Raw genomic sequence first — 56156 nt, 5'->3', positions numbered from 1 at the left:
GGCATAGGCGCGGCCCGACTTGTCGAGCTTCTGGACGTGGACGGGAGCCGCGGCCTGCGTGTTCGTGTTGCCGGTGGCGGCGCCCAGTTCTGCGAGCGAGGAAAGCTCAGCCATCTTATGCGACCTTCTTGTTCTTGGAATTCAGCTTGGCCACGTCGAGGACTTCTGGCTGCTGGGCGACATGCGGATGTTCCGCGCCTGCATAAACGCGCAGGTTCTTCATCTGGCGACGGCCGAGCGGACCACGCGGAACCATGCGCTCAACGGCCTTCTCGACGACACGCTCGGGGAAACGGCCCTCGAGCAGCTGGCGCGCGGTGCGCTCCTTGATGCCGCCGGGGTGGCCGGTGTGCCAGTAATAGACCTTGTCGGTGAACTTCTTGCCGGTGAACACCACCTTGTCGGCATTGATGACGATGACATTGTCGCCGTCGTCGACATGCGGGGTGAAGGTCGGCTTGTGCTTGCCGCGAAGATGATTGGCGATGACAGTGGCAAGACGGCCGACGACGAGACCCTCGGCGTCGATCAGGATCCACTTCTTCACCACATCCGCAGGCTTCTGCGAAAAGGTTGTCATGTTTTCTGCTCTCGGTTTTGACCTTCACGGGGAAGGCGTTTCTTGTTGCTTGGATTGGCGAAAGACGTTTGTCCCCAGCCAATAAACAAAACGGCGGCCTTCGCGGGCCGCTGCTTCGTGAGGGCTTATAGGCGAGGGCAGTGGTTGCGTCAAGGCAGTGGGAAAGTCCTAAGGCGCAGAAAATGCTGTAGAAACAATACGTTGGTCGAAAGGTATTATTTTACCACATCTGTGGCGCGCTGCGGCGGGATCGAATAGGTCCCCGTGGCATGCGCGATCGTGTGTCCATCCGGGCCGGCGACGATGTCGATGTCGAACACCATCAGGCTCTTTCCCAGCTTCAGGATGCGGCAATGACCATCGATCGGCCCGGCCTCGGCCTTGCGGACGAAGTTGATGTCGAGGTTGACGGTAACAGAAAGCGCGTCCGGCCCGGCGTGGGAAAGCACACAGACATATCCGCCAATGTCGGCCAGCGTGAACAGCGACGGACCGGATACAGTTCCGCCAGCACGCAGGTGCCGCTCGCCAGCGTTGAGCCGCACAATGCAGCCGCCTGGGAACACGTCGATCGCCTCGTAATATTTGAACTGTTCGTTGAGTTGAGGATAGACGGTCTCCATCAGCACATTGACTTGCGCTGCGCTCAGCACGGGCTTGAGATTGTTCTGGGCGGGCATGTCGGCCTCTCGTTTTGTGCCAGGCTTGTATGAACGCAGCGCGGCATTTCTGGCAACACCTTCATCCCGGCGCAAGCGGTCCTGGCGCAAGCAATGGGTGTTGGACGAAAGCTGATCCGATATTAGATACTGTGCCAGCACGAACGGAATCGCGAGACCTCATCCATGGCCGAAATCCTTGCTATCAAGCCTGCTGCCGCCGACGAGGGCCCGGTCACGGCGAGGCTGGATAAGGGCGTGCTGCGCCTGACGCTCGCCAATCCGCCCGCCAACGCCTTGTCGCTGGCTGTGATGGCGGCGCTGACGGCGGAACTCGACCGCGCCAAGGCCGACAAAGCCGTTCGCGTCATCGTGCTGTCGGCGGCCGGCAAGGTGTTCTGCGCCGGCCACGACCTCAAGGAAATGACCGCGCGGCGCGCCGACGCCGATCGCGGCAAGGCCTTCTTCGAAGAGACGTTTGCCGCTTGCGCGACGCTGATGCAGACCATCGTGCGCCATCCCCTGCCTGTCATCGCCGAGGTCGACGGCCTGGCGACAGCCGCCGGCCTGCAACTGGTCGCCAGTTGCGACCTTGCGATCGCCTCGCACGAGGCGACCTTCTGCACGCCGGGCGTCAACATCGGCCTGTTCTGTTCGACGCCGATGGTGGCGCTATCGCGCAACGTCTCGCGCAAGCAGGCGATGGAGATGCTCTTGACCGGCGAGACGATCGACGCCGCAACGGCGAAGCAATTCGGCCTCGTCAACCGCGTCGTGCCGCGCGAGTACCTGAATCAGATTGTCACCAAATACGCCCAAACCATTGCTTCCAAATCCTCCTTGGTGGTGAAGACCGGCAAGGAAGCTTTTTACGCGCAGGCCGAGATGGGCTTGGCGGATGCCTATGCCTATACCGGCCGCGTCATGGTCGAGAACATGCTCGCGCGGGACGCGGAAGAGGGCATTGGTGCTTTCATCGGCAAACGCAAGCCGGAGTGGACGGACGAATAGGACGAGGATTATGGAACCGCGCATCTCCATCATCACCATCGCCACCGACAATTTGGATCTCGCCGTGCGTTTCTACGAGGCTATGGGTCTGAGGCGCCACGCGGGCATCACCGACGGTGTCGCCTTTTTCCAGATGGGCGGCGCCATCCTCGGTCTGTTCCCGCGCGCCAGCGCCGAGGAGGATTCGGGCATCACCTTCGCCCAGGCGCCCTCGGCCGTCTATCTCGCCTACAACACCCGCTCGGACGCCGAAGTCGACGAGGTGCTCGCCATGGCCGAGAAGGCCGGCGGGCGTATCGTCAAGCCGGCCGGCCGTGCCTTCTGGGGAGGCTGGTATGGGTACTTCGCCGATGCAGACGGGCATGTTTGGGAAGTGGCGCACAATCCGGCCTTCCCGATCGCGGAAGACGGCACGATTTCGCTGCCTGATTGATGGCTTATCGCAAGCAGCTGACACGGCTCAAGGCACCGTATCTCAAGCGCATTCTGCTCGACCCGGAGCGCGTGACGGACTGGGAGAAATACCCTTGGAACCTGCCGCTGTTTCGCGGCCACGGGTTCGAGCTCGAATTCGCCACGCCCATCACCATCATCGTCGGCGAGAACGGCACCGGTAAATCCACGCTGCTCGAGGCGATCGGCGCGCTGGCCGGCTATGACGAGGCCGGCGGCGGCAAGGGCTACCGACCGGTCGACCATGCCAGTGCCATCGACAAGAGTGGCGCCGCACTGGCGAACACATTCCGTGGCCACTGGTTGCCAAAAGTCACCGCCGGCTGGTTCTTTCGTGCTGAATCCTTTTACTCCGTGGCTCGCTATCTCGATCAGGCGGCGCTGGAGGACCCGTTCAAGCCGCCGCCGCCGGATTTCCTGTCCTGGTCGCATGGCGAAGGCTTCATCCGCTTCTTCGAGGAGCGCTGCCGCAGGCAAGGCATCTATATTCTCGACGAGCCCGAAAGCGCGCTTTCACCGACGCGCCAGATCGAATTGCTGAAGATGCTTCGGCGCATGGACCGGTCGGGCACAGCGCAAGTGATCATGGCGACCCATTCGCCGCTGCTGATGGCCTGTCCCGGCGCGCAACTGTTCCGCATCAGCCGCTTCGGGCTGGAGCCCTCTGACTTTCGTGATACCGACCACTTCCGCATGCTGCGCGATTTCAGCAATGACCTGGGTGGTTTTCTCGCTGAGGCGTTGTATGAGGACGAGGCATGAACCACGATAGCTACGACAACACCTATATCGGCGGCATCCTCAATGCGGTGAAGACCGTCGCCATGGTAGGCGCGTCGGCCAATGATGTCAGGCCGAGCTATTTCGTGCTGAAATATCTGCTGGCCAAGGGGTTTTCGGTGTTCCCGATCAATCCCGGCCAGGCCGGCAAGGAAATCCTCGGCCGCATGACCTATGCCAGGCTGGCCGACATCCCGGAGCCGATCGACATGGTCGATGTCTTCCGCAATGCAGCCGCGGTTCCCGGTATCGTCGACGAGGTGCTGGCGCTCGATCCCTTGCCGAAAGTCATCTGGATGCAGCTTGGCGTGCGCCATGACGAGGCAGCCGCCCGCGCCGAAGCCGCCGGCATCAAGGTGGTGATGAACCGCTGCCCCAAGATCGAATATGGCAAGCTCTCCGGTGAGATCGGCTGGACCGGCGTCAATTCCGGCGTCCTGTCGTCGAAAAAGCCGCTTATGCGCCAGGGCTTCCAGAGTTTTGGCGTCCGCCAGAAGTGACGTGATACGGGATCGCTTTTCCGCAAAAGATTCCAGTCAACTGCCGGTGCGCAAAATTTTTTCGGGAAGCCATTAAGTTTCCCATGCGTTCATCGCGGATCGCACGCCGAAAGGTATTTTCTTCTTTGCATTCCAGGCCGCGCTTCGCCAAGAATGCCCCGCCAATTAAAAGTTTCAAAGGGAGGTTTCAGTGACCCGTTCGCCCGGTTTCAACACGCTCGCGGTCCACGCCGGCGCCAAGCCCGATCCGGCCACCGGCGCGCGCGCCACGCCGATCTACCAGACGACCTCCTTCGTCTTCGATGACGCCGACCACGCCGCTTCGCTGTTCGGGCTGAAGGCGTTCGGCAACATCTACACCCGCATCATGAATCCCACCCAGGCAGTACTCGAAGAGCGCGTCGCGGCTCTCGAGGGCGGCACGGCTGCGCTTGCGGTTGCATCCGGCCATGCCGCGCAGGTCATCGTGTTCCACAATCTGATGCAGCCCGGCGACAATTTCGTCGCCGCCAACAAGCTTTACGGTGGTTCGATCAACCAGTTCGGCCATGCCTTCAAGAATTATGGTTGGGAGGTACGCTGGGCCGACACCAATGATCTCTCGACCTTCGAGAACCAGATCGACGACAGGACCAAGGCGATCTTCATCGAGAGCCTGGCCAATCCGGGCGGCACCTTCGTCGATATCGAGAAGATCGGCGACATCGCCCGCAAACATGGCCTGCCGCTGATCGTCGACAACACGTTGGCCTCGCCCTACCTCATCCGCCCGATCGAGCACGGCGCCGATATCGTCGTCCATTCGCTGACCAAGTTCATGGGCGGCCACGGCAACTCGATCGGCGGCGTCATCGTCGACGGCGGCACCTTCGACTGGTCGAAGTCGGGCAAGTACCCGATGCTGTCGGAACCGCGCCCCGAATATGGCGGCCTCGTGCTGCACGAAACTTTTGGCAATTTCGCTTTCGCCATCGCCGCCCGCGTGCTCGGCCTGCGCGATCTCGGCCCGGCGATCTCGCCGTTCAATGCCTTCCTTATCCTCACCGGCCTCGAAACCTTGCCGCTGCGCATGCAGCGGCACTGCGACAACGCGATCACGGTCGCCGGCTGGCTGTCCAACCACCCCAAGGTCGCCTGGGTGAATTATCCCGGCCTGCCCAGCGACAAGAACAATGCGTTGCAGAAGAAATACTCGCCTGAAGGCGCCGGCGCCGTCTTTACCTTCGGCCTCAAGGGCGGCTACGAGGCCGGCATCAAGTTCGTCGAAGCACTCGAGCTCTTCTCGCATCTGGCCAATGTCGGCGACACCAAGTCGCTGGTCATCCACCCGGCATCGACCACGCACCGCCAGCTTTCCGACGAGCAGAAGGTCAAGGCCGGCGCTGGCCCGGACACTGTGCGGCTGTCCATCGGCATCGAGGATGTCACCGACATTGTCGCCGACCTCGAACAGGCACTCGCCAAGGTCTGACCTGATATGTCCGCGCTTCTTTCCGTCGACACCAAGAGCGTCGAGCCCGAATCCGGCGCGCCCGCGCCGGATCGCCTGATCTCGGGCGATCCGAAATTCCGCACCTGGAACATCGAGGAGCGCGACGGCGGCCTCTACGCCGGCATCTGGGAATCGACCCCTGGCAAATGGCGCATCGTCTATGACGAATGGGAATTCTGCCACATTCTGTCAGGCGTCTCGGTGATCGCGGAAGAGGGTGGGGAAGCGCGCACCGTCAAGGCCGGGGACAGCTTCGTGCTGAGGCCGGGCTTCAGGGGAAGCTGGGAAGTGCTTGAAACGACTCGCAAGGAGTATGTGATCAAGCTTTGATCACCTCGCTGCCGGATACTCTCCGGCTTCTGGGCCACGGCGTCAGCCATGCAGCCGAACAGGATCGTCACGGCGAGCGCGATCGCGCCTCTCGAAAACAATCTCATCGCGAGCCCAGCCCACCATGGTCAGAAACGCACGGAGAGCGCCTCCAGCCCATGGAAGTGGTAACTGTCGCGGAAGCGGGGCTGTTCGGCAAGATGCACTCGCGGGTGCCGATCAAACAAAGTCTTCAGTGAAACCTGCAGTTCGAGGCGGGCGAGCGGCGCGCCGATGCAGAAATGGATACCGGCGCCGAAAGACACATTCTTCTGGTCGGTGCGCTCCTGCCGGAAGGCCTGCGGTTCGGCAAAGGCGTGCGGGTCATGATTGGCCATGCCGAGCAAAAGCCCGATCGTCTGGCCCGGCCGCACGACGATGCCGGGCGCGATTTCGATCTCCTCATAGGCATAGCGCATGAACATGTGCAGCGGCGCGTCGAAGCGCAGGCATTCCTCGACCGTCGCTGCTGTCGCTTCCGGTGAGGTGAAGAAGCGGCGCGGGTCGCCGCCTTGCGCCAGGATGGAATGGACGGCGTTGCCGGTCTGGTGCACGGTCGCTTCATGGCCGGCGTTGAGCAACAGGATGGCCGAGGAGACCAGTTCGTCCTCGGACAGTTTCTGGCCGTCTTCCTGGGCCGAGATCAGCAGCGACAGCAGGTCATCGCCCGGCTTCTTGCGCCGCTCGGTCACGTAGCCACGCAGGAAGTCGGAGAATTCGCCCGCGGCACGGTTGGCCGCGTCCTCGGTCTCGCGGGTGCGGCCATGGATATACATGGCGACCATCCGATGCGACCAGTCGAGCAGTTGCGGGCCTATCTCCACCGGCACGCCGAGCATTTCGGCGATGATGGTGATCGGCAGCGGGGAGGCGAAGGCCGGCAGGAGGTCAACGGCCTTGCCAGGTTCGAAACGATCCATCAATTCGTTGGCGAGTGCCTCGACACGCGGCCGCAACCGTTCGACCTGACGCGAGACGAAGGCACGGTTGACCAATGTCCTCAGCCGCGTGTGCACCGGCGGCTCCAGTTCCAGCATCGAGTTGGCTTCGATGCCGTCAAATGCCTTGAGATAGGTCCTGTCTTGGCCGACACCACGGCTGTCTGGGATGCCGGCCGGGTTCTGGCGGCCGAAACGGCGGTCGCGCAGCAGTCTGTTGACATCGCCAAAGCCACCAAAACACCAGAAGCCGAACTCTTCCCAGAAAAATGCATTCGACGCGTCGTGCAGGAAGCCGTAGGCCTCGTAAGGGTTCAGGAAGAAAGCCGGTTCGCGCGGGTCGAGCCTGAGCCGGCGAGTGGCTGGATCAAAGGCCAGATACGGGAGCGTCGATTTGGTCATGCCAGAACCCATAGCGCGGCTTGCCAGCCCGGTTCCAGACCGTATGTTGCGTCCGACAGCCCGATGCATTGAGCCAGCCATAGGGTTGCGGAAAGTCTGAACGGATGAATGTGATCGTTGTCGGCGCGGGTATCGCCGGTCTCTCCACGGCGTGGTCTCTGGTCAAGGCGGGCCACGCCGTGTCGATCGTCGAGCAGGGGCCGATTCCCAATCCGCTGGCGGCATCGGGCGACCATCACCGTATCATTCGCCGCGCCTACCGCGCTGGCACCGGCTATGGGCGGCTGATCACCGAAGCCTATGAGGCCTGGGACGAGATGTGGGCCGATCTCGGCGAGAACCACCTCGATGCGCGCGGGTTCGTCTGCGTTTCGCGCGAGCCCGGCGATGAGGCCGAGGAATACCGCGAGGGCCTGGAAGAGGGGAATTTCCCTTTCGAACTGCTGGAACCGGACGCTGCCGTCGAGCGCTGGCCGTTCCTTGAGGCCGGCTCGTTCCGCTACGCCTATTTCTCCAGGGAAGGCGGCGCGCTGCATTGCCGCGGAATAGCGGCGGGGCTCGCCAAATGGCTGCGCGCCAACGGAGCCAACGTCTACGAGCACAGCAAGGTGACGGAGATCGATGCCCAGGCCGGCCATATCGTGCTGGAAAGCGGCGAGACGATGCAGGCAGACCGCATAGTCGTTGCCGCCGGCGCCTGGGTGCTGAAGCTATTCCCTGAACTCGGCGGTGAATTGAAGACCTTTCGCACCGCGCTCGCCTATGTCGAACCGCCCGCCGAGCTCAAGGCGGCCTGGGAGGCGGCGCCCGTCATTCTCGATGTCGGCGGCAAGACCGACGGTTACATGATCCCGCCCACCCGTGGCGCCGGCATGAAATTCGGCTCAGGCCTGCACAAGGTGCCGACCAGCGACGCCGACTGGAACCGCGAGCCGGTGCCGGGCGAGGGCGAGGCGATCCGCAACCTGTTTTCGCCGCCGATCGCCCGCATCGAGGAGTATAAGGTGACCGAAGTGGTCACCTGCGCCTACACCTTCACGTCAGACGAGAAATTCCTGGCGCATGAGACAGGCAAGTGCCTGGTCGTCTCGGCGTGCTCGGGTCACGGCTACAAATTTGGTGCCGCGGTCGGGCGCCGTGTTGCCAAAGCCATTGGCGATAGCGATGTCGCGGGCCTCAAGGCTTGGCTGCGGGCCGAGGTGGCCTAGGCTCAGTCCTGGCAGTGCCTCGGTATATGCACGCGGCGCCACTCCGATGACCCTTCACGCACCAGCACGCGCCGCGGGACGGTCTGGTAGGCGGCGGGAATATCGATGACGCGCCTTTGCTCGGGCCGCACCAGCACCTCCTCGGCGATGCTGTCATATTGCGCCGGAATGACGACGCGCCGCGTTCGCTCGGGCTGGATCACCACCGTCTCGGCGACGCGTTCGTAGCGCGCCTTGTGCCAGACCTTGCACAGCACCCGGCGGCCATGGATGACGCGCCATTCCCAGGAATAACCGCCGCCATCGATCCTGACGGTGTGGTAGACGGTCCGGGTGATTGCCGGGACCACTTCATATTGAACCTGTGCCGGAACGGTCATCACCACACGCTCACGGGTGCCATAGATCGGCGGATCATAGTCGACGGTCTGCTGGCCGGGAGGGCTGACCATGACGTCTTCGTAGACGGTGTCGTAAACGGCCGGTGTGCGGACGGCTCGTAGCATTCGACGGCGCGGCCGCCTGCCGCCGTTTGCGAAATCGAGCCGAGCAGGGTCAGCCCGGCAATGGCGAAGCATGCGGTCTTTCCTGACATGACACTCCCCGTTTGAACTCTATTGCATGGCGCCCAAAAGTGAACCTCGGTTTTGGGGCAACGACATGCATAAAAACAAAGCCACAAGTTCAACGTTGAATTGTAGGGGAGGCCGTTGCGGAGAAAAGCGGTTCGGCGCATTTCGTTAAGTGACGAGGTTAAGAAACTGCTACCTGGCGAGGGCCGGCTCGGTATTTCGGGTCGGCGTGGCATCAGCTGCTGCTAATCCTTGCCCGGAAGCTTGATTCGACTTACCCAGATGGCTAGGACGGGTTGGCCTTGCACAAGGATGAGCCGGCATCCTATTTACATCTTGACGATCCAGAACCGATTCTGCCCGAGCTGCCAGCCTGTCCGGCGCCGGAATCCCACCGCGAGACAAGAGATAACTGATGAAGAATCCCGTCGAAACCTACATGAACCTCGTTCCGATGGTGGTCGAACAGACCAATCGCGGCGAGCGGGCCTACGACATTTTCTCGCGCCTTCTCAAGGAGCGCATCATTTTCATCACCGGTCCGGTCGAGGACGGCATGGCGACGCTGGTCTGCGCGCAGCTCCTGTTCCTCGAAGCTGAGAACCCGAAAAAGGAAATCAACCTCTACATCAATTCGCCAGGTGGCGTCGTCACCTCGGGCATGGCGATCTACGACACCATGCAGTTCATCAAGCCGGCCGTGTCGACGCTGTGCATCGGCCAGGCGGCCTCGATGGGCTCGCTGCTGCTGACCGCCGGTCACAAGGACATGCGTTTCGCGACGCCGAACGCCCGCATCATGGTTCACCAGCCGTCCGGCGGCTTCCAGGGCCAGGCGTCCGATATCGAGCGTCACGCCCAGGACATCATCAAGCTGAAGCGTCGCCTCAACGAGGTCTATGTCAAGCACACCGGCAAGAGCTATGACGAGATCGAGAAGACGCTCGACCGCGACCATTTCATGACCGCCGACGAGGCCAAGGATTTCGGCCTGATCGACAAGGTCATTTCGTCGCGCGAGGCGGCCGAGGGGGCGTTGGCATAAAGGCTAGTTGGCAGTTGGATGGCACCATCACGCGCTTTTGGCGTGTCTTGCGTCATTTCGGCCACAATTGGCTGTTCCCTCGGAGGTCGGGATTGCCTACGTTAAGGCTATGTTGATTTTCGACGGCTTAGCTTTGCGTGGGGAAGCTGCGAATCATTGCCACGTTTTCTGATTTGTGTTTCGTACGCAATACGTTGCGGGAGCCGGAAGACTGGCGGCGGCGGATTCCCGCGATAAATAGAGTATGCGCCCTTTCAGCCAGACCATCGGCGGGCGGCCATGAAAGGACATGAAAATGAGCAAGGTCGGCAACAACAGCGGTGATTCCAAGAACACGCTCTATTGCTCGTTTTGCGGCAAAAGCCAGCACGAGGTGCGCAAGCTGATCGCCGGCCCAACGGTGTTCATCTGCGACGAGTGCGTCGAGCTGTGCATGGACATCATCCGCGAGGAGAACAAGACCTCGATGGTGAAGTCGCGCGAGGGCGTGCCGACCCCGCAGGAGATCCTCAAGGTTCTCGACGACTACGTCATCGGCCAGCCCTACGCCAAGCGCGTGCTGTCGGTGGCGGTCCACAACCACTACAAGCGCCTGGCGCATGCCGGCAAGAACAACGACGTCGAGCTGGCCAAGTCCAACATCCTGCTGATCGGCCCGACCGGCTGCGGCAAGACGCTGCTCGCGCAGACGCTGGCCCGCATCATCGACGTGCCCTTCACCATGGCGGACGCCACGACGCTGACCGAGGCCGGTTACGTCGGCGAGGACGTCGAGAACATTATCCTGAAGCTGTTGCAGTCGGCCGACTACAATGTCGAGCGCGCCCAGCGCGGCATCGTCTACATCGACGAAATCGACAAGATTTCGCGCAAGTCCGACAATCCCTCGATCACCCGCGATGTGTCGGGCGAGGGCGTGCAGCAGGCGCTGCTCAAGATCATGGAAGGCACGGTCGCCTCCGTGCCGCCGCAGGGCGGCCGCAAGCACCCGCAGCAGGAATTCCTGCAGGTCGACACCGCCAACATCCTGTTCATCTGCGGCGGCGCCTTCGCAGGGCTGGACAAGATCATCTCGGACCGCGGCAGGAAAACCTCGATCGGTTTTGGCGCCATCGTCGCGTCGCCGGAGGATCGCCGCACTGGTGACGTTTTCCGCCTGGTCGAGCCCGAGGATCTGTTGAAATTCGGCCTCATTCCGGAATTCGTCGGTCGTCTGCCGGTCCTGGCGACGCTCGAAGATCTCGACGAGCCGGCATTGATCCAGATCCTGACCGAGCCGAAGAACGCGCTGGTCAAGCAATATCAGCGCCTGTTCGAGATGGAAAATGTCGACCTGACCTTCCACGAGAACGCGCTTTCGGCGATCGCCAAGCGCGCCATCGAGCGCAAGACCGGCGCGCGCGGCCTGCGTTCGATTATGGAAGCGATCCTGCTCGACACGATGTTCGAACTGCCCGCGCTCGAAGGCGTGCGCGAGGTGGTGATTTCGGAAGAGGTGGTGACCGGCAGCGCCCGGCCGCTCTACATCTATTCCGAACAGAAGGAAAAGAAGGGCAATGTCAGCGCCTGATATGGCACTTGGCCCTATATTTTTGTGGAACGGCGCCCATGCGGCGCCGTTTTGCTGTGAGGAACCGGCACACCTTCGCGATGGAATGGATTGCGGACCATGTTAACTCTTGATCTTTGGCCCGCCTGCCTCCACCTAACACGAGAAGGCCGAGGTGCCCGATTTCTGTGCTGTAAAACTCCCGTCATAAACGGTGGTAGGCGGAACGATCCCCGGTCGTTAATATGAGATTCGCGGTTGGCCTGATGGTGGCCGCGACATGAAAGGTTGGACAATGGCCAAAATATCCAAGGCTCCCAGCGACGGCGTCTTCGCAGTCCTCCCGCTGCGCGACATCGTGGTGTTCCCGCACATGATCGTTCCGCTCTTCGTCGGGCGTGAAAAGTCGATCAAGGCGCTGGAAGAGGTGATGGGTCAGGAAAAGCAGATCCTGCTTGCCACCCAGATGAATGCCGCCGATGACGATCCCGAGCCCGATGCGATCTTCGACATCGGCACGCTCGCCAATGTGCTGCAATTGCTGAAGCTGCCCGACGGCACCGTCAAGGTTCTGGTCGAGGGCGCCTCGCGTGCGAAAATCGTCTCTTTCACCGACCGTCCCGACTTCCACGAGGCCAAGGCCGCGGCGCTGGTCGAGCCGGAAGAGGAAGAGGTAGAGGTCGAGGCCCTCGCCCGCTCGGTTGTCACCGACTTCGAGAACTACGTCAAGCTGAACAAGAAGATCTCGCCCGAAGTGGTGGGTGCCGCCAGCCAGATCGACGACTATTCCAAGCTCGCCGACACGGTTGCCTCGCATCTCGCCATCAAGATCCCTGAAAAGCAGGAAATGCTGGCCACGCTTTCCGTCAAGGAGCGGCTGGAAAAGGCGATGGGCTTCATGGAGGCCGAAATCTCCGTCCTGCAGGTGGAGAAGCGCATCCGCTCGCGCGTCAAGCGCCAGATGGAGAAGACGCAGCGCGAATACTACCTCAACGAGCAGATGAAGGCGATTCAGAAGGAGCTCGGCGAAGGCGAGGACGGCCGCGACGAGGCCGCCGAGATCGAGGCGCGCATCAAGAAAACCAAGCTCTCCAAGGAGGCTCGCGAAAAGGCGGAAGCCGAATTGAAGAAGCTCAGGACGATGTCGCCGATGTCGGCTGAATCGACGGTCGTGCGCAACTATCTCGATTGGCTGCTGTCGATCCCGTGGGGCAAGAACTCCAAGGTCAAGCAGGACCTGGCCTACGCGCAGAACGTCCTCGACACCGATCACTTCGGCCTCGACAAGGTCAAGGACCGCATCGTCGAGTACCTTGCCGTGCAAAGCCGCCAGAAGAAGCTGAAGGGGCCGATCCTGTGCCTCGTCGGCCCTCCCGGTGTCGGCAAGACCTCGCTCGGCAAATCGATCGCCAAGGCAACCGGTCGCGAGTTCATCCGCATGGCGCTCGGCGGCGTGCGTGACGAAGCCGAGATCCGTGGTCACCGGCGCACCTATATCGGCTCGATGCCCGGCAAGGTCATCCAGTCGATGAAGAAGGCAAAGAAGTCCAACCCGCTCTTCCTGCTCGACGAGATCGACAAGATGGGCCAGGACTTCCGTGGCGATCCGTCGTCGGCCCTGCTCGAGGTGCTCGATCCCGAACAGAACTCGACGTTCATGGATCACTACCTCGAGGTCGAATACGACCTGTCGAGCGTGATGTTCGTGACGACGGCCAACACGCTGAACATCCCTGCGCCCCTGATGGACCGCATGGAGATCATCCGTATCGCCGGCTACACCGAGGACGAGAAGATCGAGATTGCCAAGCGGCACCTGATGCCGAAGGTGATCCGCGATCACGCACTGCAGCCGAAGGAGTTCTCCGTCGGTGAGGACGCGATCCGCGCCATCATCCAGACCTACACCCGTGAAGCGGGCGTCAGAAGCCTGGAGCGCGAGCTGATGAAGCTCGGGCGCAAGGCGGTGACCGAGATCCTGAAGACGAAGAAGAAGACGGTGAGCATCACGGCGGCGAACCTCGCCGACTATCTCGGTGTTCAGCGCTACCGCTTCGGCCAGGTCGAGGCTGACGATCAGGTCGGTGTCGTCACCGGTCTTGCCTGGACGGAGGTCGGCGGCGAGTTGCTGACGGTCGAAGGTGTCATGATGCCCGGCAAGGGCCGCATGACGGTGACCGGCAATCTGCGCGACGTGATGAAGGAATCGATTTCGGCGGCGGCCTCCTATGTCCGCTCGCGCGCCATCGATTTCGGCATCGAGCCGCCGCTGTTCGACAAGCGCGACATCCACGTGCACTTGCCGGAAGGCGCAACGCCGAAGGACGGTCCGTCCGCGGGTGCCGCCATGGCCACGGCCATTGTGTCGGTGCTGACGGGTATTCCGGTTCGGGCCGATGTGGCGATGACTGGCGAGATAACGCTTCGCGGCCGCATCTTGCCGATCGGCGGCCTCAAGGAGAAGCTGCTCGCCGCGTTGCGCGGCGGCATCAAGAAGGTGCTGATCCCGGAAGACAACGCCAAGGATCTGGCGGAGATTCCGGACAACGTGAAGAACGGCATGGAAATCATTCCGGTCTCACGCGTCGGTGAGGTCTTGCGCCACGCGCTGGTGCGGATGCCGGAGCCGATCGAATGGGTCGAGCCGGTCAATCCGCCGGCCACGACCGACAGTGCCGACGATGCCGGAAAGTCGCTTGCGCATTAGTTTTTTCTAAAGTTGCAGTGCACAAACAGAAAGCCGGGCCTCGCGCCCGGCTTTTTCATGTGAAAAACCCCGGAATTCCGGGCTTTTTCCGCTTTTTTCCTGCCTTTTCGACTTGGTTGCGGCAACGCTTCTTTCTAAAGTCCGTTTCCTGCCGGACGAGTCGTAAGTTCCGGTGTTCTCATGGAAGGGAATTTTTATGAACAAGAACGAACTGGTGTCCGCTGTCGCCGACGCCGCGAGCATTTCGAAGGGTGACGCGCAGTCGGCGGTCGATGCAGTGTTTTCTGTCATCTCCGGCGAACTGAAGAAGGGCGGCGATGTCCGGCTTGTCGGCTTTGGCAATTTCACCGTGTCAAAGCGCGCTGCATCCACCGGCCGCAACCCCCAGACCGGTGCCGAAGTGCAGATCCCGGCGCGCACCGTGCCGAAGTTCTCGGCCGGCAAGGGCCTCAAGGACGCCGTCAACTAAGCGCATTTAATTTTCAAAAACCTGAAAAGCCGGGCTTGCCCGGCTTTTCATTTTTGGACTCGTGTCGATCGGATCGGAAGCTCCTCAAACAGTCGGGGCGTCGGCGCGCATCAGGCCTTCCTTCTTGAGATGGGCCCAGAGCGCTGCAGGGAGTTTCGCGTCCAGCAGCGACCGGTTGCTCTCGACTTCTTCAGGCCTCTGGCCGCCGGGGATGACCGAAACCACCGACGGGTGCAACAGCGGGAACTGCAGGGCGGCCTCGATCAGCCTGATATCATGGCGTTTGCAGACGGCCTCGATGCGCGTCACGCGGTCGAGCACATCCTGCGGCGCTTCGGAATAGTTGTAGTAGGCGCCGGGCTTGGGTCCGGTCGCCAGGATGCCGGAATTGTAGGGGCCGCCGAGAACGATGCCGATGCCGCGTTTCTGGCAAAGCGGCAGGAACGATGCCAGCGCCTCCTGTTCCAGCAGCGTGTAGCGGCCGGCAAGCAGGAACAGGTCGAAATCGCCGCGCTCGGCCAGCGTCTGGGCCACCTGCCACTCGTTGATGCCGCCGCCGAACGCCTTGATGACGCCTTGGTCGCGCAAGGCAAGCAGACCATAATAGCCCGAGCGCATGAACTCATCGATGCGCTGGTCGGACGCCTCTTTGCTGCCATGGGTGAAGATGTCGACATCGTGCACGAACAGGATGTCGATGCGGTCGACGCCAAGCCGCTCCAGCGACGCCTCGAACGAGCGCATGACGCCGTCATAGCTGTAATCGTAGACCTCCTTGCGCGACGGCGTGTCGAAGAACTTGCCGATGCCCGTGCGCTCCTCCGGCGGGCAGGCGCGCATGATGCGGCCGACCTTGCTCGACAGCACATAGTCGTCGCGCTTCCTGGAGCGCAGGAACGGGTTGAGGCGCGTTTCCGACAGGCCGAGCCCATAGAGAGGTGCTGTGTCATAGTAGCGGCAGCCAGTCGCCCAGGCGGCCTCCAGCGTCGCATTGGCGTCCTCGTCGGAGACGGCGCGGTAAAGATTGCCGAGCGGAGCCGTGCCGAAGCCCAGCTCCGTAAAGGCGATGCCGCCATTGCCGATGCGGTCGAAATGCCGTGTCTTCATGTCTTGAAATTTTCCCGGATTGATTTGTCTAACATGACACTATCATGCTCGTGGCTCGGCAAAAGCACCGCTGAGCGTTGGACACGCATTTTCGCGGTTGCTAGCATGAACGAAATCAAGCTGTTCCGGGAAGAGCATGATCGGAAATTGCCAATCATCTTCGACTACTGGCACGCCGGTGGCGCGGCCATGAGCAACTCCGGCTCGCAGATGTTCAGGACCGCGCTCGACGAGCTTGGCGCGGTGCTGGCGCGCGTCGACCGCGATCGGATCGACGCCGCTTGCGGGATGCTGGCGGATGCCAGACAGATCGTCGTCTATGGCTGCGGCCGCGAGGCCTTGCAGGTGAAGGGCTTCGCCATGCGGCTCTATCATCTGGGCCTGCCGGTTTCGGTCGTCGGCGACATGACCACGCCGCCTGTAGGGCAGGGCGATGTCTTGCTTGTCAGTTCCGGGCCTGGCGAAACTTCGACTGTACTCACCCTGATGCGCATTGCGCGCGAGGCCGGCGCAACCGTCCTGCTCCTGACCGCCCAGGCGGGCGGCAGCGCTGTAGGGCTAGCCGATTTGACGCTGCTGATCCCGGCGCAGACCATGGCCGACGACCAGGGGCCGCAAAAGACGTCGGTGCTGCCGATGGGCTCTGTCTTCGAGGGCGCGTTGTTCCTGCTGTTCGAGATCATGGTGCTGAAATTAAGGGAATTGACCGCGGCGTTGCCGGAAGCCATGCGCGCCCGTCACACCAACATGGAATAGACCATGCGCTATGAACTGATGCTGCCGCACCAGATCCGCAAGGCGATCGCGCAGAATTGGCCGGTCGCGCTGCCGCTCGGCGTGCTGGAATACCATGGCGAGCACATGGCCGTCGGCATGGACACGCTGGCCGTCATCAAGACGCTGGAACTGTTCGAAAAAGAGAGCGACATCGTCATCCTGCCGCCCTTCTATTACGGGGCGGCGAGCTATGCTGTCGCACCGCCTGAAGGCAGCGGCTCCGTTCAGGTCGGCGGCAATCAACTGGCGCCGTTCGGCGAAGAGCTGTTCTACAGCCTGCTGCGCATCGGCTTTCGCAACATCCACGCCATCATTCATCACCAGACTGAGAATTTCTCCGCCGGCATGCCGACCGATCTCGCTTTCAAGACCGCCGGCAGACAGGCGATCTTCCGCTTCCTCGAGAAGCAGCGCGGCGAGGGCTGGTGGGGAGCCGAGACGATGGCCGACTACTACGCCGGACATGCCGCGGGCGAAAATTTCTTCAACTGGGTACAGGTGCATCCCCTGATGCCGGTCGCAATGAACGGCAAATACCCGTTCGACCATGCCGGCATCGGTGAGACATCGCTGATGCTGGCGCTATGCCCGGAAGCGGTGGATGCCGCGCACTTCGCGGACAACAAAAGCTGGTATACGGCGAGCGCGGCGGATGCTTCGGCAGAACTCGGACAGCAGGGCGTCGCCATGATCATGGATCATCTGCGCACGATCCTGAAGGCCTAGCCGGCCCTTTCCTTCTCCCACAGCGGAGGGAAGGAAGAGGCGCCCGGTTACTTCACCGCACCAGCCGTCATGCCCATGATCAGGTAACGTTCCAGCGCGATGCCGATGACCGCAAGCGGCGCGATCGCTGCGGTGGCCAGAGCAGCCATCGACCACCAGTTGATACCTTGCGACCCCGTTTGACTGGCGACCATGACCGGGATCGTCTTGGCGTCCGTCGATGTCAAAAGGGCGGCGAAGAAATACTCGTTCCAGCACAGCACCATTGCCAGGATGAAGGCTGCGACCATGCCCGGCAGCGCGATCGGCATGACGATGCGGAAAAAGGCGCCCCAGATCGACAGGCCGTCGACGAGGGCTGCTTCCTCCAGCTCGACGGGGATGGAATTGAACTGGTCACGCATGATCCAGATGACGATCGGCAGCACCATCAGCGTGTAGAGCAGGATCAACCCGATGCGCTTATCGAGCAGCCCGACTTCGCGGTAGAGCACCAGGAAGGGTAGGGCCAGCACCACCGGCGGCAGGATCAACTGCGACAGGAAGAAGAACGAGATATCCTCGTTCTTGAACCAGGCGAAATGGTAGCGATAGCGGGTCAGGCCATAGGCAGCGAGGCTGCCGATGATGATCGCCAGGCTTGACGCGCCGACCGAGGTGACGACCGAATTCATGAAACGCTTGAGGAATTCGTCGCGCACGGTCGAAGTCTGGAAGATCGAGTCCGGCGACAGGCCAAGCGATCGCCACCCTTTCCAATCCGGCTGGAAGTCGACAAACGGGATCAGATGGCCTTGAGTGACATCCACCGCCGTTTTGAACGAGGTGGTGATGGTCCAATAGATCGGAAAAAGGCAGATGAAGCCCCAGCAGGCGAGCGCGCCATAGATGAAGACGCGGCTGGCGACGAAGCTCGCCGGCGAGCGGATTTCGGAGGCGACGTAGTCTGTGGTCTGGACGCTCATCTTGCTCTAATTCACATTGCGCACGAAACGGCTGGCGAACTTCAACAGCCAGGTCACGAACACCACGATGATGACCAGATAGGCCATCGCCAGCATGGTCCCGTAGCCGACATTCGAGCGGTCGCGGTATTCGCGGTAGATGAAGCTCGACACCGAATCAGTGGCGCCGCCCGGACCGCCCGAGGTAACCGTGATTATGATGTCGGCAAGCTTCAGCTTGAAGATGATGCGCAGGATCACCGCCGTCACCGACACCGGCAGCATCAGCGGGAAAGTGACCTGCCAGAAGGTCTGCCAGGCCGTGGCGCCATCGACACGTGCCGCCTCCAGCACCTCGCGCGACATCGCCTGCAGTCCCGCCAGCAGCATGATCATCATGAACGGAACGAAGGTCCAGGCGTCCAGCAGCATGATCGAGATGCGGGCGGTGATCGGGTTCGAGAAGAAAGCCGGGTCTTCCCAGCCGAGATGGCGCGCCAGCGTGGCTGCTGGTCCAAAGCGGTATTCCATCAGCGACTTGCCGATCATCCAGGACACGGCGACCGGTGACAGCATCAGCGGCATCAGGAACACCACCCGGAAGAATTTTCGGGCGCGGATCTGCGCGTTGAGCAGCAGCGCCAGGCCGAACGCGATCACATATTCGACCAGCACCGCCAGCACATAGAGCACCATGTTGACCAGGGCGTTGCGGTAGTATGGGTCGGCGAGCATCTGCCAGAAATTGTCGAGCCCGTTGAACCTGCGGCCGCTGAACGAACTGAGATTCCAGTCGGTGAGCGCGATGTAGAAGCCGAACAGCGTCGGGAAGATCACCATCGCGATGGTGAACAAAAGAGCCGGCAGCAGGAAGAGCGCGCGCTGGCCGTCCTCGCCGCGTGTCAGAACCTGGCCGATGCCGATCGCCACACCCCACAGCACATAGGCGTAGACCACGGGCCGCCATGTCTCGAAGCCGATCGTATCGACCTCGGTCTTGTAGAGGATCTGCAGCACGATCGTTGCCAGCAGGCCGAGCGTGGCAAGCGCCATCAGCGCCCAGCCCAAACGCCTGCGCCCTGGCGGGATCAGATCATAGGAGGCGGCGTCTGCCGGCCACCCGGTCGCGGTCGAAGTCTGGTCAGCCACAAATCTCGCCCGTTTGGAAGGGAAGGCTGTGGTCCGGCGTTGCCGCCGGACCACGGTTCAAAGGCAGCTTACATGCCGAGCGAGGCCTTGTAGAGCTTGACCTGCTTGTCGCGGCCGATCTGGTCGGTCAGCTTCTCCCAGGCGGCCGCGATGGCATCGGCGCCTTCCTGCGCCTTCATCTTGCCGGCGAAAGTGTTGGCCAGGATATCCTCGGCGGCGCTGTAATACTGGAAGATGCCGGGGATGCGCGGCTCGATCGCCGCGTTGGGGTGGTTGTAGCTGTCGCCTTCCGACTTGAGATAGGAGGTGATGAAAGCCTCGTCGTAGCCGGCCGCCACCCATTCGGGAATGTCGAAATGGGAGTTGCGGTAGGGCTGGAAGCCCGACGGATACATCGCCGTCCAGATCGACAGGTCCTTGCCGCCGAGATGGGCGGCCGCCGACCATGCAGCCTTTTTCTTTTTCTCGTCCGCATCGACACGGGCCATGACATAGACGCCCCAGCCGAGATAGGCGCAGTTCGGCGCATAGTTCGGGCCGCTGGCGAGCTTCTCCCACTTGCCGGTCTTGGAGTTATAGACATCGTCGGAGCCCGGCAGGATCGAGAAGCCGGTGACATCGCCGATGACCGAGCTATCATTGGTCTTGACGTTCGAGCCGACATCGCCCCACCAGGGGATCATCGAGCCGGTGCCGGCCAGGAACTGCTGGAAGGCGGTGGTGTTCGGGTCGGCATTGATCTGGTCGGCGGGCTCCGACGGCAGGGCGTCGATGACATCCTGGATGGCCCGTACCCAAGCCGGATTGTTGACGCGTGGCTTCATCGTGTCGGCGTCGAACAGCCAGGCCTTGTCATCGGGATGCTTGGCGTAGGCGCTGGCACGGCTGCCCAGGAAATAGAAGCCGAAACCGCCCCAGGGCTTAGGCGCGTCGAGATAGCCGTAAACATCCTGGCCCTTGAACTTCTTGCCCTTCAGGAACTTGGTCACGGCCTGAACCTCTTGCCAGGTCTTCGGTACACCCCATTCGCTGGTCGCCCCGCCATCCTTCCACTGCTTGGCGAGATCGGCGTCTGCAAACACGTCGGTGCGGTAGTTGAAGTTGTGCGCGTCGCCGTCGATGGTGACCCGGTACTGCTTGCCATCCCAGGTGCCAACGGGCGGCTTGAGGTAGTTGACGAGATCGTCGAAGTCGATCTGCTTCTTGACCCAGTCGGGCATCTCCGAAGTCAGGCCCTTGCCGCAGACGTCGCCCTCGAACGGGGCGCCCATCTCGATGATGTCGAAATCGACGGTGCCGGTGGCGATCGACTGCTGCAGGCGGGCGTTGTAGTCGGCCTGCGCCAGGTCGATCCAGCTGATCTTGGCGCCGGTATAGGTCTCCCATGGCTTCAGGAAACCACGAAACAGCACATTGTGCAGGTTCTGGTTGTTGAGACCCATGAAGGTGAGCTCGACACCGGCGAACTCGCCTTCCTTGACATTGGCCTTGGTCGCCTCGAGGCAAAGCTCGCCAACCTTCTGGAAGTCGGCGTCGGTCGGCTGACCTTTGCCAACCCCGGGAATCTGCAGGATTTTCGAGCGCAGTTCGCTTGCGGCGGCAGCTGGGCGCGTCAGCGCGCCAAGTCCGGCGCCGGATGCGGCCGCGATCGCGGCCATCGAGGCCGCGCCCTTCAATATGTCGCGCCTTGTAGCGCCGGCACGGACCAGTTTGTCGTAAAGACCTACTCGCATGGACTATTCCTCCCAGAACATTAGTCGTGAATCGAAGTGCCGATCGCGCCGGGCGCTGGCTTTGTTCAGAAGCGAAACGTAGGACCCCAACCTGCGTCGCTTCGCGTTCCGTTTTTCGGGTAGAGTACCAGCGTTTCGGATCGGCGCTTGTCACTATTCTCGCAACCAAACGCCGTGTCAACGAGAACGGTTTTTGTCTATAAGAGACCGACTTGCCCTGACCGGTCGCGTTGGTTAGCTTCTGCGCCTACGGCCAGTGGAGCCGATGGGGGAACGATGGCTCAAGTCGCGATCAGCAATGTTGCCAAGGCGTTTGGAACCGTCAAGGTTCTGCACGAAGTCAGCGTCGACATTGCCGATGGTCAGTTCGTCGTGCTTGTCGGCCCGTCCGGTTGCGGCAAGTCCACGCTGCTCAGGATGGTGGCGGGGCTGGAGACTGTCTCCGGCGGCACGATCGCCATCGGCGACCGCGTCGTCAATCACCTGCCGCCCGCAAAGCGCGACATTGCCATGGTGTTCCAGAACTATGCGCTTTATCCGCACAAGACGGTCGAGCAGAACATGGCTTTTGCCCTCAAGCTGCGCAAGACCGATCCGGCCGTGGTTGCCGAGCGGGTCAAGCGCGCCGCAGACATCCTCGACCTCAGCCCCTATCTGAAGCGCTATCCGCGCCAGCTTTCCGGCGGCCAGCGTCAGCGCGTCGCCATGGGGCGCGCCATCGTGCGCAATCCGCAGGTATTCCTGTTCGACGAGCCGCTTTCGAACCTCGACGCCAAGCTGCGCGTGCAGATGCGCACCGAGATCAAGGAACTGCACCAGCGGCTGAAGACCACCACCATCTATGTCACCCACGACCAGATCGAAGCCATGACGATGGCTGACAAGATCGTCGTCATGCGCGACGGCCGCATCGAACAGGTCGGCGCGCCGCTGGAGCTTTTCGACCGGCCGGCGAACCTTTTCGTCGCCGGTTTCATCGGCTCGCCTTCGATGAACCTGCTCAAGGGCACCGGGCGCAAGGGCGGCGTCGACATTGCCGGAACGCTGTTCCCGGTTGCTCCGAACAACGCCGTCGAGGAGGGGCGCTCCGTCGTCTATGGCGTGCGCCCCGAACATCTTGAGATCCACCCCGATGGCGTGCCGGCCAAGATTTCGGTGGTCGAGCCGACCGGCTCGGAAACCCTGGTCTTCCTGCGTTTCGGCGACGGCGAGATGGTGGCGCTGTTTCGCGAGCGCCATGACTTCAAGCCGGGCGACACGCTGAAGCTTCGGCCAAGGCTCGACCATCTCCATCTGTTCGACGCCGAGACCGGGAAGCGTCTCTGATCTCAAACGCACTTCACGAGGACCATCATGCTCAAAGGGATCGATCCGTTGCTCAATGCCGATGTGCTCCAGGCATTGCGGGCGATGGGACATGGCGATGACCTGATCATCGCCGACACCAATTTTCCCTCCGATTCGGTAGCGCGCCGGACGGCGCTCGGTCGGGTGCTGCGCATCGATGCCTCGGCGGCGCAGGTGGTGAAGGCCGTGCTGTCGCTATACCCGCTGGACACGTTCGTCGATGATTCGGCCGCCCGCATGGAGATCGTCGGCAAACCGGACGAGATCCCAGCCGTGCAGAAGGAAGTGCAGAAGGAGATCGACGCCGCCGAGGGCAAGTCCTGGCCGATGGTGCCGGTCGAGCGTTACGCCTTCTATGAGCGCGCCAAGCAGGCTTATTGCGTCATCCAGACTGGCGAACGCCGCTTCTACGGCTGCTTTGCCTTCCGCAAGGGCGTCGTGCCGCCGGATGCGGAGTAGCGGCATGGCCTCGGGCAAGCCGGTTGTTATCCTCGGTGTCTTTGTTGCCGATACAGCTTACAGGGCGCAGCGCCAGCCGCGCATGGGCGAAACGATCCTCGGCAATTCCTTCAAGCTGGGGCCAGGCGGCAAGGGGTCGAACCAGGCAGTGGCCGCCGGCAAGCTCGGGGCGGACGTCACATTCCTGACCCGCCTCGGTGTCGATGCCTTCGCCGACATGGCCACGCGGACCTGGAAGGATGCCGGCGTGAAGAGCGCCGCGATCGACACGCCGGACAGCTATACCGGTGCCGCCTACATCTTCGTCGAGGAGGGAAGCGGCAACAACGCCATCATCGTCAGTCCCGGCGCTGCCATGCTGATCACGCCTGAGGATATCGAAGCCAATGTCGACCTGATCCGTGGTGCCGGTGTTTTCGTGACGCAGCTCGAACAGCCGATCGATGCCGCGATGCGGGCGCTGGAGATCGCGCGCGGGGCAGGGGTGACGACCATCCTCAATCCGGCACCGGCGGCAAAGCTTCCCGACCGCATCTACACGCTCTGCGACTATCTCACACCCAATGAGACCGAAGCCGAGGAATTGACCGGAATGGGAGTCACTTCGGTCGACGACGCGCGCGCCGCCGCGGACAAGCTGCTTGAAAAGGGCGTCGGCACGGTCATCGTCACGCTCGGCGACAAGGGCGCGCTGCTGCACGCGAAGGATCGGTCCGAGCATGTTCCAGCCATCAGTGCCGGCCCTGTCGTCGAGACCACCGGCGCGGGGGACGCCTTCAATGGCGGCTTGGCCGCAGCACTTTCGCGCGGCGTGGAGCCGCTGGAGGCGGTGCGCTTCGCCTGCGCCGTTGCCGGCATTTCCGTGACACGTCCGGGCACCGCACCGTCGATGCCGACATTGCAGGAGATCGAGGCGCTGCTGGCCAAGGGCTGAGGCAATTGCCCGGAACTCGCAGGGTACCCCGGAGGCCAGAACGTTCCGGCCTCCGAAGTCTCATGCTCGATGGACGCGTTGCGAAGCTACTGCCTGACGTAGCAGCGCTTTCCCTGATCCGGAGCGGGATCGCCGAATGCATCATTGTCGCATTGGACGCCATTGCGGAACACGTCCTGCGTGAATCGGCCGTGGGCGCCGTACCTGACCACCTTGCGGCCATAGAAATCGCAGAATTCGCCTTCCTCGGCGCAGACCGCCCACTTCTCGCGGCGAGGCTCATCGTAATCGTCGTTCGACTCGTCACGGTCGCGCTTCACGATGAAGCAGAACTTTTCCTTGCCCGGCGCAGGATCGCCGAAAACGCGGTTCGAACAGGGTATCGCGTTGCGCTCGATATAACGCGAGGTCGTGCGGCCCTTGGCGCCGTAGACGACCTCGGCGGGATAGGGCAGGCGGCAGATCTCGCCCTCGCGCGCGCATCGCTGCAGCCGGTCCGCCGACGCGGCGGCGGGAAAAAGGATAGAGGCGGTCGTCGTCGCGCCGCCCAGGCAAATCAGCGTGAATATCGTGCGCGTAGAAATATTCGGTGCAATTGACATTACGTCCTCCATGCCATTCCGGCAGCATACTGCAATCTGGCTGCCTGCGGATGAATCGAGCGCTTTGTGGGCGATTGCGCAAGCAGATTCGCAACGACCAACGCGTTCGCGGTCTGCAGGGCTGCTTCGTCCGTTGTTTGTCAGCCACCGGAACCGCGTCGTGGGTTCCACGGTACCGCTCATGCAAGGGGTGATTTTGGATCCTGGGAAAGCCAGGCCTAAGGACGCCTTCGGCACGTCAATTCTGAAGAGATCTTTGACAATTCATGTCGGCATTTCCCTGGAGCCAAGGATCGTGATCCTTGAGGGAAATGGCGCGAGTGACGGGGCTCGAACCCGCGACCTCCGGCGTGACAGGCCGGCACTCTAACCAACTGAGCTACACCCGCGCATTGACGAGCACGTGTCAGCCGTGTTCGTCGTTGGGGCGCTGGATAAGGGGTTCGCTACCGGGTGTCAAGCGCACCAAACCATCATAACGCCAAACAGGAGAAGGTTTTTTGACAGCCGGCATTTTGTTCGCAAATCGGGCCTGCGAACAGGGCATCCCACACTCATTTAGCCTTGCGAAGCAAGTCCCGACCGCTTAAAGGTCCGGCCCGGAGCGGGCGATTAGCTCAGTTGGTAGAGCGCTTCGTTTACACCGAAGATGTCGGCGGTTCGAGCCCGTCATCGCCCACCATATCTTTCCACCCGTTGATGTTTTCCGGTTTGCGGGCGCCACGAATCGCCGCGTCGACAACAGTTCCGCGCACAGCTCACCTGTTCTCCCTCCTGAGGGCGTGCATTGCTTTTTCACGGGTGAGCGGCATTTTCGGGAAATCTTTAGGGCCTCCCAGCGTTCACCTCGATAGAGATAGCCATTGCCGTGGGGGCCACAGCTCTCGCCGAAGGCAACTGCGGCTGCAGGTCAAGGAAAATGCCCGTTCAAGCTTTCATCAACCGAATTGCCACGGCCGTCCCTGATCACGGTGTCCACCAATTCTTCCTTCAATTTGCGGGCTCCCAGCTGGCAGATCCCCGCCGCCGCGCAATTTTCGATCGCATGGCCGACAAGGGCGGCATCGAACATCGCTATTCCTGCTTCGCACCCGCTAGTGATCCTGAGGGTCTGAGCGTCGACCTGGCGGGTGTTTTCAAGCGCGGTGCGTTTCCAGGTACGGCCAAACGCATGGAAATGTTTGCCACGGCCGCGCCCGCGCTGGCCGAGCGAGCATTGGAGCGGCTCCTGGAGGGCGAAGACAGGAAGGGTGTCACGCATCTGATCGTCACCACGTGTACGGGCTTCTCCGCCCCCGGCATCGATCTGGAAATAATCGCCCGGTGCAATCTGCCCACCACCGTGGAGCGCACGATCATCGGCTTCATGGGATGTTATGCGGCAATCAATGCGCTCAAACTGGCGCGGCACATCGTCCTGTCGGAACCTGCGGCCCACGTTGTGATCGTCTGCATTGAACTCTGTACGCTCCATCTCAAGGAGACGGCTGATCTCGAAAAGCTGCTATCTTTCTCCCTCTGGGGCGATGGCTGCGCGGCCGCGTCGGTGACCGCCCGCCCGTTTGGCATCGGCCTGGACAGTTTTCATGCGATCGTGGATACCGATGCCCGCGACCTGATGAGCTGGAGCGTGCACGACGACGGGTTCGACATGGTTCTGTCGGGGCAGGTTCCTGCTGCAATCCAGAATGCGCTTGGCAAAGGCGTCGGCGCCATCCTGGGAAACAGGACCGCCGCCAACGTCGACCTTTGGGCTGTTCACCCGGGTGGGCGTTCCATTCTCGACGCCGTGGAGCGCGCGCTGGATCTTCCTCCCGATGCGCTGTTGCCGTCGCGCGACGTGCTTCGCGAAAACGGAAACATGTCCTCCGCCACCGTGATGTTCGTGCTGGAGCGGATGCTTCGTGGGTTCACGGATGATGACGTGGGCTGTGCAATGGCATTCGGCCCCGGCCTCACGGCCGAGACGATGATGTTCCACACTGCCGGCAGTGCCTGACATGGCCACGGGTCTCGACAGCCGTCATATCCAGCCGGAACTGCTCGATCATTTGCCTCCCGACGATCCCAAGGCGATTGGCTCCCGGCGTGACCTGATTTGGATAAATTCGCTGATGTTTCAACACGCGATCATGTCCAGCCTCCTGAAGGCAAGCGTGCGCGAGGGTTCGATCAGAATCTTGGAAGTCGGGTCCGGCGACGGTGCGTTCATGCTCTCGGTTGCAAGGCGCCTCGCCAGGAAGTGGATCGACGTGGAGCTGGTCATGCTCGACCAGGTTGACCTCATCACCGACCGGCGGCGCGCCGATTTCGCGGCACTGGGCTGGCGCGTTGAAACCGTCACCGACAATGTCTTCGACTGGATCGCAAAACCCGGGGGTGACGCGTACGACGTTGTCTCGGCCAATCTGTTCCTGCACCACTTTTCCGACGCCGCCTTAAAGACACTCTTCGAAGCCCTGCGCCGTTTGGCACCGGTGTTCCTCGCCGCCGAGCCAAGCCGAAACGTTGTCGCCTTGAAAGCATGCTCGCTCCTGCGCCTTGTCGGTGTAAACCAGGTCACCATGCACGATGCGGCGGCAAGCGTCCGCGCAGGTTTCGCTGGCAAGGAACTTTCCGGCTTGTGGCCTCTCGGTTCCGCGCAGCAGTGTGAAGAACGCAGGATTGGCCCGTTTACCCACGCCTTCCGCGTTTTCCCCAAGGAAGGATTTGCGCGATGTACGATGCCATCGTCATAGGTGCCGGTCCAAGCGGCTCATCGGCAGCCTTGGCCTTGCGCGGCCAGGGTCGTTCCGTGGCCATCATCGAAGCAAGCGAGTTTCCACGCCGCAAGGTCTGCGGCGAATTCATGTCGGCGGTCAATCTGGAGCTGTTGGACCGTCTGGAGGCGGGCGTGGCGGTTCGCACCAAGGCAGGACCGGAAGTCAAGCGGGTTGCGTTGTTCGCGTCGGGCCCTGGCATACAAGCAGGCATGCCGCGCGCCGCCGGGGATGCTTACGGGCGGGCGCTTGGACGGGACGTTCTGGATGGCATCCTCTTGGACGCGGCGCGCAACGCCGGAGCCGACGTTTTTCAGCCGTGGCGCGCGGTGGAGATCGCCAGCAATGGCGATCGTGCCATCGTCCGGATCGCCAACAAGGACGGTCAGACAAGTCTTAGGGGGCAGGTGGTGATTGCGGCGCATGGCTCCTGGGGCCGGGGCAGGTTGCCGACCAATCTCCCAAAGAGCAGCGCGGCCTCCGATCTGTTTGGCTTCAAGGCCCATTTCAGGGGAGCTTCGCTCGCTCGAGACCTCATGCCGCTCCTGGTGTTTCCGGGCGGCTATGGTGGCATGGTGTGGGCGGATCAGGACAGGATATCGCTGTCGTGCTGCATACGCCGCGACGTGTTGGCCAGGCTGCGCAAAAAGGGCGGTGCCACGTCAGCAGCCCAAGCCGTTCACGCGCACATACTGGCATCGTGCCCGGCGGTGGTTTCCACGATCGGCGACGCCAGCCTCGAAGGTGAATGGCTTGCCGCCGGTCCCATACGTCCGGGGATGCGCCCACGATTTGCCGACGACATATTTCGGGTCGGCAACATCGCCGGCGAGTCCCATCCCATCATCGCCGAAGGCATCTCCATGGCCCTGCAGTCCAGCTGGCTTCTCGCTGGCGAATTGGCAAGGTTCGAACAATGGGACCGGACGGCACGCCTCGCCGTCGGCAACCGCTATTCAAGAGCGTGGAGCCGGCAATTTGCCACTCGCATTCATGGGGCCGCACTGTTGGCGCGCATTGCCGTCCTCCCCAGATCCAATACGGCGATGAAGGCGTTCGTGGGGTGGTTCCCGAATAGCCTGACCTTAGGAGCCAGATTGTCCGGCAAGACGAAAGCCTTGCCTGCCCTCAGCCATCCGTAAGGGCTGAAGCCGGCCGGACGCCTGGAGGAATTCGCCGAAGCGCTCGAGCCAAATCGGCAATTCAGCAGGCACACGGTTCGTGGCGTATGGCTGCCCCCTGCTCACGGCGGCACCATCCGGAAATCCTTGCCCTCGGGCAGCAATTGCCCGCCATCGACGACAATGGTGGTGCCGGTGATGTAACTGGCGTCGTCCGAGGCGAGAAACAGGAAGGCGTTGGCCACGTCGCGCGGGCTGCCGAGCCGGCCGAGCGGGATCGAATCTTCCATGTTCTTGATATAGGCGGCGCCGCGATGCTGCTGGATGGCTTCGGTAAGGATATTGCCGGGCTCGACGCCGTTGACCGTGATGCCGTAGCCGGAGAACTCCAGCGCCGCAGCGCGAATGAAGCCGTTGATGCCCGCTTTCGTCGCCGAATAATGGCCATGGCCAGGGCTGGTGACATGCGGGCCGGTGATGGAGGAGGTGTAGAGCATGCGGCCAAAGCGCTGCGCCTTCATTGGTACCAGGGCCGCGCGGCTGGCATTGAAAGTACCGCGCAGGTTGACGGCCATGACGCGGTCCCAGTCGTCGGCACTGGTGTTTTCGATCAACTGCCAGGGATAGATGCCGGCATTCTGCACGATGATATCGAGGCGGCCGTGATGTCTCAGCGCCAGTGCCACCGCGGCCTCAGCGTCTCTCATTTGCGAGATGTCGGTGCGGATGAAGGGGACACCGAGTTCATCCGCACTTGCTTGCCCGGCCTCCTCCTCTGTATCGGCCAGCACCAGCCTTGCGCCTTCTTCGGCGAAGCGCAGTGCGATGCCCTTGCCGATGCCGCGCGCGCCGCCGACGATCAACGCCACCTTGTCTTCCAGTCGTCCTGTCATGCGAGCCGTCCTGTCATGCCAAATCCCCACCTCACGCCAATCCCCCTCACGCCAGTCTTTGGCGAATGGTTTGCTTGAATGCGTCGAGCAACACCGCTGCCAGAACCAGCAGGCCGTGGATGACCTGGGTGAAGTTGGCGGGCAGGCCCATCAGGTTGATCGCCGTGTTGATGGCAGAGAGCAGGAGCACGCCGGCATAGACGCCCGGCAAGGTGCCGACACCACCCTTCAGGCTGACGCCGCCGATGACGACCGCGGCAAAGGCGTTGAACAGAAGGCCAACGCCCAGATTGGCCGTGGCACCCGAGGTGCGGATCGCCAGCAGCCAGCCGGCGAGCCCTGCTATGGCGCCGGCGAGCACGAAGGCGATGATCAGGTTGCGGTTCACCCGGATGCCGGCGCGGAAGGTCGCGGTTTCATTGCCCCCGATCATCACGAGGTGCCTGCCGAACGGCGTCTTGGCCATGATCAGCGAGAAGACCACGAAACAGGCCACCGCGATCCAGGCGGTAAGCGGCAGGCCGATCAGGCGTTGGATGCCGAACCAGCGGATGGCAGGTGCCAGATCCTGGGCCGAGCGACCGCCCGAAATGACCAGCACCAGACCGCGCACCCAGATGTAGGAAGCGAGCGTGATGATGAAGGCGCTCATCTTGACCTTGACCACAAGATAGCCGTTGAAAGCGCCGATGAGGCCGCCGACGGCCAGCGCCAGCAGCAGCGACACCGGAACCATCAGCCATTCCGGGTGCAATTGGACGCCGAGGCCGATGCCCGAGGAACAAAACAGGATGCCCACCGCCATGGCGCTGAGCGCGGCGACGGATTCGACCGACAGGTCCATGTGACCGGCAATGATGACCAGCGCCAGGCCGATCGACATGACGCCGAGTACGCTCGACGCCTCGATGATGTTGGCGAAGATGCCGAGCTGGAAATAATTCGGGATGAACAGCGAGAAGACGACCAGGACAAGGAGCAGCATGAACCAGACGAGGTTGTCGAGGACGAACTCCAGGGCTTTGCGTGTGCGAGGATTCATAAGTCGATCCGGTTGGCGTGCGCAATCAAGGCCGTAGAACATTGCCTGCGTCTCATTCGATACGGACAGGGAAGGGCTCCGGGCCGGGTATGGCCCGGAGCGGTTGGGCCATCTGTCTATTCGACCGGCTTGACCGTATCGGTCGGCGGCTTCTGGTTGCCCCAGAAGGCCGGATTGTCGACATTCTCCTTGGTGATTGCGGCGCCCGGGATCTTGATGTTCGGGCCCCAGGCTTCCTTGGTGACGGTCGACTTCAGGCCAAGCACATCGTATTCGCCGGGCTTGATCTCTTCCTTCTTGACGACCTTGTCCATGAACATGGCGACGGCCGCGGCCTGTGCGTAAAGTGGCTGCTCGACCTCGACGTTGAGCCAGCCCTTGCGGATCAGGTCGAGACCGACCGGCGCGCCGTTCGAACTCATCAGCATGACGTCACCAGGCTTCTTGCCGGCGGCCTCGAGCGAGGCGACGGCGGCGACCGACAGGTGTGCGGCATGGCTGAAGATCAGGTCGATGTCGGGGTTGGCCAGCATCTGGTCGGCAACGATGGTGCCGGCATTGCTGGCCTCCCATTGCATGGCAGGCAGCGAGATGATCTTGACGTCCGGGAACGCCTTCATCTTCTCTTCAAAACCCTTCTGGATGTCGAGCGTATAGGGATCGCCGGGATCGCCAAGCACCTGCAAGACCTTGCCCTTCACCGAGCCGTTCTTGGCTTTCAGAAGCTTTTCGGCCTGGTCGGCGGCGACGTAGCCGATCTCGACGGTACCCGCGACCGACGTGAAGTCGGACGGCGTCGACGTGATCTGGCGGTCGAACTCGACCACCGGAATGCCGGCGGCGCGCGCTGCCTCGATCGACGGTTTCAGCGCATTGAAATCGACGGCGGCCAGGATGATAGCCGCCGGCTTCAGCGCGATGACGTCGTTCATCTGTGACTGCTGGGCGTCGGTCTTGTTGTCGGCGTTCAGCGTCTTCATGTCGTAGCCGGTCTGTTTCAGGAACAGCTCCAGCGCGCTCACCGAGCCAGTCTGGAACTCGTCGAGCAGTGTCGGCACCATGTAGTAGACAATACCCTTGGACTGCGCGAATGCCGGCGTGAGTGTGGCAAAAGCCAGTGCCAGGATACCGAAGACAGCAAGAAGTATTCGCTTCATGTCGTTGGCTCCCTGTTAAGCCGGACCCCTCTTTGTCCCTCAGCCCGCCGGTCCGGCACCGGCAAGCGTCTCCCCGGTGATCATGTTGATCACCGCGTCGGGACTTGTCTTGTTGCGTGCGACATCGCCCGCCACGACGCCTTGCCGGATCACCACGATCCGGTCGGCGACCTGAAAAGCCTGCTGCATGATATGGGTGATGATGACGACGCCGATGCCCTGGCTCGCCACCTGGCGGATCATGTCGAGGCCGCGCCGCGTCTGCTCGACGCCAAGTGCGGCGAACGGTTCGTCGAGCAGCACCAGCTTGCCGCCCCAGTGCACGAAGCGGTTGAGTTCGATGGCCTGCCGCTGGCCGCCCGAGAGATGCTCGACATTGGTGCGCAGTGAAGGAATGCGGGTACCGGCGCTGGCCAGCGCTTTCCCGACGACGGCTTCCATGGCACGCTCATCGAGCACGGGAATGCCAAGCACCTTCCTGGTGATCTCGCGGCCCATGAAGAAATTGGCCACCACGTCGACATTGGTGCAGAGCGACAGGTCCTGGTAGACGGTCTCGATACCTGCCGCCTTGGCTTCCGCCGGCGACCGGGCCAGGAACTCCTTGCCCTCGAACAGCATGCGGCCGGAGGTCGGTTCGAGACCGCCCGCAATGATCTTGACCAGCGTCGACTTGCCGGCGCCATTGTCGCCGAGCAACGCTACCACCTCGCCCTTGCCGATGGAAAAGCTGATCCCCTTCAGCGCTTCGATCGCGCCATAGTTCTTGGTCACGTTGTCGAGCACCAGCAGGGGTTCGCTCATGCTGCAATCTCCCCGGCCGAAAGGATGTCGCGGCCGCGCCCGCGTTCGGCGGCGAACATCTGGCCGAAGCGTGGCGACAACACCCCGGAAACGGCGAGTGCCGCCGCGCCGCGCAGCACCGCATGCTGGCCGCCGCTGGCGACGACGACGCGCGGCGTCTTGCGGTCCGCGCGGGCCGAAACCGAATTGTGCAGCGGTTCGGCCGCGTCTGCCAGGCGTTCGAGCAACTCCGATGCCGCCAGGCCGCCGAGCACGACCGTCTCTGGGTCGAAGAGGTTTTCGATGATGGCGATGGTGTTGCGGAAGATCGGGCCGACCTGCGCCACCCAATCGGCGTCATTGCCGGCCCGGCGGCCCCGCGCTTCAAGCGAGAGGTAGCGCTCGAGGCAGCCTCGGTTGCCGCAGGGGCAAAGCTCGCCTTCGGGGACCATGGGAATATGGCCGATCTCGCCCGCATTGCCCCAGGCGCCGCGCAGAACGCTGCCGTCATGCATCATGGCGCCACCAAGCCCAACGCCGAAATAGAGATAATAATAGTCGGAATGGCGGGCGCCGATGCCATAGAGCCGCTCGCCCATCGCGGCGGCGGCCATGTCGCTCTCGAAGAACGCCGGCAATCCCGTCGCGGCCGTCAGCCGCTCACGCAGCGCCACGTGCTTCCAGCCGGTCATCGTGGTCGGGCCGACAAAGCTCATGGAGTCCACGTCGAACGGGCCGGGAAGGGCCATGCCGATGCCGATGACGCGGCCGCCGGGCCGTTTGCCCGTCAGGTCGCGGACCATGGCGCCAATCTGTTCGAACGCATGATCGGGCGCCGGGTTGTGCGCTTCGCGACGTGAACTCTCGATGACGTCGCCGCTGAGATTGATCAGTGCGGCGTCTATTCCAAGCGGCGTCAGGTGGATGCCGACGGCATAGCCGCCTTCCGGGTTGATGCGCAGCGTCGCCGGTGGCAGGCCACGGCCCTTCGGCTCTTCGCGCACGGACAGGATATAGCCCTGTTCCTCCAGTTCGCGAACGATGGTCGATACGGTCTGGACGGTGAGCCCGACATGCCTGGCGATGTCGCCACGGGCGATCGGGCCATGACGGCGGATGGACTCAAGTACGATGCGCCGGTTGTACGGCCGCCCGAACTCCTGGTTGGTCCCTCGCAATGCCATGCCTTGCGCCCCTGCTTGACGTGAGGTTCGCATCAAATATTTATTCAGTCAAATGGAATTCAAAAATAATCCGGCACGCGGACCGAGCTGCCGACTCCACGGCTTCTCACCTTCGATGTGGATTAGGGATGAGACTAAGAAGCGACGGTTTGCGGTCCTGCCGTTGGCGGATGGCCGTCAGCAGTTTGACGACGTGCGGAGACTGCTTGGCGAGGGAGAGGCGTGGCTGGCCGGTGGTCCCGATTCACCCCCCGGCGGGCGGTTGCCCTTGCTAAAGATATTGCGCGACTTTCCTGCCGACGGTCAGGAAGCGCAGCGGATCGATCGCCTCGCCATTGTGCCGCACTTCATAATGCAGATGCGGGCCGGTCGAGCGTCCGCTGCTGCCGGTCTTGCCGATGACGGCGCCGGCATCCAGTTTCTCGCCGACTGTCACGTCGATTTCGCTCAGATGCCCGTAACGGGTGGCAAAGCCGTTGCCGTGATCGACTTCCACCATGCGGCCATAGCCGCCGTTCCAGCCGGCCTTGGTCACGATGCCGGGCGCGGTGACCTTGGCGGGCATGCCGATGGGCGCCCTGAAGTCCATTCCCGAATGCAGCGCGGCGGTGCCGAGAAGGGGATCGGTACGCACGCCGAACGGGCTGGTGACGGAGTGGCCAGGGGCGGGATTGGCGAGCGGCAGCCGGCGCGCTTCCTTTTTCAGCTGATCGAGCGTGTCCAGCGCCTCGTCCAGTTCCTTGACCTTGCTGTCGAAGATCATCGAGGAGTCGAGCGGGATCAACGGTCCGCCGACATCGCTTTCGTTCTTGCCGAAATCGCTGTCGACCGGCAGTCCGGCCGCCTGCAGCGCCTGCTGGATGGCATCTGCGCTTTTGTAGGCGTTGTCCGCGAGCGTGCTGATGCGGCTGAGCTGATCATTCTCGATGGATTTCAGCGACTGGTTGATCGAGACGAACAGCTTGTCGGCACGATCGGCGGATGAATCGCTGGGCAGCGGATCGGCGCGGGTCGACCACAAGGAGAAGGGCCTCGTGTCGGCGCTGCCGAGGTCGGCGCCCAGGCCGGCGACCGCGTAGGTCTGCGCGGGCTGGTTGATGCTGCCGGTCACCTCGGCGCGCTTGTCCGGCTTGGCGGTCGCGGCCGGATCTTCCGCCGGCACCGTTCCGACGTCGTTCTCGGCACGTTCGAACAGCGGGCCGAGACGGCCATGCCGCTGGCTGAGCTGTGTCTGGCGCTGAAGCAGTTCGCTGACCTTGGTTTCCATCAATTGCTGGTCGAGCAACTGCCTGCTGGTGATGCGGTCTACCTGGGCGCGAAGCGCCGAAATGCGGTCCTCGTAAGCCTGCTGCATCCGCGCCTGGCGCGCGGTGGTGGCGCCGATCAGGTCGTCACGCAGCACAAGATAGGATGTGGCCAGGAGATAGCCGATGGCAATGGCGGCGAGTCCCGAACCGATGAATGCCGCGAGCCAGGGCCGTATCGTGAAGTGCCTGATCTCGTTACCCCGTGCGATGATGACCGTATGGAGTTCCTTGCGCCTGCCGAAGACTGCGGACTGACCGGTTACGTTCACGGGACCAAGCTTTCGTTTACGACACCACGACAGCCTGACTACACATTATTAGGGTTAACAAAGGCTTGCTGCGTCGCGCCGAATGCAGGCAGCGCGCGCAAGAGGTTGCATGAAAACCGCCGGGGTACGGCCGCCATGTCGCGAAATCGTTGGTGATGAGCACCAATGCTCCGCCAGCAGTGGCCTGTCGCCCGCAGAGCAAGACTTGGGTTTCTTAACTGTCTTCGATTGCGATTAATTGACGTTTTTCGAGTAAAGGCGTGCTGGTACTTCGGATTCACCGTGGCGGTAGGGATGCTGAACGATCTGATTGGCAAGATCCTCGACAAGATTTCGGCCACCAGTCTGCTGGCGACCGGGCTTTTGCTGCTGACTGCCCTTGTCAGCGCACTCGTGGCCTATTGGCGCACGGTCGAGGAGAAGAGCTGGAAGGAGTTCTTCGAGTTCGTCATCCCGCATGAGGTCATCACCCATCCCTCGGCGAAGGCCGACCTGCTGTTCTGGGTGACGAAGAAGGCCCTGATGCCTTTCCTGATGCTCCCCGCCGGAATCGTTTTCGTCACGGCGGTGGGCTACGGGACCAACTGGCTGTTTTCGACACTGTTCCAGTTTCAGCCGCCTCTGATCGAGGGGCCGGCAGGGCCGGTGACGGTGCTGATCTTCACCGTCAGCATGCTGCTCGCCTACGACATCTCCTATTATCTCTATCACGTCGCCCAGCATCGCTATCCGCTGCTTTGGGAACTGCACAAGGTGCATCACTCGGCCGAGGTGATGGTCGGGATCACCAAAGACAGGGTCCATCCGCTGGACGAGTTGATGAACCGAGCCTGGGACGGCCTCATCGTGGGGCTGTGCTTCGGCATCTGGTCGCTCATTTCGCTGAACCTTGTCGAACTGACCGTCTTTGGCGTCAACGTCTATGTCATGCGTAACATACTGATGATGGATTTCGTCAGGCACACGCATTTCAAGATCTCGTTCGGCCCGCTCAACAATTTGATCCTGTGTCCGCATTGGCACCAGTTGCATCACAGCGTCGATCCGCGCCACTACGACAAGAATTTCGGGCTGCTCTTCTCGTTCTGGGATCGGCTCTTCGGAACATTGTGTGTGCCGAGGCCCGACGAGGACTTCAAGTTCGGGCTGGTCGACCGCGATGTGCGTGACTACCAGTCGCTCGCCGGGCTCTACGTCATGCCGTTGAAGCGGATGTGGGGGCATATCGCCAGGCGCATGCGGCCAGGAAAGCCGCGGCCAAGAACCGCGCGGTCATCGGAAGGAACACGGCCATGAACGCTCCCGTTGTGCTCGCGATCCCGCGGACACGCACCTTCGAAGTCGTGACATCGGCGGTGCGCCTGGCCGAGATCGCACCGGCCTGGAGTGCGCTCTGGCAGCGGGCTGGCGGGCTTGTCTTCCAGCATCCGAACTGGATTGCGGCCTGGTGGCGCACCACCCCGCATCAGGAGCGGCGCGCGCTCAGGATCGGGCTTGCCTGGAACGGTGACCGGCTCGATGGCGTGATAGCGCTCGCGACCTTCAGGCGCTCCGGCATCCGCATGCTCGAATGGGCGGCGAAGGATCACAGTGACTATGGCGACGCGCTGGTTGCACCCGACAGCGACCCGCGAGCGATCTCCGGCCTTTGGCAGTATGTTTTTGACCAGGGCGGCTTCGACCTGATCTATCTCAACCGTCTGCTGCCGGATGCCGGTGTTCATGCCCTGTTGGGACCGGCCCATGGCAAGGCGCTTCGGCGCAACCACCGCACTGAAATCAGCTATCGTGTTGCGGGTCCCTGGCAACGTGGGGCGGAATGGTTCGAGACGTTGTCCAAGAAGGGCCGGCAGAACTATCGTCGTGGCCGCAAGTCCATGGAAGAGAGCGGTGCATTGCGTTTCCGGCTCCTGGATGCGGGGGACCCGCGCGAGCCGGTGCTCGAGCGGGTCGCGACGTTGAAGCGCCTCTGGCTCACCCGGCATGGTCGGGCCTCGGATCTATTCGATAAGGGCTCGCCAGTTCTCTCCGCGCTTATTTCGGTGCTTGCCGACCTCGGGCTGTTGCGCATCTTCGTGCTGGAGCTTGACGACACGATCGTCGCCGTCTCGATCAATTTCGAGCAGCACGGCACGATGATGGCTTTCGTCACCACCTACGATCCCGAATATGAGCGCGGCTCGCCGGGTATGGTACTGATGATGGACTATATCCAGTGGTCGTTCGACCGCGGCCTTGGCACAATTGATTTTCTCTGCGGCGGCGAGGATTTCAAGCGGCGCTTCGCCACGCAATCAGTCACGCTGTCATCGATGATGGGCGCGCGCGGCCTGCGTGGTCATCTCGCAGCGCTGGCCGATCATGTGAGCCATGTTTCGAAATCCTCGAGGACTGGGCGGCAGCCGAAGGCCGAGGCACCTGACGAGTAGCGACCATAATTGTCGATTGCTTTGGTGGGCTTCGGCGACGCTCAAAGCTCGCGAACAGCTTCCAGCACTGCCTCGGCATGGCCCTTGACCCGGACCTTGCGCCAAATTCTGGCGATCCGCCCGTCACGGCCGATCAGGAACGTCGCGCGCTCGACACCCATGTATTTGCGGCCATACATCGATTTTTCGACCCATAGATGGTAGGCCTCGATCACCTTGCGCTCCTCGTCGGCGGCAAGATCGATGGTGAGATCGTATTTCGACTTGAACTTGTCGTGTTTCTTGGCGCTGTCGGGCGACAGGCCAATGACGACGGCGCCGGCCTTCTCGAATTCCGGCTTCAGCTGTGAGAAGCTGATCGCCTCTTGCGTGCAGCTTGTCGTGTCGTCCTGCGGATAGAAATAGAGCACGACCGGCTTGCCGGCGGATGCGGCCAGGCTGAGCGATCCGCCGCCGTCCCGCGGCAGATCGAATTGCGGCGCGGGATCGCCTACTTCCAGGTCAGCCATATCGATGCCCTTGTTTACGGTTACGCGCGAAGCCACACCGATATAGTGTCGAGCGGGGATTCGTCCACGAGCGAGTTTGTACAACGGAAGATTGCGTGGATCAGGACCAACCGCAGCACGAGAAGATCCGGTTCAGGCGGGACGAAATCACCGACCTGGGAGCCTTGCCGTCCGCGTGCCGCGTCCCGCCTCTCGGCCAGGCGGCGATCGGCCGCGGCTTTCGCATCCTTTCGCGCGTGTTTGCCGGCGTGGTCGCATTCATGCTGCTGGCCGCGGTCGCCATCTATCTCATCGGCCTTTCCGGCATCGGGTCGGACAGGCTGCGCGTCGAGGCGGAGAGCGCCATAGAGAGGCTGGCGGGCGTCGACGTCAATGTCGCGGTCGGGCCAGCCCGCATCACTCTCGACAGTTCGAGTTTCGTCGCCCTCCAGGTGAGCGATGTCAGCCTGAAGACATCAGACGGCAAACCGATGGCGGATGCCGGTCGTGTACGCTTTGGCGTGCGTCTCGTGCCGCTGCTATGGGGTGAGGTGCGATTGACCAGCGCCAGGATCTCCGATGCCCGCATCGTCATGGCGGCGATGCCGTCCGGCGGCGACTGGACCGCGGCGCTGCGCAACGAGAACGGCCTCGTCGATCCGGAAAAACTGTCGGACGCGGTGTTCGGCAACATCCATCGCGCGCTCGACGCCGTGCGGGAGGATTCGATGCGCCGCATCGATCTCAGCAATGTCGAGTTCGTGCTGCCCGACGCCGGATCGATCAGACTGGTCAAGATCGCCGACGCCACCGTCGTTCAGTCGGGGCCGGGCGGCATGGAGTTTACCTCCGAGGCGGATGTCGACGGCAGGACAGTCACCGTTGCCGCCTCCGCCACCCGCGATATCGCCGCGCATCGGGTGATAAGCCTGGATGCCAGCATCAATCTGGCGGATGCCGGTGATACTGCTGCCGGCTCCGGCAGGCTTGGTGCCGTCGCATTGAAGCTGACAGGATCGGAAGGCTCAGGTGCCACCGCATCACGCTTGATGGCCGCCCTTTCGTCCACCGGGTCGGTGCTGGATCTTGGCACGCGCGGGCTGCTGCCGGCGGATGCCGATGTCAATGCGACGCTGGTCCACGGCTCCAACAAGATCCAGGTGGACAGGTTGCTGCTGAAAACTGGCCGGTCTTCATTCGATTTCGGCGGCTCGATCGGGCCAAAACCGGCAACCGGGGTGGCGGGCGAGGAACCCTCCTACCGTTACGACCTGACCAGCGACGGTTCGACCTTGGCGCCATCGGAATCGCCTGAGCCCGCGTTGATCTTCCTGGCGCGGATCGCCGGCGTCTACCAGCCGCAAAGCCGTAAACTGGTGGCCGAGCAGATCGCGGTTCGGTCCGCCGGTTCCGGCGAGGTGCTTGGCACCGCGGCGATGCAATTCGTCGACGGCAAGGCTCCTGGGATCAATCTGGCGCTCAACATCCATGACATGCCGGTCTCGCATGTCAAACAGCTGTGGCCGTGGTTTTCGGCGCGCAATGCGCGGCTCTGGTGTCTGGACAACCTGTTCGGCGGCCGTGTGGTCGACGCCAATCTCCAGTTCCAGGTGGTGCCGGACCGCCTCGGCAATGGCGTGCCGCTTTCAGCCGACGAGGTCTTTGGCCGCTTCCAGATCGAGGGGGCGCGTTTCGACACGGCCGGCCGCATTCCGCCGATACGCGACGCGGTGGGCGTCGTCGGATTCCACGGCAACGACGTCGATATTTCGTTGTCGTCGGGCACCGTCTTCATGCCCAGTGGCCGCGTGGTGGCGGCCAGCAACGGGGCACTGGCCGTCAAGGCAGCCAACCGCCCGCCGGTCATCGGCGCTCTCGATATCGACGTTGCCGGCGATGCGTCAGCCGTCGCCGAACTTGCATCCTACGAGCCGATCAATGCCATGCGCCATGTCGGCATTCTGCCCGAGGACCTTTCCGGCGGCGTTACCGGCCATGTCAAAGCGGACATTCCGCTGCAGTCGGGCGTCGACACCGCGAAGCTCGATTGGCTGGTGTCTCTCGACTACACCGGCCTGTCCTTGGCCAAGCCGTTCGAGGGACAGGCCGTGACCGATGCCGATGGCTCGATCACCGTCGACCCGCAAAAGGCTGTCATTTCGGCCAAGGCATCGCTGAATGGCATTCCGGCCGAACTCGATCTCGTCGAGCCGCTGGCGGATGACGGGCCGGCGCGCAGCCGCAAGGTAGCCCTGGTGCTCGACGACAAGATCCGCGCCGCCGCCATGCCCGGCTTGACGCCGCTGCTTGGCGGAACGGTGAAGGTCAAGATCGACAAGAGCGGCAGCGGCAACCAGAATGTCTCGGCCGACCTGACCAATGCCAGGCTGGACATTCCCTGGGCCGGCTGGAGCAAGGGGACGGGGGTTCCCGCCAGCGCCACATTCGTCATGACCAAGTCCGGCGACACCACGACCCTGTCCGACTTTGAACTCGACGGCAAGACGTTCTCCGTCGACGGCAGCATCGTGCTGGTCAACGGCGCCTTGTCTTCGGCCAAGTTCAGCAAGGTCACCTTGAACAGGGGCGACGACGTGGCGGTTTCGGTGAAGCGATCGGGCAAGAGCTATGCGGTCGACATCATTGGCAACGCGCTTGATGCTCGTTCGCTCATCAAGCAGTTCACGTCCGATGTGGACACTGCAACCAAGACGACGGGAACAGACAACATTTCCGTCAGCGCCGATGTCGATCAGCTGACCGGTTTCCACGATGAGCAACTGTCCAACCTGAAGCTCGACTACAGTGCGGCTGGTTCAAGGGTCAACGGACTGAAGGTCAGCGCGACGGCGAGTTCCGGCGCAGCCATCGCCATCAGCAACACCACCGGCGACGGCAGGCGCTCGCTCAACGTGCAGTCGGCGGACGCCGGCGCCATCCTTCGATTCCTCAACATCTATGAGCACATGGAAAGCGGGTCGATCACGCTGGCGCTGACGGGGGCCAGCGACGGACCGATGAAGGGCAAGGTCGACACCAGCAACTTCTTCATCGTCAACGAACCCAAGCTCGCCTCCATTGTCTCGACCACGCCGGCCGGCGACAGCCGCAGCCTCAACCAGGCGGTGAAGGGCAAGCTCGACACGTCGCGGGTGAAATTCGAACGTGGTTACGCCGAGATCGACAAGGGCAGCGGCTATCTGAGGCTGACCAATGGCGTGCTGCGTGGCCCGCGCATCGGCACGACGTTCCAGGGCATCCTCTACGACCAGAACAACAATATGGACATGACCGGCACCTTCATGCCGGCCTACGGCCTCAACCGCATTTTCGGCGAACTGCCCATCGTCGGCGCGCTTCTGGGCAATGGCCGCGACCGCGGCCTGATCGGCGTCACGTTCCGGCTCAGGGGCAATGCCAACAAGCCGGTGCTCGACGTCAACCCGCTGTCGGTGATCGCGCCGGGGATATTCAGGTCGATCTTCGAATACCGGTGAGGGGTACTCAGGCCGGTCTCACCAGGATGTGTTTTTTCCTGCCCAATGAAAGCTTTACGACATTTTCCGGACTCAAATCCTGAAGCGTGACCAGTCGACGGTCGTCGCTTACCGGCTGGTCGTTCAGGCGCACGGCGCCACCCTGGATGTGCCGCCGTGCCTCGCCATTGGATGAAGCCAACCCCGCGCTGACCAATAGCGACAGGATGCCGACGCCGGTTTCGAGCGCGGCCTTGTCCGTCTCGACGGTCGGCAACGTGTCGGCGAGCGCGCCTTCCTCGAAGGTCTTGCGCGCCGTCTCGCTGGCCTGTTCGGCGGCCGCGCGGCCATGCAGATGAGCGGTGATCTCGGTAGCGAGGATCTTCTTTGCCTCGTTGATCTCGGAACCGCCCAGCCGCTCGAGCTGTGCGACCTCTTCCAAAGGCAGCGTGGTGTACAGTTTCAGGAACCGGGCAACGTCGGCATCCTCGGTATTGCGCCAGTACTGCCAGAACTCGTAGGGGCTCAGCATCTCCGGATCGAGCCAGACCGCGCCCGATGCCGACTTGCCCATCTTGGCGCCGGACGAGGTGGTGAGCAGCGGCGTCGTCAGTGCGTAGAGTTGCGCATCCTCCATCCGGCGGCCGAGATCGATGCCGTTGATGATGTTGCCCCATTGGTCGGAGCCGCCCATCTGCAGGCGGCAGCCGAGGCGCTTGTAGAGTTCGACGAAATCATAGGCCTGCAGGATCATGTAGTTGAATTCGAGGAACGACAGCGATTGCTCGCGATCAAGCCGCAATTTGACGGAATCGAAAGCAAGCATGCGGTTGACGGAAAAGTGCCGCCCGACATCGCGTAGGAAATTGACGTAGTTGATCTCCATCAGCCAGTCGGCATTGTTGATCATGACCGCGTCGTTCGGACCGCCGCCGAATTTGAGGTAGGGCATGAAGTTGCGGCGGATACCGGCGAGATTGGCGTCGATATCCGCAGGCGTCAAAAGCTTGCGCGCCTCGTCCTTGAAGGAGGGGTCGCCGATCATCGACGTGCCGCCGCCCATCAGCGCGATCGGCCGGTGGCCGGTCTGCTGCAGCCAATGCAGCATCATGATCTGGATCAGCGAGCCGGCATGCAGGCTCTTGGCCGTGGCGTCGAAGCCGATATAGGCCGTCACCGTTTCCTTGGCGAAAATAGTGTCGAGACCGGCATCATCCGAGGTCTGGTGGATGAAACCGCGCTCGCTCATCGTGCGCAGGAAATCGGATTTGAAGGCAGGCATGTTTTCTTTCCCGAAGCGTACGCCACGGTCCGTGGCGGGCATATGTGAACGCGCGCGTTTAGCACCCAAGCGCGATCAGCAAAAGTGGATTCCGGTTTTGCGCCGGATCGCGCGCCAACCAGAGTTGGCGATCAGCAAAAGCGGATTCCGGTTTTGCGGCCGCGCGGATGATGCCAGCGGCGGTCCGGCCGCAATGCTTGCTTCATCGTTTCGGCTGGCGTAATGAGGCGCCGCGCCACAAGGTTCTAACAGTCCACGACCTCAAGCGGCACCGCACGGCATCCATAAAATGCCATATCCGACGACAGAGCCCCGACGCGACATGCCGGACGCATTGATATCCATTGTCATTCCTTGCAGGAACGAGGCGGCAAACCTGCCACTGCTGATCGACGAGATCGAGGCGGCGATGGCCGGCCGCGACTTCGAATTGATCATCGTCAATGACGGCTCGACCGACGAGACGGCTGCCGTGCTCGCCGAACAGGCGGCGCGACGCCCGTTTCCGCTACGCGAATTGCGGCATCGGAAGTCCGCCGGCCAGAGCCTTTCGGTGCGTTCGGGCGCCTGGGCGGCGCGCGGCGGCATCGTCGCGACCATCGACGGCGACGGCCAGAACGATCCGCAGTACATTCCGGTGCTGGTCGATGCGCTGCGCCAAGCCGGGCCCGATTTCGGCGCCGCGCAAGGGCAGCGCCTCAAGCGCCGCGACAGCAAGGTCAAACAATTGGCGTCGCGTTTCGCCAACTGGCTGCGAAACGCCATCCTGCATGACGAGACGCGCGACACCGGCTGTGGCCTGAAGGCGGTTCATACCGATATCCTGCGCAAACTGCCGTTCTTCGACGGCACCCATCGCTTCGTTCCGGCCCTGGTCATCCAGGAGGGGTATCGCGTCGTGCATTGCGACGTCGTCGACCGCTCGCGCCGGCACGGCAAATCGAATTACGGCATTTTCGATCGCGGCCTGCAGGGTGTGCTCGATCTCTGCGGTGTCTGGTGGTTGCGCCGCCGGCGCCGCAGAATGCCAAAAATAGAGGAAATCAAGCGTGTTTAATGTGCTTCAGGAACTGGGAGCCTGGCTTCATCAGGTTTTCATCAAGCAGTTCGATGCGTGGATCCTGCTCGGCTTCGTCGCCCAGTTCTTCTTCACCATGCGCTTCGTCGTGCAGTGGCTGGCCTCGGAAAAGGCCAAGCGCAGCGTCGTGCCGGTGGCCTTCTGGTTCTTCTCCCTGTTCGGCGGCGGCCTGCTTCTGATTTATGCCATCCAGCGCCAGGATCCGGTGTTCATCGCCGGGCAGGCCATGGGCATGTTCATCTACATCAGAAATCTCTGGCTGATCGCCAATGAGCGCAAGGCGGCGATGACCAAGGTCGATTGAGCAACCGCCAAAAAAGAAATGATCGGAGAGACGCAAAAATGGCGTTGAACAGGAACTACATCTTCCTCTTCCTGTTCAGCCTGGTGATGACGGCTTCAGGCTTGGCATCCATGCCGCCAGTCGACCGCGACGAGCCCCGCTTCGTCCAGGCATCCAAGCAGATGGTCGAGAGCGGCGACTATGTCGACATCCGCTTCCAGGAGACCTCGCGCTACCAGAAGCCGATCGGCATCTACTGGCTGCAATCGGCGGCCGTGGCGCTGAGCGGGCAGGGTGCCGAGGCACCGATCTGGGTCTATCGCACGGTTTCGGCACTCGGCATTGCCTTTGCCGTGCTGGCGATCGCCTGGACTGGGACCAATCTTTTCGGTGCCAATGCCGGCCTCGCGGCCGGCCTGGTGATGGCTGCGATCTTCGCCACGGCGTTCGAGGGCCGCGACGCCAAGACCGATGCGATGCTGCTGGCCTGCTGCGTGGCGGCGCAAGGCGCGCTGGCGCAGATTTACCTGGCATCGCGCCGCAATGAAGCGGTCGCCGGCCATCTCTGGTGGATCTTCTGGATCGCGCAAGGGGCGGCGATCCTCATCAAGGGGCCGATTGCGCCGCTGCTGTCCGCGTTGACCATTGCCGTCCTGTTCGCCTTCGAGCGCGACGGGCGTTGGCTGTCGAAGCTTAGGGTTGGGCGCGGCCTGCTACTCGTCTTGGTGATTTCTCTGCCCTGGCTCGCCGCGATCACCTGGAAGAGCCACGGTGCTTTCCTGCAGCAGGCCGTCGGCAAGGACATGCTCGGCAAGGTCGCGTCGGGCGCGGAATCGCACGGCCTGCCGCCCGGCTTCTACATGCTGACCTATTCGCTGTTCATGTGGCCGTTCGGCCTGATCGCGGTAGGCGCTGGCCTGCAGGCCCTCAACCGCATGCGCGATGATGTGAGGCTGCGCTTCTGCCTCGCCTGGTACATTCCGTTCTGGCTCGTTTTCGAACTCATTCCCACCAAGCTGCCGCATTATGTCCTGCCCGCCTATCCCGGCATGGCGCTGCTGATCGGCTGGCTGCTGACATTGCAGCCGCAGGACGCCAATGCGCCGCTCAGTCGCTGGCAGCAATGGTTGTGGTGGTCGACCGCATTCGGTCTTGTCGTGGTCAGCCTGGGCCTGGCGGCGGTCTGCATCGGAGCGCCAATCTACCTCACCCACACTTTCTCCTGGTGGAGCATTCCGGCGGCCGCGGCCGCACTTGGCGCGGGCTATTTCGCGTTTTCGCGGCAGTTGCAGGTGCCGCTGCCCCGCATCGGCGCCACCGCCGCCTGTGCGGGCATCGCCTACGCCTTGCTGTTCGGCGTCATCGCCCCGTCCCTGAAGCCGATCTGGCTGAGCCCGGCAATCAGGGACGCGGTGCGCGCCAACAAACCTTGCGACACGACCGTGCTGGCCTCGGCGCGTTATCAGGAGCCGAGCCTGGTGTTCCTGGTCGGCACCAAAACGGTGCTGACCGATGTCGGGGGCGTGGCGGAACATCTGCTCGCCGATCCCGCTTGCTCCTTGGGCCTGGTGCCGATCGGCGACGAGCAGAAATTGAATGGCATGCTGTCCGTGCAACGCAAGTCGGCGAACCGCCTCGCCGAAGTCGACGGCCTCAACTATTCGTCGGGAGACAAACTGTCGCTCGGTCTCTACCGTATAGCGCAATGACTTCGATGATGGGGTCGAGTTCCCAATGCTCGTGAAATCGCGGCCTCCAGTTTCCAGATCGCTTCTCGGGATAGGGCGCCGGTCCCTCGGCAATTTTCGCGACACCCTGCAGATCGCAAGACGGCGCCTTGCCGTTCGCCCCGCTCGCTATCCCAACATCTCATGGTGGGCGTGGGGCCTGGTCTGGGTCTTTCTGACGGCCGCGGCCTTTGTCCGTCTCGATACGCCGGCAGGAGTAGCATATGGCCAGTGGTCGGCGGGCGCCGCCAGGCTTGCCGAGTTCTTCACGCAGTTCGGACTGGGCGGCTGGTATCTCATCCCGTCCGCGCTGCTGCTTGTCGCGGCCAATCTGACGGATTGGCGAAGCCTTTCGCGGCGCGCGCTGATGCTGGTCTACAGTTGGACTTGTCTCGCCTTTCTGGTGCTGAGCGCCGTTGGCCTGTCGGGCCTGACCGTCAATGTCTTGAAATATGCCATTGGCAGGGCGCGCCCGCTCTACTTCCAGGATTTTGGCGTCCTTGCACTGCACCCCTTTGCCTTCGATGCGCGCTTTGCTGGCTTTCCGTCCGGCCACGCCACGACGATGGGCGCCGTGTTCGGTATCCTGCTGCTTTTGTTTCCGCGGCGTTGGTATATCGCCCTTGTGGTCACGGGCTGCATCGCCTCGACCAGGATCTTCGTCGGTGCGCACTATCCAAGCGACACCGTCGCCGGCTTCGGCCTCGGCTGTGCCTTCGCGCTGGTGTGCGGACTGGTCTTTGCGAGGCTCGGTTTCATCTTCAGGCCGGCACCTTCAGGATTGCCGGTCCGCAAGCCATCGTTCCGGCTTATTGCCCCGGAAAAATAGGTCGCTGCCGGACCGTCCGCACCGCGGCGGCCTCATGTCGAGGAGGCGGGCCTTGCCCGCCCGCTCATAGCCCGGGGATACGGATGGCCTGATGTCTTAGCGCAGCCGCTTCGGCCTCGGATCGGACAATTCTCCCGCCAGCCGGCGATCGAGATAGTCGGCGCATTCTTCGATCAGCACATCGGCGTCGTTGGCGAAGAAATGGTTGGCGCCGGGCAGGGTCTTCTGCGTGATGGTGATGCCCTTTTGCGTGTGAAGCTTGTCGACCAGGCCTTGCACATCCTTCGGCGGCGCCACCTTGTCGGCATCGCCATGGATGATCAGACCCGAGGACGGGCAGGGCGCCAGGAAGGAGAAATCATAGGTGTTGGGCTGCGGCGCGATCGAGATGAAGCCCTCGATCTCGGGCCGGCGCATCAGGAGCTGCATGCCGATCCACGAACCGAAGGAATAGCCGGCCACCCAGCAGCTCTTGGAATCCGGATGCAGCGACTGCACCCAGTCGAGTGCGGCCGCCGCGTCCGACAACTCGCCGGTGCCGTGGTCGAACTCGCCCTGGCTGCGGCCGATGCCGCGGAAATTGAAGCGCAGCGTGGTGAAATCGCGCTTCTGGAACATGTAGAAGAGGTCATAGACGATCTTGTTGTTCATCGTACCGCCGAACTGCGGGTGCGGATGCAACACGATGGCAATCGGCGCGCTCTTTTCCTTCGAGGGTTGGTAGCGTCCCTCCAGGCGGCCGGCCGGACCGGTAAAAATGACCTCAGGCATGAAATACTCCACGTGACATATACAAATGCGCGGCGCCCGGAACTCTTGCTCTGGCCCCGCTTCCACAGACCTTGACGCAGGGCGAGCGTCTTCCTAGAAGCTAGTTTAGAATTGTTCAAAACTGGGTGGCCGAAACGCAATCGCCCGGTCGCACTCGCCGCAAGCCGCGTAAATAGGACGGCTTGCCTTGGAATTTCAAGGAAATAACGCCATACGTCGGCGGAATGGCTTTTGACGGGAAGAACTGGACGAAAATGGCCGCGATACGCGCCTATCTGGACTATAATGCCAGCGCGCCGCTGCTTTCAGCCGCGCGCGAGGCCATGGTCGCGGCGTTTGACGCAGCCAACCCCTCGTCGGTCCATGCCGAGGGGCGCGCCGCGCGCAGGCTGGTCGACAATGCCAGGCGCGACGTGGCGGCACTGGTCAACAGCAAGACCGAACATGTCGTCTTCACCTCGGGTGCGACCGAGGCCGCCTCGACGCTGCTGACGCCGGACTGGCAGATGGGGCGCGGCGCCATTCGCATGAGCCGGCTCTACGTGTGCGAGACCGACCATCCGTGCCTGCTGAATGGCGGACGCTTTCCGGCAAACCTGGTGACGCGGATCGGTGTCGGCGCTGATGGCATCGTCAGTCTCGACGCCTTGACGGCTGCGCTCGGCGGTCACGATAAGGCCGATGGCTTGCCGTTGGTCGCGATCCACTCCGCCAACAACGAAACCGGCGTCATCCAGCCGATCGACCGCATCGCGGAGATCGTCGGGGCGGCGGGCGGCATTCTTGTCGTCGATGCCGTTCAGGCCGCGGGCCGCGTTTCCATCGATATGTCGGCTGGATACGCCGACTATGTGATTCTGTCCTCTCACAAGATCGGCGGCCCCAAGGGCGCCGGCGCCATCGTTGCCGCTGCCGACCTGATGATGCCGAAGCCGCTGATCAATGGCGGCGGCCAGGAAAAGGGCCACCGTGGCGGCACCGAGAACTTGCCTGGCATCGCCGGTTTTGGCGCCGCCGCGCGCGAAGCGCTGGCCGGGCTGAAGGCCATCGGTGCCGTGCGTCGGCGTCGCGATGAGCTCGAAACGTCGATCAAGACGCTGGTGCCGGACGTGGAAATCTTCGGAGCCGGCGCGCCAAGGCTTGCCAACACGACATTCTTCGCTATTCCCGGCGTCAAAGCCGAAACCGCCCAGATCGCCTTTGATCTGGGGGGCGTGGCGCTTTCCGCCGGTTCCGCGTGCTCGTCGGGCAAGGTCGGGCCGAGCCATGTGCTGAAGGCCATGGGACACGGCGACAGTCTTGGTGCCTTGCGCGTATCGGTCGGTGCCGCGACTGCCGACGAGGATATCGAACTGTTCCGCACCGCGCTGGCAAGCATTGCCGCGCGTCGGGCGGGTAGAGAGAAGGCCGCGTAGCGGTTGGAGCATCGGACCGGGAAATCCGATGCTTGAGAAAAAGGATCAGGCTTCGGCCTGGTAGAGCCGTGCGTTTTATGCTGGCCGGGTGAATTTCCGGTCGAGGCGCACTATATGAAACTTACGCTGCCGCGGACGCTGCTCGGGCGTTCATTCGGCGGTGCCATAGTTTGAAAACTGTCGGGCCTTGACCCCGGCGTGGATGGAGAACGCATATGCCTGCTGTGCAGGACACGATCGATCGGGTCCGAAAGATCGACGTCGACCAATACAAATACGGATTCCAGACCGAGATCGCTGTCGACAAGGCTCCCAAGGGCCTGAGCGAAGACATCATCCGCTTCATTTCGGCCAAGAAGGACGAGCCGTCCTGGATGCTGGAATGGCGCCTCGAAGCCTATCGCCGCTGGCTGACGCTGGAAGAGCCGACCTGGGCGCGCGTCAACTATCCCAAGATCGATTTCCAGGACATCTACTATTACGCGGCGCCCAAGAGCACGCCCGGACCGACGTCGCTCAGCGACGTCGATCCCGAGATCTTGAAAGTCTACGAGAAGCTCGGCATTCCGTTGAAGGAGCAGGAAATCCTCGCCGGCGTGCAGAAGACCGACGCCTCGGAGCTCGAGGAAGTCAGCGACAATGTCTACAAATCGGGCCGCGTCGCCGTCGACGCCGTGTTCGATTCTGTGTCCGTCGTCACCACCTTCAAGAAGGAGCTGGCGCAGGCCGGCGTCATCTTCTGCTCGATCTCCGAAGCGATCCGCGAGCATCCGGAACTGGTCAAGAAATATCTCGGCTCGGTCGTGCCGACCTCCGACAATTTTTACGCCACGCTGAATTCGGCCGTGTTCACCGACGGCTCGTTCGTCTTCGTGCCCAAGGGCGTGCGCTGCCCGATGGAGCTGTCGACCTATTTCCGTATGAACGAGAAGAACACCGGCCAGTTCGAGCGCACGCTGATCATCGCCGAGGAGGGGGCCTACGTCTCCTATCTCGAGGGCTGCACGGCGCCGCAGCGCGACGAGAACCAGTTGCATGCCGCTGTGGTCGAACTGGTCGCGCTCGACGATGCCGAGATCAAGTATTCAACGGTGCAGAACTGGTACCCCGGCGACGCCGAGGGCAAGGGCGGCATCTACAACTTCGTCACCAAGCGCGGTGACTGCCGTGGCCATCGTTCGAAGATATCGTGGACGCAGGTCGAGACCGGTTCGGCGATCACCTGGAAATATCCGAGCTGCATCCTGCGCGGCGACGATTCCTCGGGCGAGTTCTATTCGATCGCCGTGTCGAACGGCTACCAGCAGGTCGATAGCGGCACCAAGATGATCCATCTCGGCAAGAACACGTCGAGCCGCATCATCTCCAAGGGCATCGCCGCCGGCTTCTCGCAGAACACCTATCGCGGCCAGGTTTCGGCGCACCGCAAGGCGACCAATGCCCGCAACTTTACCAATTGCGACTCACTGCTGATCGGCGACCAGTGCGGCGCGCACACTGTGCCTTACATGGAAGCGAAGAACTCGACGGCGCAGTTCGAGCATGAGGCGACGACGTCGAAAATATCAGAGGACCAGAAGTTCTACGTCATGCAGCGCGGCATCCCGGAAGAGGAAGCCATCGCGCTGATCGTGAACGGCTTCGTCAAGGATGTCATCCAGCAGCTGCCGATGGAGTTTGCCGTAGAGGCGCAGAAGCTGATCGGCATCTCGCTGGAAGGCTCGGTGGGCTGACCGGCCCGGACAAATATTCAGGAAACAAAAATGCTTGAGATCAAGAACCTGCACGCCCGCATCGTCGATGACGGCACCGAGATCATTCGCGGCTTGAGCCTGACGGTGAAAGCCGGCGAGGTCGCCGCGATCATGGGACCGAACGGGTCGGGCAAATCGACGCTCTCCTACATCCTCGCCGGCCGCGAGGACTATGAGGTGACCGAGGGCGACATCCTCTACAACGGCCAGTCGATCCTCGAAATGGATCCGGCCGAACGCGCCACTTCCGGCATCTTCCTCGCCTTCCAATATCCGATGGAGATACCGGGCGTGGCGACCATGGAATTCCTCAAGGTGGCGATGAACGAGCAGCGCAAGGCGCGCGGCGAGGAACCGCTGAAGATCCCGGAATTCCTGAAGCGGGTGAAGGAAGCCGCCGCCTCGCTCAGCATGGACATGGCGATGCTGAAGCGGCCGCTCAATGTCGGCTTCTCCGGCGGCGAGAAGAAGCGCGCCGAGATCCTGCAGATGAAGCTCCTGGAGCCGAAACTGTGCGTGCTCGACGAGACCGATTCCGGCCTCGACATCGATGCGCTGAAGATTGTCTCGGATGGCGTCAACGCACTGCGCTCGCCGGACAGGGCGTTCCTGGTTATCACCCACTACCAGCGCCTGCTCGAACACATCGTGCCTGATAGCGTACATGTGCTCTACAGGGGCCAGGTCATCAAGTCGGGCGACAAGTCGCTGGCGCTCGATCTTGAAGCGAACGGCTATGCCGGCGTCATCGGGCAAGCCGCGTAACGTGCCAAGTCATTTTGTTCCAAAAGACAGGCGAGACTGATGAATATGCACACACAACCGCAGCGGACACCGGCCGAGACAGCGTTGATCGACGCCTTCGGCGAACGGCTGTCGCTTTTGCCGGGAGACGGCGCGGTGATGCTGAAGCGCGACGACGCCATCGAAGCGGTCAAGCACGGCCTGCCGACCCGGCGCATCGAATCCTGGCACTATACCGACCTGCGCCGGCTGTTGGGTGCGGTGCCGGACTTCGATCCGGCCGCCGCCGCCAAAGCCATCGCGCCAATCGTCGACGGTTCGACGGTTCTGACCCTGTTGAACGGGGTATCAAGCGCCAAGGCGCCGGTCGTCGACGGCGTCAGCGTCCAGCGTCTGTCCGAAAAGCTGACCGATGGCAGCATCGCGCCGGGGCTCGATCCCTATGGCAGCGACGATGCCATCGGCGCGCTGAACACGGCCTTCGTTGCCGACGGCTATTTTGTCGATATCGCCGACGGTATTGAACTGGAAAAGCCGATCGAGCTGCAGAACCTGCAGGCCGGTGGCCAGACCCATGTGCGCCTGCCGGTGCGGGTTGGCACCGGCGCCAAGGCGGTCATCGTCGAGCGTCAAGCCGGCGAGGGCGCGGCGCTGACGAGCTCGGTCAGCCAGCTCGTGCTTGGCGCGGGCGCCGAGGTGACCTGGCTGATCGTCCAGGAGCAGCCGGATACGGCGACACATCTGGGGCAGTTCAAGGCCCATATCGGCAAGGATGCCAAACTGACGCTGTTCGTTATGAACGCCGGCGGCAGGTTGGTGCGCCAGGAAATCATGGTCAAGACGACGGGCGAAGGCGCCGACTTCAAGCTGCGCGGCATCAATCTTCTGGCCGGCGACACCCATACCGACGTCACCATGGTGCTCGACCATGCCGTACCGCATACGACATCGACCGAGGTCATCCGCAATGTGGTGACCGGCAAGGCGCGGGGCGTGTTCCAGGGCCGCATCAACGTCCATCAATATGCGCAGAAGACCAACGCCAAGATGGCTTGCAACACGCTGCTTTTGTCGGACGATGGCGAGTTCTCGACCAAGCCGGAGCTCGAGATCTTTGCCGACGACGTCGTCTGCGGCCATGGCGCGACGGTCACCGAGATCGACCACGATCATTTGTTCTACCTGATGGCGCGCGGCGTCGACGAAAAGAGCTCGCGGGGGTTGCTCGTCAAGGCGTTCGTCGCCGAGGTGATCGAGGAACTGGATGACGAAGCGATCGTCGAGGCGCTGGAAGCGCGGCTCGATGAGTGGTTCGTGACGCACGGCTAAATTGGATGGGGCCTGGCCAAGCCACCCCTCATCCGTCTTGGCGCTACGCGCCAGTCCACCTTCTCCCACAAGGGGAGAAGGTAAAGCGCTCTTCCTTCTCCCCTTGTGGGGCCTGAAGGGCGGGCGAGGCGAGTGACTCGCCCTGGGCGGTGGCCGCGAAGCGGTCGGATGAGGGGTGCGCGGCAGAATGAGGCGATGAAGTTGTGATGGACCGGAAGATCGAAACCAGCCCCTACGACGTCGAGGCGATCCGCCGTGACTTTCCGATTCTGTCGCGCGAAGTCTATGGCAAGCCGCTCGTCTATCTCGACAACGGCGCCTCGGCGCAGAAGCCGCAGGTGGTGCTGGATACCATCGAGCACGCCTACAGCCAGGAGTATGCCAACGTCCATCGCGGCCTGCATTTCCTTTCCAATGCCGCCACCGACGCCTATGAAAAGGCGCGAGAAACGGTGCGCCGTTTCCTCAACGCGCCAAGCACCGACAACATCGTCTTCACCTCGAACACGACCTCGGCCATCAACACCGTCGCCTATGGCTATGGCATGCCTAATATCGGCGAGGGCGACGAGATCGTGCTGTCGATCATGGAGCACCATTCCAATATCGTGCCGTGGCATTTCATCCGCGAACGCCAGGGCGCCAAGCTGGTCTGGGTCCCTGTCGACGACCTCGGTGTCTTCCACATCGAGGAATTCGAAAAACGCCTGACCGACCGCACCAAGCTAGTCGCCATCACGCAGATGTCGAATGCACTGGGTACGGTGACGCCAATCAAGGAGATCGTCCGGATCGCTCACGCCCGCGGCATTCCGGTGCTTGTCGACGGCAGCCAGAGCGCCGTGCACATGCCCATCGACGTGCAGGATCTCGATTGCGATTTCTTCGTCTTTACCGGCCACAAGGTCTACGGCCCCTCGGGCATCGGCGTGCTCTACGGCAAGAAGGATAGTCTCGCCGGCATGCGGCCCTTCATGGGCGGCGGCGAGATGATCGAGGAGGTGACGGAAGATATCGTCACCTACAACGACCCGCCGCACCGCTTCGAAGCCGGCACGCCGCCGATCGTCCAGGCGATCGGACTGGGTGCCGCGCTCGACTACATGGACACTGTCGGCCGTGAGCGCATCGCGGCACACGAGGAAGACCTCAAGAATTATGCCCATGAGCGCCTGCGCGCCATCAATTCGCTGCGCATCTTCGGTGATGCGCCTGGCAAGGGCGCCATCATCTCCTTCGAACTAAGAGGTATTCATGCCCATGACGTCTCGATGGTGATAGACAGGCAAGGCGTGGCTGTCCGCGCGGGCACCCATTGCGCCCAGCCGCTGTTGAAACGCTTTGGCGTAACCTCCACATGCAGGGCATCGTTCGGCATGTATAATACCAGGGCCGAAGTCGACGCTTTGGCCGAGGCGCTTGAAAAAGCGCGCAAGTTTTTCGGGTGACGACCATGGATGATGTGAGTACCCCCACCGAGGCTACGCCGGAAAACGCCGGCAACAGCGTCGTTTCCGCCTCGGGCATCCCGGCCGATGAACTGGCGCGGCTGACCGATGACATCGTCTCGGCGCTGAAGACGGTCTACGACCCGGAAATCCCGGCCGACATCTACGAGCTCGGCCTCGTCTACAAGATCGACGTCGAGGACGACCGCTCGGTCAAGATCGACATGACGCTGACCGCGCCCGGCTGCCCGGTGGCCGGCGAAATGCCCGGCTGGGTGGAAAATGCTGTCGGCGCCGTCGAAGGCGTGTCTGGCGTCGAAGTCAACATGACTTTCGATCCGCCCTGGACGCCCGATCGCATGTCGGAAGAGGCGCAGGTGGCGGTGGGCTGGTACTAGCAGCGAGCCTGGTACACTTGCGCCAATGGTAAAACTTCACCATTTTAGGTGAGGACTCATTCGGCAGGCCTTGAACCTGCATGGAATGGAGAAGGAAAAACATGGGACGCTTTGCCGTCATCACGATGACCGAAAAGGCCGCCGACCGGGTGCGCGAGATCGTCGCCACGCGCGATAACGCGCATGGCATTCGTCTCGGCATCAAGAAGGGCGGCTGCGCCGGCATGGAATATACGGTCGACCTGGTGACCGAGCCCAACGCCAAGGACGACCACATCGAACGCGACGGCGCCCATGTCTATGTCGCGCCGGAAGCAGCACTTTTCCTGTTCGGCACCGAGATGGATTTCGAGCAGACGACGCTGCGCACCGGCTTCACCTTCCGCAACCCGAACCAGAGCTCGGCCTGCGGCTGCGGCGAATCGGTCGAATTGAAACCGGCCGATCTGAAAGTCTTGGCCGAGGCGCGCGCTTCGGCCTGAGCATTTCCTTCGCCCCGTTTACGGGTGAAGAAAGCTAATCCACCCACATGCCTGTCCGCTTGTGCCAGTCGGCGATCGATTCCTCAGGATAGACGTCGAACACCTTGTCCTTCGGCCCGATATCGGGCTCGACCCAGTTCGCCTTGTATTTCAGCATCAGATGCACTTTTTCGGGCGGCTTCGGCAGGTCACTGTCGATCGCCGAGGCGAAGGGATGCACCAGTTCCGGCCAGGTCGGGTCGTAGAGCCACAGCGCTGACCCGCATTTGCGGCAAAAATTGCGCTCGCCGGTCGAGACCTCGCAATTGGGATGCTCGTCGTCCTCGATCTCAGCGCGATAGACGCCAAGGTTTCTCTTGCCCCTGATGTTCAGCGTTTCGTAGTCGGCGCCTAGATTGATGGCGAAACCGCCGCCGCCCTGCTGCTTGCGGCAGATCGAGCAGTAGCACAGCATGAACGGCACGGGCGTGTGGCTTTCCACTTCAAAACGCACGGCGTTGCAGCGACAGGACCCCTTGAGCAGCACAGGCATGGCAAAAAACTCCGACAGGATAGCCTCAACCTGTCAGCATGATTTTGGTTGCGGCAATGACAAGGCCAAATGCCGGTGGCATGATCGCGGCATGGACAATGAACGCATCGCCGAACTGTTCGAGGGCCTCGGTCAGGTCAGCATCCGAAAACTGTTCGGCGGCAAGGGCATCTATTTCGACGGCGTCATCGTCGCCATTGTCCTGCGTGGCGAATTGCTGCTGAAGGCGGACGAGCAAAGCGCACCGGATTTCGAAGCCGCGGGCTGCCGGCAGTGGACCTATATCGGCACGCGCCACGGCAAGCTGGTAGCGATGCCCTACTGGAGCATTCCCGACAGCGCTTTTGACGATCCGGACGAAATGACGGTCTGGGCACGCCGCGCCTATGAGGCGGGGCGGCGCGCCGGCAAGTGACCTACAAGGCCTTGGCGATCTCAGCCGCCAGCGTTGCATTGTTCTCGACCAGCGCGATGTTGGTCTTCAGGCTGCGGCCGCCGGTGAGTTCGAGGATTTTTCCCAGCAGGAACGGCGTTACCGCCTTGCCGGTGACGTTGAGGGCCTCGGCCGCCTTCTGCGCGGCTTCGATGTAGCCCGCCATTTCTTCAGCGGGGATTTCGTGGTTTTCCGGCACCGGATTGGCAACCAGCAAGCCGCCGCCCAAAC

Annotated in this window: 54 protein-coding genes, 2 tRNA genes and 1 pseudogene (2 of these 57 cut by a window edge); 35 read left to right on the top strand and 22 right to left on the bottom strand. The window is 62.3% G+C overall.

The window, feature by feature from the left end; translation table 11 throughout:
- The 3 genes from rpsI to FJ434_RS02815 form a co-directional block, all read right to left on the bottom strand.
- Positions 1-114 carry the 5' end (the start) of a 30S ribosomal protein S9 gene (gene rpsI, locus FJ434_RS02825; RefSeq protein WP_010915637.1) on the bottom strand. Its footprint begins 369 nt before the window's first position, so only the first 114 of its 483 coding nucleotides appear in the window; its start codon is at positions 112-114; the stop codon falls past the left edge of the window.
- A gap of 1 nt (position 115) precedes the next feature.
- Complete coding sequence (rplM, locus tag FJ434_RS02820) at positions 116-580, bottom strand: 50S ribosomal protein L13 (protein WP_010915638.1); 465 nt, start codon at positions 578-580, stop codon at positions 116-118.
- A 215-nt stretch (positions 581-795) separates the two neighbouring features.
- Positions 796-1260: a PaaI family thioesterase gene (locus FJ434_RS02815; RefSeq protein WP_140715163.1), complete on the bottom strand. Its 465-nt coding sequence runs from the start codon at positions 1258-1260 to the stop codon at positions 796-798.
- 165 nt (positions 1261-1425) lie between these two features.
- Between FJ434_RS02815 and FJ434_RS02810 the strand changes: the two genes are divergently transcribed.
- The 6 genes from FJ434_RS02810 (at position 1426) to FJ434_RS02785 (ending at position 5805) form a co-directional block, all read left to right on the top strand.
- Positions 1426-2250, top strand: coding sequence for an enoyl-CoA hydratase (locus FJ434_RS02810; RefSeq protein ID WP_140715161.1), 825 nt, complete (start codon positions 1426-1428; stop codon positions 2248-2250).
- A 10-nt stretch (positions 2251-2260) separates the two neighbouring features.
- Entirely contained in the window at positions 2261-2683 is a 423-nt protein-coding gene (locus FJ434_RS02805; RefSeq protein ID WP_027143619.1) for a VOC family protein, read from the top strand.
- Complete coding sequence (locus FJ434_RS02800) at positions 2683-3465, top strand: AAA family ATPase (RefSeq protein ID WP_140749567.1); 783 nt, start codon at positions 2683-2685, stop codon at positions 3463-3465. The genes FJ434_RS02805 and FJ434_RS02800 overlap by 1 nt, the downstream gene beginning before the upstream one ends.
- Entirely contained in the window at positions 3462-3983 is a 522-nt protein-coding gene (locus FJ434_RS02795; protein WP_140506460.1) for a CoA-binding protein, read from the top strand. The genes FJ434_RS02800 and FJ434_RS02795 overlap by 4 nt, the downstream gene beginning before the upstream one ends.
- A gap of 190 nt (positions 3984-4173) precedes the next feature.
- Positions 4174-5454 carry an O-acetylhomoserine aminocarboxypropyltransferase gene (locus tag FJ434_RS02790; protein WP_027143622.1) on the top strand — a complete coding sequence of 427 codons (1281 nt, stop codon included), beginning with the start codon at positions 4174-4176 and terminating at the stop codon, positions 5452-5454.
- Positions 5455-5460: 6 nt separating this feature from the next.
- Complete coding sequence (locus tag FJ434_RS02785) at positions 5461-5805, top strand: cupin domain-containing protein (RefSeq protein ID WP_140715155.1); 345 nt, start codon at positions 5461-5463, stop codon at positions 5803-5805.
- A 128-nt stretch (positions 5806-5933) separates the two neighbouring features.
- Here the strand turns inward: FJ434_RS02785 and FJ434_RS02780 are convergent, their stop codons facing one another.
- Positions 5934-7184 (bottom strand): cytochrome P450, encoded by a 1251-nt coding sequence (locus tag FJ434_RS02780; protein ID WP_140749570.1) that lies wholly within the window; start codon positions 7182-7184, stop codon positions 5934-5936.
- 104 nt (positions 7185-7288) lie between these two features.
- Here FJ434_RS02780 and FJ434_RS02775 point away from each other — a divergent pair, with 104 nt between their 5' ends.
- Positions 7289-8392, top strand: coding sequence for an FAD-dependent oxidoreductase (locus FJ434_RS02775; protein WP_140749573.1), 1104 nt, complete (start codon positions 7289-7291; stop codon positions 8390-8392).
- 2 nt (positions 8393-8394) lie between these two features.
- On the opposite strand, the pseudogene FJ434_RS02770 reads toward FJ434_RS02775, so the two are convergent.
- Positions 8395-8987 (bottom strand): annotated as a pseudogene (locus FJ434_RS02770) (hypothetical protein).
- A gap of 392 nt (positions 8988-9379) precedes the next feature.
- Here FJ434_RS02770 and clpP point away from each other — a divergent pair.
- From clpP to FJ434_RS02750, 4 genes are all read left to right on the top strand, one after another.
- Positions 9380-10009: an ATP-dependent Clp endopeptidase proteolytic subunit ClpP gene (clpP, locus tag FJ434_RS02765; RefSeq protein WP_027028064.1), complete on the top strand. Its 630-nt coding sequence runs from the start codon at positions 9380-9382 to the stop codon at positions 10007-10009.
- Positions 10010-10304: 295 nt separating this feature from the next.
- Positions 10305-11579: an ATP-dependent Clp protease ATP-binding subunit ClpX gene (clpX, locus tag FJ434_RS02760; protein ID WP_023759839.1), complete on the top strand. Its 1275-nt coding sequence runs from the start codon at positions 10305-10307 to the stop codon at positions 11577-11579.
- A 274-nt stretch (positions 11580-11853) separates the two neighbouring features.
- Complete coding sequence (gene lon, locus FJ434_RS02755) at positions 11854-14265, top strand: endopeptidase La (protein ID WP_140506451.1); 2412 nt, start codon at positions 11854-11856, stop codon at positions 14263-14265.
- Between the two features lie 196 nt (positions 14266-14461).
- Entirely contained in the window at positions 14462-14734 is a 273-nt protein-coding gene (locus FJ434_RS02750; RefSeq protein WP_027143628.1) for an HU family DNA-binding protein, read from the top strand.
- 84 nt (positions 14735-14818) lie between these two features.
- Here FJ434_RS02750 and FJ434_RS02745 read toward each other — a convergent pair whose 3' ends face one another.
- The gene (locus tag FJ434_RS02745) at positions 14819-15841 is read right to left on the bottom strand and encodes an aldo/keto reductase (RefSeq protein WP_140749577.1); all 1023 of its coding nucleotides are present in this window, start codon (positions 15839-15841) and stop codon (positions 14819-14821) included.
- 189 nt (positions 15842-16030) lie between these two features.
- Here FJ434_RS02745 and FJ434_RS02740 point away from each other — a divergent pair, with 189 nt between their 5' ends.
- Both FJ434_RS02740 and FJ434_RS02735 read left to right on the top strand, forming a co-directional pair.
- Entirely contained in the window at positions 16031-16597 is a 567-nt protein-coding gene (locus FJ434_RS02740; protein WP_140715261.1) for an SIS domain-containing protein, read from the top strand.
- 3 nt (positions 16598-16600) lie between these two features.
- Positions 16601-17344: a creatininase family protein gene (locus FJ434_RS02735; RefSeq protein ID WP_140715145.1), complete on the top strand. Its 744-nt coding sequence runs from the start codon at positions 16601-16603 to the stop codon at positions 17342-17344.
- 47 nt (positions 17345-17391) lie between these two features.
- Here FJ434_RS02735 and FJ434_RS02730 read toward each other — a convergent pair whose 3' ends face one another.
- From FJ434_RS02730 to FJ434_RS02720, 3 genes are all read right to left on the bottom strand, one after another.
- A complete protein-coding gene (locus tag FJ434_RS02730) occupies positions 17392-18309 on the bottom strand; it encodes a carbohydrate ABC transporter permease (protein ID WP_140749580.1) in 918 nt (305 codons plus the stop codon).
- Positions 18310-18315: 6 nt separating this feature from the next.
- Positions 18316-19437: a sugar ABC transporter permease gene (locus FJ434_RS02725; protein WP_140506444.1), complete on the bottom strand. Its 1122-nt coding sequence runs from the start codon at positions 19435-19437 to the stop codon at positions 18316-18318.
- 68 nt (positions 19438-19505) lie between these two features.
- On the bottom strand, positions 19506-21170 hold the full coding sequence (locus FJ434_RS02720) for a sugar ABC transporter substrate-binding protein (protein ID WP_140506443.1): 1665 nt from the start codon (positions 21168-21170) through the stop codon (positions 19506-19508).
- A 276-nt stretch (positions 21171-21446) separates the two neighbouring features.
- Between FJ434_RS02720 and ugpC the strand changes: the two genes are divergently transcribed.
- Genes ugpC through rbsK form a run of 3 tightly spaced genes read left to right on the top strand, consistent with a single transcriptional unit; the run spans position 21447 to position 23910 of the window.
- Entirely contained in the window at positions 21447-22496 is a 1050-nt protein-coding gene (gene ugpC, locus FJ434_RS02715) for a sn-glycerol-3-phosphate ABC transporter ATP-binding protein UgpC (RefSeq protein WP_140506441.1), read from the top strand.
- A gap of 27 nt (positions 22497-22523) precedes the next feature.
- Positions 22524-22976, top strand: a complete 453-nt coding sequence (locus tag FJ434_RS02710) for an RbsD/FucU family protein (protein WP_127278878.1) — start codon at positions 22524-22526, stop codon at positions 22974-22976.
- 4 nt (positions 22977-22980) lie between these two features.
- Positions 22981-23910 carry a ribokinase gene (rbsK, locus tag FJ434_RS02705; protein ID WP_140749583.1) on the top strand — a complete coding sequence of 310 codons (930 nt, stop codon included), beginning with the start codon at positions 22981-22983 and terminating at the stop codon, positions 23908-23910.
- 86 nt (positions 23911-23996) lie between these two features.
- Here rbsK and FJ434_RS02700 read toward each other — a convergent pair whose 3' ends face one another.
- Both FJ434_RS02700 and FJ434_RS02695 read right to left on the bottom strand, forming a co-directional pair.
- Positions 23997-24512 carry a hypothetical protein gene (locus FJ434_RS02700; protein ID WP_140749586.1) on the bottom strand — a complete coding sequence of 172 codons (516 nt, stop codon included), beginning with the start codon at positions 24510-24512 and terminating at the stop codon, positions 23997-23999.
- 312 nt (positions 24513-24824) lie between these two features.
- Positions 24825-24901: transfer RNA gene (locus tag FJ434_RS02695), tRNA-Asp, on the bottom strand.
- Positions 24902-25118: 217 nt separating this feature from the next.
- Between FJ434_RS02695 and FJ434_RS02690 the strand changes: the two genes are divergently transcribed.
- The 4 genes from FJ434_RS02690 (at position 25119) to FJ434_RS02675 (ending at position 28413) form a co-directional block, all read left to right on the top strand.
- A tRNA-Val gene (locus FJ434_RS02690) sits at positions 25119-25194 on the top strand.
- 237 nt (positions 25195-25431) lie between these two features.
- On the top strand, positions 25432-26511 hold the full coding sequence (locus FJ434_RS02685; RefSeq protein WP_140749589.1) for a type III polyketide synthase: 1080 nt from the start codon (positions 25432-25434) through the stop codon (positions 26509-26511).
- Position 26512: 1 nt separating this feature from the next.
- The gene (locus FJ434_RS02680) at positions 26513-27250 is read left to right on the top strand and encodes a methyltransferase domain-containing protein (RefSeq protein ID WP_140749592.1); all 738 of its coding nucleotides are present in this window, start codon (positions 26513-26515) and stop codon (positions 27248-27250) included.
- Entirely contained in the window at positions 27229-28413 is a 1185-nt protein-coding gene (locus FJ434_RS02675; protein WP_140715135.1) for an FAD-dependent monooxygenase, read from the top strand. Before FJ434_RS02680 ends, FJ434_RS02675 begins: the two co-directional genes overlap by 22 nt.
- A 101-nt stretch (positions 28414-28514) precedes the next feature.
- Here FJ434_RS02675 and FJ434_RS02670 read toward each other — a convergent pair whose 3' ends face one another.
- From FJ434_RS02670 to FJ434_RS02645, 6 genes are all read right to left on the bottom strand, one after another.
- Complete coding sequence (locus FJ434_RS02670; protein ID WP_140749595.1) at positions 28515-29285, bottom strand: SDR family oxidoreductase; 771 nt, start codon at positions 29283-29285, stop codon at positions 28515-28517.
- A 46-nt stretch (positions 29286-29331) separates the two neighbouring features.
- Entirely contained in the window at positions 29332-30327 is a 996-nt protein-coding gene (locus FJ434_RS02665) for an ABC transporter permease (RefSeq protein ID WP_140506428.1), read from the bottom strand.
- A 116-nt stretch (positions 30328-30443) separates the two neighbouring features.
- A complete protein-coding gene (locus FJ434_RS02660) occupies positions 30444-31484 on the bottom strand; it encodes a sugar ABC transporter substrate-binding protein (protein ID WP_140506426.1) in 1041 nt (346 codons plus the stop codon).
- A gap of 39 nt (positions 31485-31523) precedes the next feature.
- Positions 31524-32288, bottom strand: coding sequence for an ATP-binding cassette domain-containing protein (locus FJ434_RS02655; RefSeq protein ID WP_135864119.1), 765 nt, complete (start codon positions 32286-32288; stop codon positions 31524-31526).
- Entirely contained in the window at positions 32285-33451 is a 1167-nt protein-coding gene (locus FJ434_RS02650) for an ROK family transcriptional regulator (RefSeq protein ID WP_140749598.1), read from the bottom strand. Before FJ434_RS02650 ends, FJ434_RS02655 begins: the two co-directional genes overlap by 4 nt.
- 271 nt (positions 33452-33722) lie before the next feature.
- Positions 33723-35027, bottom strand: coding sequence for a M23 family metallopeptidase (locus FJ434_RS02645; protein ID WP_140749601.1), 1305 nt, complete (start codon positions 35025-35027; stop codon positions 33723-33725).
- Positions 35028-35321: 294 nt separating this feature from the next.
- Here FJ434_RS02645 and FJ434_RS02640 point away from each other — a divergent pair, with 294 nt between their 5' ends.
- A complete protein-coding gene (locus tag FJ434_RS02640; protein ID WP_027143647.1) occupies positions 35322-36323 on the top strand; it encodes a sterol desaturase family protein in 1002 nt (333 codons plus the stop codon).
- The gene (locus tag FJ434_RS02635; protein ID WP_140749604.1) at positions 36320-37456 is read left to right on the top strand and encodes a GNAT family N-acetyltransferase; all 1137 of its coding nucleotides are present in this window, start codon (positions 36320-36322) and stop codon (positions 37454-37456) included. The genes FJ434_RS02640 and FJ434_RS02635 overlap by 4 nt, the downstream gene beginning before the upstream one ends.
- Positions 37457-37497: 41 nt before the next feature.
- Here the strand turns inward: FJ434_RS02635 and FJ434_RS02630 are convergent, their stop codons facing one another.
- Positions 37498-37965, bottom strand: coding sequence for a peroxiredoxin (locus FJ434_RS02630; protein WP_140506416.1), 468 nt, complete (start codon positions 37963-37965; stop codon positions 37498-37500).
- Between the two features lie 95 nt (positions 37966-38060).
- Between FJ434_RS02630 and FJ434_RS02625 the strand changes: the two genes are divergently transcribed.
- On the top strand, positions 38061-41441 hold the full coding sequence (locus FJ434_RS02625; RefSeq protein WP_140749607.1) for a DUF3971 domain-containing protein: 3381 nt from the start codon (positions 38061-38063) through the stop codon (positions 41439-41441).
- A 7-nt stretch (positions 41442-41448) separates the two neighbouring features.
- Here the strand turns inward: FJ434_RS02625 and tyrS are convergent, their stop codons facing one another.
- The gene (tyrS, locus tag FJ434_RS02620; protein WP_140506412.1) at positions 41449-42702 is read right to left on the bottom strand and encodes a tyrosine--tRNA ligase; all 1254 of its coding nucleotides are present in this window, start codon (positions 42700-42702) and stop codon (positions 41449-41451) included.
- A gap of 322 nt (positions 42703-43024) precedes the next feature.
- On the opposite strand from tyrS, the gene FJ434_RS02615 reads away from it, so the two are divergent.
- From FJ434_RS02615 to FJ434_RS02600, 4 genes are read left to right on the top strand one after another with little or no spacing between them, the layout of a single operon-like run.
- Positions 43025-43759 (top strand): glycosyltransferase family 2 protein, encoded by a 735-nt coding sequence (locus FJ434_RS02615; RefSeq protein WP_027143651.1) that lies wholly within the window; start codon positions 43025-43027, stop codon positions 43757-43759.
- The gene (locus tag FJ434_RS02610) at positions 43752-44084 is read left to right on the top strand and encodes a lipid-A-disaccharide synthase N-terminal domain-containing protein (protein ID WP_140506409.1); all 333 of its coding nucleotides are present in this window, start codon (positions 43752-43754) and stop codon (positions 44082-44084) included. The genes FJ434_RS02615 and FJ434_RS02610 overlap by 8 nt, the downstream gene beginning before the upstream one ends.
- A gap of 38 nt (positions 44085-44122) precedes the next feature.
- Positions 44123-45772, top strand: coding sequence for a glycosyltransferase family 39 protein (locus tag FJ434_RS02605; protein ID WP_181165978.1), 1650 nt, complete (start codon positions 44123-44125; stop codon positions 45770-45772).
- A gap of 25 nt (positions 45773-45797) precedes the next feature.
- Positions 45798-46619, top strand: coding sequence for a phosphatase PAP2 family protein (locus FJ434_RS02600; RefSeq protein ID WP_140749610.1), 822 nt, complete (start codon positions 45798-45800; stop codon positions 46617-46619).
- A 96-nt stretch (positions 46620-46715) separates the two neighbouring features.
- On the opposite strand, the gene FJ434_RS02595 is transcribed toward FJ434_RS02600, so the two are convergent.
- Positions 46716-47390 carry an alpha/beta hydrolase gene (locus tag FJ434_RS02595; protein WP_027028091.1) on the bottom strand — a complete coding sequence of 225 codons (675 nt, stop codon included), beginning with the start codon at positions 47388-47390 and terminating at the stop codon, positions 46716-46718.
- A 254-nt stretch (positions 47391-47644) separates the two neighbouring features.
- On the opposite strand from FJ434_RS02595, the gene FJ434_RS02590 reads away from it, so the two are divergent.
- The 7 genes from FJ434_RS02590 (at position 47645) to sufA (ending at position 54960) form a co-directional block, all read left to right on the top strand.
- The gene (locus FJ434_RS02590; RefSeq protein ID WP_140749613.1) at positions 47645-48805 is read left to right on the top strand and encodes a cysteine desulfurase family protein; all 1161 of its coding nucleotides are present in this window, start codon (positions 47645-47647) and stop codon (positions 48803-48805) included.
- Between the two features lie 215 nt (positions 48806-49020).
- The gene (sufB, locus tag FJ434_RS02585) at positions 49021-50538 is read left to right on the top strand and encodes a Fe-S cluster assembly protein SufB (RefSeq protein ID WP_027143655.1); all 1518 of its coding nucleotides are present in this window, start codon (positions 49021-49023) and stop codon (positions 50536-50538) included.
- A 30-nt stretch (positions 50539-50568) separates the two neighbouring features.
- Positions 50569-51324 (top strand): Fe-S cluster assembly ATPase SufC, encoded by a 756-nt coding sequence (sufC, locus tag FJ434_RS02580; RefSeq protein ID WP_140749616.1) that lies wholly within the window; start codon positions 50569-50571, stop codon positions 51322-51324.
- 39 nt (positions 51325-51363) lie between these two features.
- A complete protein-coding gene (gene sufD, locus FJ434_RS02575; protein WP_140749619.1) occupies positions 51364-52632 on the top strand; it encodes a Fe-S cluster assembly protein SufD in 1269 nt (422 codons plus the stop codon).
- A 206-nt stretch (positions 52633-52838) separates the two neighbouring features.
- Complete coding sequence (locus FJ434_RS02570) at positions 52839-54080, top strand: cysteine desulfurase (protein WP_140506403.1); 1242 nt, start codon at positions 52839-52841, stop codon at positions 54078-54080.
- A gap of 5 nt (positions 54081-54085) precedes the next feature.
- Positions 54086-54478 (top strand): SUF system Fe-S cluster assembly protein, encoded by a 393-nt coding sequence (locus FJ434_RS02565; protein ID WP_140749622.1) that lies wholly within the window; start codon positions 54086-54088, stop codon positions 54476-54478.
- A gap of 101 nt (positions 54479-54579) precedes the next feature.
- Positions 54580-54960, top strand: coding sequence for a Fe-S cluster assembly scaffold SufA (sufA, locus tag FJ434_RS02560; protein ID WP_140506400.1), 381 nt, complete (start codon positions 54580-54582; stop codon positions 54958-54960).
- Positions 54961-54994: 34 nt separating this feature from the next.
- Here sufA and FJ434_RS02555 read toward each other — a convergent pair whose 3' ends face one another.
- On the bottom strand, positions 54995-55492 hold the full coding sequence (locus FJ434_RS02555; protein ID WP_140715107.1) for a GFA family protein: 498 nt from the start codon (positions 55490-55492) through the stop codon (positions 54995-54997).
- A 91-nt stretch (positions 55493-55583) separates the two neighbouring features.
- Here FJ434_RS02555 and FJ434_RS02550 point away from each other — a divergent pair, with 91 nt between their 5' ends.
- Positions 55584-55907, top strand: a complete 324-nt coding sequence (locus tag FJ434_RS02550) for a TfoX/Sxy family protein (protein ID WP_140715105.1) — start codon at positions 55584-55586, stop codon at positions 55905-55907.
- A 1-nt stretch (position 55908) separates the two neighbouring features.
- On the opposite strand, the gene FJ434_RS02545 is transcribed toward FJ434_RS02550, so the two are convergent.
- Positions 55909-56156 carry the end of a pseudouridine-5'-phosphate glycosidase gene (locus tag FJ434_RS02545; protein ID WP_140749624.1) on the bottom strand. The gene runs 670 nt beyond the window's last position, so 248 of the gene's 918 nt are visible here — the last part of the coding sequence; its start codon lies beyond the right edge, outside the window — the gene reads right to left on this strand; it ends in the stop codon at positions 55909-55911.

The sequence above is a fragment of the Mesorhizobium sp. B2-5-13 genome, assembly GCF_006440535.1.
GTDB lineage: Bacteria > Pseudomonadota > Alphaproteobacteria > Rhizobiales > Rhizobiaceae > Mesorhizobium > Mesorhizobium salmacidum.
The sequence above is the reverse complement of the archived record's forward strand: the minus strand, read 5'-3'. Positions and strand labels throughout refer to the sequence as shown.

Bases quoted from the DNA above. Each gene is read 5' to 3' on its own strand.
- FJ434_RS02590 (WP_140749613.1), top strand. From the start codon at position 47,645: ATGGCCGCGATACGCGCCTATCTGGACTATAATGCCAGCGCGCCGCTG.
- FJ434_RS02780 (WP_140749570.1), bottom strand. From the start codon at position 7,184: ATGACCAAATCGACGCTCCCGTATCTGGCCTTTGATCCAGCCACTCGC.
- FJ434_RS02555 (WP_140715107.1), bottom strand. From the start codon at position 55,492: ATGCCTGTGCTGCTCAAGGGGTCCTGTCGCTGCAACGCCGTGCGTTTT.
- sufD (WP_140749619.1), top strand. From the start codon at position 51,364: ATGAATATGCACACACAACCGCAGCGGACACCGGCCGAGACAGCGTTG.
- FJ434_RS02635 (WP_140749604.1), top strand. From the start codon at position 36,320: ATGAACGCTCCCGTTGTGCTCGCGATCCCGCGGACACGCACCTTCGAA.
- FJ434_RS02795 (WP_140506460.1), top strand. From the start codon at position 3,462: ATGAACCACGATAGCTACGACAACACCTATATCGGCGGCATCCTCAAT.
- sufA (WP_140506400.1), top strand. From the start codon at position 54,580: ATGGGACGCTTTGCCGTCATCACGATGACCGAAAAGGCCGCCGACCGG.
- FJ434_RS02800 (WP_140749567.1), top strand. From the start codon at position 2,683: ATGGCTTATCGCAAGCAGCTGACACGGCTCAAGGCACCGTATCTCAAG.
- FJ434_RS02735 (WP_140715145.1), top strand. From the start codon at position 16,601: ATGCGCTATGAACTGATGCTGCCGCACCAGATCCGCAAGGCGATCGCG.
- FJ434_RS02675 (WP_140715135.1), top strand. From the start codon at position 27,229: ATGTACGATGCCATCGTCATAGGTGCCGGTCCAAGCGGCTCATCGGCA.
- ugpC (WP_140506441.1), top strand. From the start codon at position 21,447: ATGGCTCAAGTCGCGATCAGCAATGTTGCCAAGGCGTTTGGAACCGTC.
- FJ434_RS02565 (WP_140749622.1), top strand. From the start codon at position 54,086: ATGGATGATGTGAGTACCCCCACCGAGGCTACGCCGGAAAACGCCGGC.
- FJ434_RS02810 (WP_140715161.1), top strand. From the start codon at position 1,426: ATGGCCGAAATCCTTGCTATCAAGCCTGCTGCCGCCGACGAGGGCCCG.
- sufC (WP_140749616.1), top strand. From the start codon at position 50,569: ATGCTTGAGATCAAGAACCTGCACGCCCGCATCGTCGATGACGGCACC.
- FJ434_RS02660 (WP_140506426.1), bottom strand. From the start codon at position 31,484: ATGAAGCGAATACTTCTTGCTGTCTTCGGTATCCTGGCACTGGCTTTT.
- clpP (WP_027028064.1), top strand. From the start codon at position 9,380: ATGAAGAATCCCGTCGAAACCTACATGAACCTCGTTCCGATGGTGGTC.
- FJ434_RS02655 (WP_135864119.1), bottom strand. From the start codon at position 32,288: ATGAGCGAACCCCTGCTGGTGCTCGACAACGTGACCAAGAACTATGGC.
- FJ434_RS02730 (WP_140749580.1), bottom strand. From the start codon at position 18,309: ATGAGCGTCCAGACCACAGACTACGTCGCCTCCGAAATCCGCTCGCCG.
- FJ434_RS02750 (WP_027143628.1), top strand. From the start codon at position 14,462: ATGAACAAGAACGAACTGGTGTCCGCTGTCGCCGACGCCGCGAGCATT.
- FJ434_RS02815 (WP_140715163.1), bottom strand. From the start codon at position 1,260: ATGCCCGCCCAGAACAATCTCAAGCCCGTGCTGAGCGCAGCGCAAGTC.
- lon (WP_140506451.1), top strand. From the start codon at position 11,854: ATGGCCAAAATATCCAAGGCTCCCAGCGACGGCGTCTTCGCAGTCCTC.
- tyrS (WP_140506412.1), bottom strand. From the start codon at position 42,702: ATGCCTGCCTTCAAATCCGATTTCCTGCGCACGATGAGCGAGCGCGGT.
- FJ434_RS02775 (WP_140749573.1), top strand. From the start codon at position 7,289: ATGAATGTGATCGTTGTCGGCGCGGGTATCGCCGGTCTCTCCACGGCG.
- FJ434_RS02710 (WP_127278878.1), top strand. From the start codon at position 22,524: ATGCTCAAAGGGATCGATCCGTTGCTCAATGCCGATGTGCTCCAGGCA.
- rplM (WP_010915638.1), bottom strand. From the start codon at position 580: ATGACAACCTTTTCGCAGAAGCCTGCGGATGTGGTGAAGAAGTGGATC.
- FJ434_RS02785 (WP_140715155.1), top strand. From the start codon at position 5,461: ATGTCCGCGCTTCTTTCCGTCGACACCAAGAGCGTCGAGCCCGAATCC.
- FJ434_RS02700 (WP_140749586.1), bottom strand. From the start codon at position 24,512: ATGTCAATTGCACCGAATATTTCTACGCGCACGATATTCACGCTGATT.
- FJ434_RS02720 (WP_140506443.1), bottom strand. From the start codon at position 21,170: ATGCGAGTAGGTCTTTACGACAAACTGGTCCGTGCCGGCGCTACAAGG.
- FJ434_RS02640 (WP_027143647.1), top strand. From the start codon at position 35,322: ATGCTGAACGATCTGATTGGCAAGATCCTCGACAAGATTTCGGCCACC.
- FJ434_RS02670 (WP_140749595.1), bottom strand. From the start codon at position 29,285: ATGACAGGACGACTGGAAGACAAGGTGGCGTTGATCGTCGGCGGCGCG.
- rbsK (WP_140749583.1), top strand. From the start codon at position 22,981: ATGGCCTCGGGCAAGCCGGTTGTTATCCTCGGTGTCTTTGTTGCCGAT.
- clpX (WP_023759839.1), top strand. From the start codon at position 10,305: ATGAGCAAGGTCGGCAACAACAGCGGTGATTCCAAGAACACGCTCTAT.
- FJ434_RS02745 (WP_140749577.1), bottom strand. From the start codon at position 15,841: ATGAAGACACGGCATTTCGACCGCATCGGCAATGGCGGCATCGCCTTT.
- FJ434_RS02650 (WP_140749598.1), bottom strand. From the start codon at position 33,451: ATGGCATTGCGAGGGACCAACCAGGAGTTCGGGCGGCCGTACAACCGG.
- FJ434_RS02665 (WP_140506428.1), bottom strand. From the start codon at position 30,327: ATGAATCCTCGCACACGCAAAGCCCTGGAGTTCGTCCTCGACAACCTC.
- FJ434_RS02570 (WP_140506403.1), top strand. From the start codon at position 52,839: ATGGACCGGAAGATCGAAACCAGCCCCTACGACGTCGAGGCGATCCGC.
- FJ434_RS02615 (WP_027143651.1), top strand. From the start codon at position 43,025: ATGCCGGACGCATTGATATCCATTGTCATTCCTTGCAGGAACGAGGCG.
- FJ434_RS02595 (WP_027028091.1), bottom strand. From the start codon at position 47,390: ATGCCTGAGGTCATTTTTACCGGTCCGGCCGGCCGCCTGGAGGGACGC.
- FJ434_RS02605 (WP_181165978.1), top strand. From the start codon at position 44,123: ATGGCGTTGAACAGGAACTACATCTTCCTCTTCCTGTTCAGCCTGGTG.
- FJ434_RS02685 (WP_140749589.1), top strand. From the start codon at position 25,432: ATGCCCGTTCAAGCTTTCATCAACCGAATTGCCACGGCCGTCCCTGAT.
- FJ434_RS02550 (WP_140715105.1), top strand. From the start codon at position 55,584: ATGGACAATGAACGCATCGCCGAACTGTTCGAGGGCCTCGGTCAGGTC.
- FJ434_RS02680 (WP_140749592.1), top strand. From the start codon at position 26,513: ATGGCCACGGGTCTCGACAGCCGTCATATCCAGCCGGAACTGCTCGAT.
- sufB (WP_027143655.1), top strand. From the start codon at position 49,021: ATGCCTGCTGTGCAGGACACGATCGATCGGGTCCGAAAGATCGACGTC.
- FJ434_RS02600 (WP_140749610.1), top strand. From the start codon at position 45,798: ATGCTCGTGAAATCGCGGCCTCCAGTTTCCAGATCGCTTCTCGGGATA.
- FJ434_RS02805 (WP_027143619.1), top strand. From the start codon at position 2,261: ATGGAACCGCGCATCTCCATCATCACCATCGCCACCGACAATTTGGAT.
- FJ434_RS02630 (WP_140506416.1), bottom strand. From the start codon at position 37,965: ATGGCTGACCTGGAAGTAGGCGATCCCGCGCCGCAATTCGATCTGCCG.
- FJ434_RS02740 (WP_140715261.1), top strand. From the start codon at position 16,031: ATGAGCAACTCCGGCTCGCAGATGTTCAGGACCGCGCTCGACGAGCTT.